The sequence below is a fragment of the Phocaeicola coprocola genome, from assembly GCF_041333015.1.
GTDB lineage: Bacteria > Bacteroidota > Bacteroidia > Bacteroidales > Bacteroidaceae > Phocaeicola > Phocaeicola coprocola.
Genome location: NZ_JBGKGM010000004.1, coordinates 403,699 through 461,369, shown reverse-complemented (window position 1 = coordinate 461,369; position 57,671 = coordinate 403,699). Strand labels below are relative to the sequence as shown.

Genomic DNA, 57,671 nt, shown 5'->3' with positions numbered 1-57,671 from the left:
TTTGTTTCTGAAGTGATTCGAGTATATGGATAGTGCAAGGTACTTTCTTCCAGCCGTGCTTTCATTTCCTGATAAGCTTCCAGTATATCCGAAGAATGAGGCTGTTGCTCTTCTTCCTTTTGAGGAGTTTCCGGTTCGGCCGTTACTTTTTCATTCTCAGGTTGAGGAAGAGGTTGTTCTTCCTTGTCTGATTCTGGCTGAGCGGTTTGCATCTGTTCCTTTTCATGAATCAGTTGCTCTTTTTCCTCTAGTAAAAGATGCATCTTTTTCTGCAATTCTGAAAGGTTGGCTTTCAAAGTTGAATTCTCAGATTGGATAGCATCTAATTTTTCCTGAGTTTCGGAAAGTTCTCTTTGCAAGGCTGTATAGTTTTTTGCAAGATCTTGTGAAGATTTTTCAGATTGTTCTTCCAGTTCCTTTTTATTAGCCTCGAGGATTTCTTTTTGTTTTTCTACTTCAGCCAGTTTTTCTTCCAGCTCTTTCTTGCTGGCAGCAATAGTTTCTTTTTGCTTTTCCGCTTCAGTTAGTCTTGCTTCCAGTTCTTTCTTACTGGCAGCAATAGTCTCTTTCTGTTTTTCCGCTTCAGTCAGCTTGGCCTCTAGTTCTTTCTTGCTGGCAGTGATGGTTTCTTTCAGCTTTTCTGCTTCAGTCAGTTTTTCTTCCAGCTCTTTCTTGCTGGCAGCGATGGTTTCTTTCTGCTTTTCTGCTTCGGTCAGTTTTTCTTCCAGCTCTTTCTTGCTGGCAGTGATAATTTCTTTCTGTTTTTCTGCTTCAGTCAGTTTTTCTTCCAGTTCTTTCTTACCGGCAGCAATAGTCTCTTTCTGTTTATCTGATTCAGCCAGTTTTGCTTCCAGTTCTTTCTTATCAGTAGCTAGAACTTCTTTCTGTCTTTCAGAATCGGCTAGCTGATTTTTTAATTGTTGAATATCATTATCTCGTGAAACAATTTCCTGTTCAGAATATTGCATTTTCTCCAATCCGGTTGCTTTGTCGGATTGAAGTCTGGATATTTCAGTTTGGAGAAGTGAAATCTCTTTCTGATGTTCTGCAATTGAGGTTTGTAATTGGGTGAGTTCAGTTTGTGCAAGTGATAACTCTTCCTGTGTTTCGGTTAGCTGAGTACGTTTATAAGTTGCCTCTTTATTAGCATCTTTGACTTCAAATGAAAGTTGCTGATTCTTTATTAATAAAGCTTCGTTGTCGTTTTGTAATTGTTCAATATCAATGCCTGTCAGCTTTTTGATCAGATGAAAAGTGAATTTACCCATAACTGTGTAAAAAGATAATTTGGTTAATGAATGTTGCAAATTACGTAAATATTTCTGAATGTTCAGTATAAATGCGGTTTAAATTGTATCTTTTTGCATGAAAAATCCAATCTATTTCAATCTTTATCATTAGTTTTGTACTTCATTTTAGAAAAATAAGAAAAATGCAAGACTTTATAACACACAATGAATATTTAACTGGAAATCGGGCGAATAGTTTGATTAATCGCAAAATGATATTCCGTATATTGGGTATTTTATTGTTTATAGAAGGTGGGCTGTTTTTATTATGTGCAGGTGTTTCCCTGTGCTATCAGGAACATAGTTATATTTATTTTCTTTATTCAACCTTATTGGCCGCAGCTGTCGGTTGCGTGCTGTTGTTCCTTGGTCGTAATGCAGAAAATAAGCTTTCTCGTCGTGATGGCTACTGTATTGTTGCATTTACATGGCTTTTATTTACTACGTTTGGAATGCTTCCTTTCTACCTTAGTGGCGAAATACCTTCTGTTACCGATGCTTTCTTTGAAACGATGTCAGGGTTTACAACCACAGGTGCGACGATTCTTGATGATATTGAGTCACTGTCGTATGGAATGCTTTTCTGGCGTAGCTTTTCTCAGTGGATTGGAGGTTTAGGAATTGTCTTTTTTACGATAGCGGTATTACCGATATTCGGAGTCGGAAATCAGGTTCTGTTTTCTGCTGAAGCGACAGGGGTGACTCATGATAAGATTCATCCGAAAATCAGTATAATGGCTCAGTGGCTGTGGACTGTATATTTGCTTCTTACAATAACGGAAACGGTATTGTTGATGTTGGGAGGCATGAATTTGTTTGATGCAGTCTGTCATTCGTTTACAACTACTGCTACGGGAGGATATTCTACTAAACAAGATAGTGTGGCATATTGGAATTCTCCTTTTATAGAGTATGTGATAGCGATTTTTATGGTCCTGTCGGGAATAAACTTTTCATTATATTTTATGTGCCTGAAAGGAAAATTCTTCAATCTGTTCAAAGACGATGAATGTAGATGGTTCTTGATGTCTGTAGGTATAGTAACTTTACTTATCACAGTTCCTTTGGTCATGCAAAACCATTATGGATGGGAAGAAGCTTTTCGGAAGGCATTTTTTCAAGTAGCAAGTATTCATACATCTTGTGGGTTTGCTACTGATGATTATAATGTATGGCCTCATTTTACATGGATGCTTTTGATTTATACAATGTTTGCAGGAGGTTGTACTGGCTCTACTGGCGGGGGAATAAAGAATATGCGTTTGCTTATTCTTTTCCGTAATATGAAGAATGAGTTCAGCCGCCTGATTCATCCTCGTGCTGTATTACCCGTAAAGGTAAATCAGCAGGCACTTTCTCTTTCTACTATCTCTACTGTAAATACTTTTATTTTATTGTATTTGATTTGTATTTTTGTAGGCTGGGTAGCTTTAATGTTTATGGGGCTTGAACTTACAGAGTCTTTTGGACTGGTAGCTTCTAGTTTGGGTAATGTCGGACCTGGTTTAGGTGCATATGGTCCTGCCTTTTCGTGGAGTGCTCTTCCTGATCTTGCTAAATGGTTACTGTCTTTTATGATGTTAATAGGAAGATTGGAGCTATTTGGCATTCTGCTGATGTTCTCGCCTGGTTTTTGGCATAAACGTTGACCTTTCTGTTAGGTATCGAAAAGTCTTGTATAGAGAAGTTTAATACCGATTATTGCATAAGATAAATAGCCGTATCATTACTTAAATAAAGTTTGATACGGCTATTTTTTATTCTGAAAGTAACTATCCTATACTTTCTGGAATGCTCATTTAATTTTGAGGCACTCTCATGTTTGTATTAATTATAGTTCTAAAGCTAGAACGAAAATTTGTTAGTCGATAAAGCGTTTGGTCAGCTCATCAAATTCGTCTATTCTTCTATCACGCAAGAATGGCCACCAGCGACGAACATTTTCGCTTCGGTTCATATCTATCTCTACTACGAGATTTTCTTCTTTCAGATTGCTTGCTTGTGCAAGAATTTCTCCTTGTGGTCCGGCTACGAAGCTATTTCCCCAAAATTGGATGCCATTGGTTTGTCCGGAAGGATCAGGTTCAAGTCCTACTCGGTTTACGGCGATGACAGGAAGTCCGTTTGCAACAGCATGACCGCGCTGTACTGTTACCCATGCTCCAAGCTGACGCATCTTTTCATCTTGTGTATCACTGCTTTCCCATCCGATTGCTGTTGGATAAATAAGTAGTTCTGCACCTTTTAAAGCCATCAGTCTGGCTCCTTCTGGATACCATTGATCCCAGCATACTTGAACACCTAGTTTACCCAGACTTGTTTCTATTGGCTCAAATCCCAGATCACCTGGAGTGAAATAGAATTTTTCATAATAGGCAGGATCATCTGGTATATGCATTTTACGATATTTTCCCGCAATACTTCCGTCAGTGTCGAATACAACGGCTGTATTGTGATAAAGTCCGGGTGCACGACGCTCAAATAGTGAAGTAACCAATACTATATGATAAGCTGCTGCTATTTCACTATAAAATCCGGTTGACGGTCCGGGGATAGGCTCTGCCAGATCAAATAAAGATGTATCTTCTGTTTGACAGAAATAGGGAGTATTATGTAATTCCTGTAGAACAACAAGTTGTGCACCGGCTTGTGCAACAGAAGCAATATTACGGTGCAATTTTTCCAAATTTATTTTCAGGTCATTCGTACATGCTTGTTGTACAATACCTACTCGAATGGTTCTTTTCATATCGGTTAAAATTTTAATGTTTGCTGTTTTTTACACTTTCCGGATATTGCATGGTAACGCAATGCAATGAGCCATGCTGCTTAATTAGTGGGCAACAATCTATTCCTACAATATCTTTTTCAGGAAAAGCTTGTGCTAATATCTGAGCAGCCTTTTGATCGTTATCCGGTTGGTTGTATGTCGGATACAATATGGCATCATTCATTATCAGGAAATTGGCATATGTTGCAGGCAGACGTTCACCTTCTTCATCATAAATAGCTGTTGGCATAGGCAGAGGAAGCAAGCGGTATGGTGTATTCTCCAGTGTGCGGAACGTTTTCAGCTGTTCTTCCATTTTAATGAGTTCATCATAATGTTCATCTGCGCTATCTGTACATTGTACATAAACAATAGTGTTGTCCGGACAAAGTCTAGCCAATGTATCTATGTGGCTGTCAGTATCATCACCTGCAAGGAATCCGTGATCCAGCCATAAAACTTGTTGAAGATTAAATCTTTCTTTTAAGTATAGCTCTATATCCTCACGCGTCATTACGTCGTTCCGATTAGGAGCGAGGAGACAGGTAGAAGTTGTAAGCATGGTTCCTTTACCATCACTTTCGATAGATCCTCCTTCAAGTATAAAGTTACGACAGTTTGTATAACTCCCTTTTAACAGATTGCTCTGATATAAATTCCAGTTTATCAGATTATCTTTATTTGCTGCAAACTTCATTCCCCAACCATTAAAACAGAAATCTAACAGCAGGGGAGTCCCGTCATTTTGGAGCAATGTGATAAAGCCGTGATCGCGTGCCCAAGTATCGTTGGTCGGGCATTTTACAAAATGTATATTGTCTTTATATTTGAAGTCTTTTAATTTTTCTGGATATTCAGGGGCAATCAGTAAAAGAGGTTGCCGAGAAGCTATTTCACTGGCGAGGTTGAAAAAACATGTTTCTACTTCATCTAACATGTAGTTCCAGTCGGTTCCGCTATGCGCCCACGTCAGCTGGATGTAGCTTTGTGGATGCCATTCGGCGGGTAAGAAATAATTCTTTTCCATAATGAGATAGTTTGTTTTATAATGTTGTTGTTCTTTTCTTATTGGCTGTTGCGCTTGCTGCGACGTTTTAATAGAATCCAGTCAAATAATTCGCGCCAGTTCGTAAAATCTTTTTTATACATTAAACCTATTCCTTGTGTTGTCAGAGTAGATTTTGTAAAGTATCTGTCGTTGGTCTGATTATATCCTTTCAAGCGGAAATCACCGTTTTTAGTCAGTAGCCACATTGCTTCAAAATCTCCTACGAAGTTGGTGTTACGCATAGGGTTATCGCGGTAACCGAAATTACCATTAATAATTAATCGGTTGTTAAGCAGTCTTCCTGAAAGAATAGCTTCTGCCTCTACGTCAGTCCACCCTTTATCGCCTGTACTTAAATTGGTTCCCACGTTCCAGTTCTGGCTGTCTATTACTTGAGAAAGCATATTATTTAACTGTCCGGAAAGTGTGCTGAAAGCCAGTGAACTTGTTGCATCCGACTGATTGGCATTGTTGGCATAATCAAAGGTATAAAACTTTCCAATACTCAACAAATAAATGATTTGTGTATTCATTTGCTCTTCTGTACTGGTTAAACTTCGTACCAATTCCCGGTCTTCATCGCTAACGGTCGGCAAGTCCAGGTCGAATTTTAATGTAGGAGCCGTCAGGTTACCTCTCAGATTCAGTAAACAGTTTACCTTTACAGTTCCTTTGGTATTTGAAGCATCAGCCACTAAATCATTTAATGAAGCAGAGTTAACGGTATAAACAGCCTGTACATCCAGATTGGCTTCTCGTGGATTTCCGTTGAATGAAACTGTTCCTCCTGATTGCAGGATGAAATCTTTATGGATAACATTCTGCATGCTCATTTTGTATATTCCTTCTTCGATATTGTAGTTACCGAAAATCTGGAAATCTCCTTTATTATAATAGTTGATACGCAGGTTGCCGGTTCCGTTTGCAGAAATGTTATCTCTTGCTATAGGATCCATGACGATACGCATGGTAGCAGCCGGAGTTGCTTCTATCTGGAGATTAATGTGGGTATCAGTAGGAGTGTCTTCTTCCTCCTTATTATCTGTTTTGTTTAAATGATGATATAATTCAGTCTGAATGTTTTCTTGCTGTCTTCGGGGAGTCTTATCCACAAATTTTATAAATTGTGTATTGGTTGCTTCAGCTGCTGTGGCGGTTACGTATGTAAACTTTGTTTGTGGATCAGTTCGTAATGTCCCGTCCACAGTAAGTGTATTGTTTCCCCCGCGCAGCAACACTTCTCCAGTTGTATATATTTTACCATAGAAAGGGAATTCAGGTGTTTCCTTTTCCGTGTGATATACCAGCATATTGTTTGTGTTGAACCGGAAATCATACATCAGGTTCTTTAGTTTTGTATGTCTGAGTGCGCCATTAACTAACCCGGTATGTCCTTCGGGGTCTGTTACTTGTATGTTGTCGAAGGCAAAGTGCCCTGAGCTTATACGGAATGAGTCTGCATGAGCGGTGAATGATGTATTAAGGATATTTACTTTCATGCTGGCATCTGCTTGAGCACATCCCTCTAAGTCAAGTCCGGAGAAAGGACCGTATAATCGGACACGTCCAAAGACTCTTCCCTGCATATTTGTAAATATATTCTCTACAAAAGGTTGCAGGAAGGAAAGATTTGTACCTCCTGCCTGAATATTTATGTTTAATCCTTTTTCCTTAGGCGAAACATACCCGGTTACATTAGTGAAGTAATGATCATTCTCTTTTATGTCGGCATGTAAGCGTACTCCTCCTAATTCATTGTCCCATTCACCTCTTATATCTCCCTGACCTAATAACGCATCGTTCAGCGAAAAGTCTTTTACGTTGAGTCGGGTATACATCACCGGATTGTCAAGTACATTATGTAAGTGTACACGTCCAGTTACTAGACCATTGAATTTAACTGCATGAAACTGAATTATATCCATTACATATTGTAAGTTGATATTGCTCAAATCCACCAGACAAGAGTCTGTTGTTTCCTTTCCAATACGTCCGTTTGCACGTACATATTGGTTTTGATGCTCAAATAGAAAGTTGTCGATTTCTATCAGGTTTTTATCAATGGTTATTTGTGATGGATGTATTTTCCATATCGTATCATTTAAAATAATTTTGCTTGGACGCAGGTCTATCATCGTTGATAAGCGATTACTTTCTTCTGACTTACGGAAACTTGTAATAGCTTCTACCATACCGCTAAAAGTGGAAGGAACATTATTCCCCCAATGGATGGTCGTTTTTAATTTATCGTCGTTGACCCGAGAATTTACAGCCAAATTAATCATTGCACCTTTTTGCAGACGTTTGTTTATACGCACTTGGCATTGCAGTTCATCTGAAGTGTTATTACACAATAACGTTCCTGATTCGAAATATGAGTCGTTGTAAACAAATGCTGGAAGATAACCTCTAATTTGCAACCGTGTACGGTTATCATCAAAATATCCGTTTAATGTAGCCGGCATGTATAGTTCAACAGGGATTTTGAATACCTTTGAGAATAACTCTGTATCTTCCAACTGGAAATTGAACTGAAAATCATTGTTTGTTTCAGGTAATTCCTTGTTGAGAACGAGTAATGACGGAATGTACCGTTGCAATGTCTTCAATATACTTGCTGGAAGAGTACGGTAAGAATAGTTCCCTTTGACAAAGCCATTGAGGAAAGGAGAACGGATTTCTATTTGTTTTTCCTGACTATTACTTACGTTTCCGGCAAATATGCTTAAGTTTTTTAAGAAATAACATTGATCTTTTTCTGGAGCGTTGACCTGTACGCTGTCAATACTGATTTTTCCCTTCATGTCATCAATGGAGTGTCCGCTGAAGTCGGCAGTCAGATTCAGTGACATATCTGTATCTTTATATTGGTCTGTCAGATTCAGATCGTTAGGGCGGAAGTTACGTACCACAGCTTTTAGATTGAAATCAGGCACAGCTTGTCGTGTCGCAACATGTCCGTTTATCTCAATGTTTGCATTGCTGTCGTTCAAAGATAATTTTCCGTTAAATCCTCCTGGAGTATATTGTCCGTCAAGCATGATGTTGCGGTACTCATACTGCTTGTATGTAAACGAAGAAATTACTCCCTTAATATATGATTCAGCTTTGCCATCATGATATTTGAAACCTTGCAATTCTATGTCGAATGTTGTGCTTCCCAGTGTCTTTTCCTGGTTTAACAAGGTTCCTAATTGTAATTCCGGACTGATTATTTTTCCAGAATAAGAACGTAGATGGGTTAATGTATCGGAATGCATGGTTACATTGGCCCGAATACTTCCTACATCTGTAAGAAGTGTACCATGTGTTGTTAATTGATTCAGATAACCGGAAATATCTCCGTTGAAACTTATGCTCCCAATCCGTTTCAGAATATCGGGAACATTGTTCTTGCCACTTAGGTTATAAAGTAACCAGTTAATACCTTCTTTATCTACTTCCAGTTGCGACAGGTTACCGAAAAGGAACATATTATTTTTTTCGTTCCAGTGGTTTATCATAGCTTCTGCTTTCAGCAAAAGACTTTGAGTATTGTTTGATATATAAATGTCTGTACACTTGGTTTGATATCCTTTTCCGTCCAACGACATGCGCAGGTTTATAGCTTCATTGAAATGAGCTAGTGCAGGTACAAACATGGCAAAGTCAGCCAACGTAATACGAGCTCTCATATGAGCCATATACCGTGTGTCATTGTTTATTACAGGAGCAGATGAAGCACTGTCATATGTTGCAGCAAGCGTATCTATATTCAGCTCACTGTTAGGAAAAGAAACCTCAATATTGTTTGCCTGTAATCCATGGTGATTGGCTGTAATTTTCAGTGCCAGTTTCTTTAATTTGAATCCACTCTGTTCGTTGAAACTTATACGTTTGATTTGCGCATTGAGAGAATCAGGGGTTAAGGCTTTCAGTGAAAGTGTTGCTGAAAGATTCTGTATGCCTAAATGGTTTGAATTAAAACGTCCAGGAGTTTGAGCTTCGGAAAGTAAGTCATAGTAGACCTGTCCGCGACGAATCAATACGGAATTAATACGCAGATCGATGGTTGATTTTTTCTTGATTGTATCTTTTGAGGCAAATGCATCAAGTACAAACTGGAAATTTGTCTTACTGTCAGGGGTCGGACGGTTGAGGTGGGCGTTCAGACCAAAAAGCTGTACACTGCTGATGCGTATTTTGCCGTGTAATAAAGACGATAACTCCATCTTAGCAGATAAACGGTTTATTTTCAGCAGCTCCTTGCCAGACTTGTCTTCCAGATATACATTCTGTATAATGACACGGTTCAGCAGTCCTAAATCGATATTTCCGATTCTGACCTCAGTCTGCATGATACGGCTGAGCTCTTGAGCCGTAAAATCGGATAGCCGTTTTTGAATAAAAGGAATACTCAAAACGGCGATAATTCCGAAATAGCATACCAAAGCTAATATGATGGTAGATCGGACAATATGTTTTATACTTCTGAACTTGCTCATGGGTATGACTCAAAAATTAATCAAAATTACAAATATCGCTCGAAGTAATCTATATTTTACCTTCTTATTTTATTATTTTTAAAATACAAATTCGTACTTTTGGCACATTATTTAGAAACTAACACATTTAAGGTATATGAAGAAGAACATAATGTTAGCATGCCTGATGGCAATGGCATTGGGAGCACAGGCTCAACAGGGGGGGATTACACAAGACATGTTGAACCAAATCAAAAGCAGCTATAAGCATACGCCGGCAGATAAGGCTATTTATAATGCCATGGCTGAAACCAGTATAGCTGTACTTGCGAAAAATCATGAAAATCTGGCTAATTTCGATACTAACTTCACAAATAAAGTTGTTTCACATGGCATAACAGACCAGCAGCAGTCTGGACGTTGCTGGCTTTTTACCGGATTGAACGTATTGCGTGCTCAGATGATGGCTAAATATGGTCTGGACGAAATGGAGTTCTCTCAGAACTATTGCTTTTTCTACGACCAGCTAGAGAAAGCTAATCTTTTCTTGCAGGGAATTATTGACACGCGTGAAAAACCAATGGATGATAAGATGGTAGAGTGGTTATTCCGCAATCCTATAAGCGACGGAGGACAATTTACTGGTATTTCAGATGTTATAGGTAAGTATGGAGTAGTTCCATCTTCGGTTATGCCAGAAACCTATAGTAGTGAAAACACATCACAGATAGCTCGTCTGGTTGGCTTGAAGTTGAGAGAGTTCGGTCTGCAATTACGTGATGAGGCTGCAAAAGGAGTAAAGGTTTCTGCACTTGAAGCTAAAAAAACAGAAATGCTTTCTACCGTTTATCGTATGCTTGCCTTAGCATTCGGTGAACCTGTGGAACGTTTTACGTGGACTATGAACGGTGAAACGAAGGAGTATACTCCACAGTCTTTTTATCAGGAATATTTGGGAAATGACTTAACCAATAATTATGTCATGCTGATGAATGACCCCAGTCGTGAATATTATAAATGCTACGAAATAGATTTTGACCGTCATGTTTATGATGGAAAGAACTGGACTTACGTCAATTTACCTGTTGAGGATATAAAAGCAATGGCTATTGAATCAATAAAGGATAGTACAATGATGTATTTCTCTTGTGACGTCGCGAAATTCTTAGACAGTAAACGTGGTACTCTCGATTTAAAGAATTTTGATTATGAATCACTGATGGGTACTACGTTCGGAATGAATAAGAAACAGCGTGTCCAGACCTTTGCCAGTGGATCCAGCCATGCTATGACTTTGATGGCTGTAGATTTGGATAAAGACGGTAAGCCGAAGAAATGGATGGTTGAAAACAGTTGGGGAGCAGAGGCTGGTTATAAGGGACATCTGATTATGACCGATGAGTGGTTTGACGAATATATGTTCCGTCTGGTAGTAGAAAAGAAATATGTACCAGAAAAGGTACTGAATATTTTGAAGCAGAAGCCAATCCGTCTGCCGGCATGGGACCCAATGTTTGCTCCAGAAGAATGATGAGCAGATAAGTTTGTTTATATATTTTTGTAGACGTCCTGATGTTTATTCTGAAAACCTGTATTTTCAGAAAACATCAGGACGTTTATTTTGGGCTTTAGGGTTGTTTTTCTCTTCCTTTTTGCTTAATTTCGTAATTATCCTTAATTTAAAATCTGATTCTTATGAAGAAATATCGGAAAGCAAAATCGAAGTATATTGCTGTCTGTTCGTTAACCTTATGGTTATATCAGCCTGTAAATGCACAAATAGAGATTACAACTCTTCCGGATAGTGTGATAACGGTTGGATACGCTCGGGGTACACTGAAGAACATATCCGGTTCGGTAGAACAAATTACCGAACAGCAAATGAATAAAGAGCAAATAACTAATCCGCTGGAAGCTATTCAGGGACGAGTACCAGGATTGACTATCATGAAAAGCAGTAATGGTACAGCAGCTTTGGAATCTGTCCGAATGCGAGGAACCACTTCGTTGACAAGTGGTAATGATCCATTGATAATTGTAGATGGGGTGTTGGGCGATTTAAGTATGCTGACTTCGATTTATCCGACCGATATAGAAAGTTTTACAATCTTGAAAGATGCCTCAGAAACAGCGCAGTACGGTTCTCGTGGTGCCTCGGGTGTGATTAATATTACAACAAAAAAAGGAATCTCTGGTAAAACGCGTATTAATTACAACGGAAGCTTTGGCATTGCCCATGCTTATCGTCATCTGGATATGCTCTCTGGCGATGAATATCGGAAAGTAACAAGCGAAAATGGAATTTCTATTCTGGATAAAGGCTGTAATACTGATTTTCAAAAAGAAATAGAACAATTGGGCTTGCAGCAGAATCATAACATTGCTTTTTATGGTGGAGGAGATGCTTCCAACTATCGTGTTTCTTTGGGCTATCTGAACCGTGAGGGAGTGATACAGAATGAAAGCATGAAGCTTTTTACATCGAATATGAATATGTCGCAAGATATATTCGATAAATTTATCCAATGCGAACTTGGACTGTTTGGATCAGTCAAGAAAAACCGGAATTTGTTCGATTATCAGAAAACTTTTTATTCGGCAGCGGCTTTTAACCCTACTTTCCCTAACCATAAAGATTATACGACCGACGCTTGGGACCAGATAACTACTGCCAGCCAGATAACCAATCCTTTGGCTTGGATGGAGGTCAATGATCGTGATGATGTTTCTTATTTCAGTGCTCATGCCCGTTTGAATTTTAATTTGTCGCCCGACCTGAAATTTATACTTTTCGGCTCGTATACTTATAATGATACAGAGAACTCACAGTATTTGCCCACTATAGTCTGGGCAAACGGACAGGCGTATCGTGGAAACCGCCGTTCAGAATCTGTCTTAGGAAATGCAATGCTTACGTATCGGAAACAGTTGAAAAAGCATTTCATAGATGTATTGGGCTTGGCAGAGTTGGAAAAAAATACATATACCGGATTTTATACTACGGTAACAAACTTTTCTTCCGATCTTATGGGGTTCGACAATCTTCAGGCTGGAGCTCTGCGTCCCTGGGAAGGAACAGGTTCATATTATGAGGAACCTCATCTGGCATCTTTTCTGGGGCGAGTGAATTATACATATGACGACCGTTATGTACTGACAGTCAATGCTCGTACGGATGCATCTTCAAAGTTTGGAGCAAATCATAAATGGGGCTTTTTCCCATCTGTTTCTGCTGCATGGAATGTGTCAAATGAACAGTTTATGAAGCAGATTACCTGGATTGATAATTTGAAGTTGCGCCTGGGTTATGGACTTGCTGGAAATCAGGGAGGTATAGATTCGTATACGACGATGAATCTAGTCCGGCCCAATGGAGTCGCACCTGTCGGAAATTCTCCTGTAGTGACTTATGAAACATTACGCAATATCAATCCCGATCTGAAGTGGGAAGTAAAACATACTTTCAATGCCGGTTTCGATGTGGGCTTTTATGGCAACCGTTTGCTGTTGTCTGTCAATTATTACAACTCTAAGACAACCGATATGCTTTATAATTATCGGGTAAGTGTTCCTCCTTTTACCTACAATACATTGCTCGCCAATATTGGTTCTATGCGTAACAGCGGTACAGAAATCTCTGTTGGTATTACTCCATTGAAGACCAAGGATATGGAGCTGAATATCAATGCAAATATAACTTTCCAGAAGAACAAGTTGCTTTCGCTGAATGGTATGTATAATGGCGAATATATTTCGGCCTCGGAGTATACTGTTATAGCCGGACTTGACGGGGCAGGTTTTCATGGAGGATATAATAATATTGTATATCAGATTGTAGGACAGCCTTTGGGAGTTTTTTATCTTCCTCACTGTACCGGATTGGTTCCCGATGGTAATGTTGGATATAAATATGAAATCGCCGACTTGAATGGGGGAGGTGTAAATCTGGAAGACGGAGAAGACCGTTATGTGGCAGGTCAGGCTATGCCTAAGACCTTGCTTGGCTCAAACATTAGTTTCCGGTATAAACGTTTTGATGTATCGTTGCAGATAAACGGAGCTTTCGGACATAAAATATATAATGGAACTTCACTGACTTATATGAATATGAATATTCTTCCCGACTATAATGTAATGGAGGAAGCTCCCCGACAAATGATAAAAGATCAGACCGCAACTGATTATTGGCTGGAGGATGGAGATTATATTAATTTCGATTATCTGACAGTAGGGTATGATGTTCCTCTGAAAAATACGAAGTTTTTACATAACATGCGTCTGGCGTTCACTATCAACAACTTGGGAACAATAAGCGGCTATTCGGGATTAACCCCTCTTATAAACAGTATGACCGTAGACTCTACATTGGGAGTTGATGACAAACGGACTTATCCGTTGTCGCGTACCTATACTCTTAGTTTAAGTCTTAATTTTTAAATGTTTAGCCATGAAAAAAATATATATATTATTTTTGACTTGCACTTCATTGTTCAGTATATCGTGCAGCAGTTTCCTTGAAGAAGATCCTCGGGATGGTTTATTGGGAGATAATGCTTATTCTACACTGCCGGCTCTCTATCGGAATTGTGTAGCATCGCTTTATAACTGTGTAGGCAGTTATAAAGATAGTGAAGGATTGCAGGGAACAGGGAGAGGTATCTATGACCTGAATACTTTTACGACCGATGAGGCTATTATGCCCACCCGTGGAGGTGACTGGTATGATGGTGGATTCTGGCAAGGACTCTACCTGCATCAGTGGGGAGTAAATAGCGATGCCATATTGAATACTTGGGAGTACTTGTTCCAGAGTATTAAGCTATGTAATTATTCGTTGGAGCAGATTGAACATTTCTCAGCGACACATACTGATAAAGAACTTCCGGCTTATAAGGCAGAGGTACGTGCCCTTCGTGCTATGTTTTATTATTATGCGATGGATTTATTCGGACGCATTCCTCTGCTTGTTACTTCCGATGCGGCCGGTGCGGAAATGAAACAGGCAGAGCGTGATAAGATTTTTACTTTTATCGTAAATGAATTGCAGGAGGCTGTTCCTTTCCTGAGCGAAGAGAAAAGTAATATTCCTGGTGAATATTATGGCAGAATGACAAAGCCTGTTGCTTATTTTCTGTTGGCTAAGCTGATGCTGAATGCTGAAGTATATATGGATTCCGACTGGACAGATGATGTCTTTCCGGATGGCAGAAAAATCTTCTTTACTGTAAACGGAGAAGATCTCAATGCTTGGAAAGCTGCACAATATTACTGTACACAGATTTCTCAGATGGGTTATCAGTTAGAAAAAGATTATTCTTCAAATTTTGCCATATTCAATGAGTCTTCTCAGGAAAATATTTTTGTAATACCGATGAGCAAGACTTTATACACCAACCAGATGCAATATTTGTTCCGCTCCCGTCACTATAATCATGCAAAGGCCTATGGATTAGGAGGTGAAAATGGTTCAAGTGCAACGCTTGAGGTTTTGCAGACTTTTGGGTATGGCACAGACAAAGTTGATCCTCGTTTCGATTACTGCTATTTCGCCGATGAGGTGTACGATTTACAGGGAAATCCTATTCTGCTCGACGACGGCACTCCGCTGGTATATTATCCAGAGGCAATAGTCCTCGATGTTTCCAATTCGGTATATGAACAAACAGCTGGAGCACGTATGAAGAAATATGAAGTGGATAATACAGCATTAAAAGATGGAAAGTTGATGGATAATGATATTGTCTTGTTCCGTTATGCTGACGTGTTGCTGATGATGAGTGAGGCCAAAGTGAGAAATAACGAAAATGGAACAGGAGAATTGAATGAAGTCCGTGGCAGAGTAGGAGCTTCGTATCGTGAAGCAACTCTTGAAAACTTGCTGGATGAAAGGCAGATGGAGCTGGCGTGGGAAGGCTGGAGGCGTCAGGACTTGATTCGTTTCCGTCAATTCACTCGTCCGTATAGCTTCCGTCCACAGCTTCCCGGTGAAGAAAACGGTTATACAACTGTTTTCCCGATACCTGAAAAGGTAATAGTGATGAATGGGGTACTGAAACAAAATCCGGGGTATTGACAAATTATTTTATTGGATATTCCTTTTGGGGATTTTTTGTTGTTCTTTGCATTGATTATAAGTTGTTTACGTGGTCTTGGACCTGCCTTTGAAAAAGTATATGTTCTTTTCCCGAAGATATCTCGATATTTTCGGGAAAAGATGCTGAAGAATTTATACTTTTTTGAGGGAATGTTATTAAGACTATGCTGTTGTTTTTCTTTTGTAATAAAAAATCTTCGTGGATCAGTGTTTTTTCGTTTTCGCATGTCGTCCGGATGAAATAACTTCTTGAGCTGATTCCGCCCGATTCTGATAGAATGTTTTTTCAAGGAAAATAATAGGATAAAACGCAGAATAAAGCGAATTTGAGCATTCTCACTGACGGTCAGAGAGTTTGGCTTCTGGTGGCACGGAATGACATAAGGACGTAAAAACGGATTTAGGCGGATTGCAGTAAGAGATGCACTTCCAAACCATTACCCGACACCAATTGCACATTTAACGCTAACAGGCTCTATTTCTGCGTTCTGCGTAGGTTTACATTCTGCCCTTACAACTCCCATAAACTAATTTTGCACCAAACAAAAAGAATGATTATGCGGAGCACTTTCAAGACAGTCTTCTATGTAAACGGAAGCAAGGAAAAGAACGGAATTGTCCCCATCATGGGACGGGTTACAATCAACGGGACTATCGCACAGTTCAGTTGCAAACAGCACATTTCAAAGGAACTTTGGGATGCCAAAGGCAACAGGGCGAAAGGAAAGAGCCGTGAGGCGGTGGCAGTAAACTACGCCCTTGATAATATCAAGGCGCAGATAACGAAACACTACCAGCGGCTTTCCGACCGTGAGGCGTTTGTCACGGCAGAAATGGTGCGCAATGCCTACCAAGGCATCGGCACGGAGTATGAGACATTGTTGCGTGCCTTTGACAAGGAGAACGAGGCGTTTGCCAAACGGGTGGGCAAAGACCGCTCCAAGCGCACGTACCAAAAGTACCTGACCGTCCGCAAATACGTGGCAGAGTTCATAACAAGGCACTACAAGCGGACGGACATGGCGATGAACGAACTGACGGAGGATTTCATCCGTGACTACTGCCTGTACCTGCGAAACGAGGTCGGGCTGGCGCAGTCATCCGTGTGGATATACTCCATACCGTTGAAACACATCGTCACCACGGCGCACTACAACGGCAAGATACCGAGAAACCCGTTTGCGATGTACCACGTTGACCCCGACCACAAGGAACGTGGCTTTCTGACGGAGAATGAAATTCAAGCATTAAGTGCAATCAAGCTGGACAATCCCAACTTTGCATTGGCAAGGGATTTGTTCCTGTTCGGTTGTTGGACGGGCATCTCGTTCACGGACATCAAGAACCTGACCACTGACAACATTGTTGAAATGAACGGCACACCATGGATTGTGTCGAAACGCCAAAAGACGGGCGTACCGTTCCAAATCAAGCTGATGGACATCCCTATGCAGATAATCAGGCGTTACGAGCCGTTCAGAAGAGACAAGCGGCTTTTCAATATCGGCTCGCTTGACATGGTGAACAAGCGCATCAAGGCCGTGGCGAAGAAATGCGGGATAGAAAAGCCGATTTCATTCCACCTGAGCCGCCACTCCTTCGCTGTCTTGGCTCTCAATTACGGTATGCCGATAGAAAGCGTGAGCAAGATTTTGGGGCATACCAATATCACCACAACGCAAATTTACGCGCGTGCGCCCAGAATGGTCGCTTAATAAATACTTCTTTAGCAAGAAGTTAGGATTGGGTTCGATATAGTCCTATCGTCAATCAGTTTATCCAAAAGGGAAACCCGATGGAGAGTGTAGCATACTGATTAAAGCTCCAAGTCCACTAATAGTCAGGTGGCGACTGAGGGGCAAGACGAAAAGACATACATAAGGATGAAGCCTTGATTGGTTGAATGATAGTTCAGTGGTACCAAATCTTGTAACAACGGAAGACTATTATACATACGTTGTTTCATAGTACTCTGCCTATTTTGTGCGTTAGTGCAGAGCATAAAGAACCGACTATGACACAGCCGCAATAAGCGGACAAGAACGAAAGTCGCATCCGACAGTATGTCGTGCTAATAGTTATTAAGAGAACTAACTGGGGATTACCTAAGTCGGAACGCTGGAACAAACAGCTATAAAGAAAGCTTTTGAATATCCGATATGGTAACGGAACTTCCGTAGTAGTCCGAGCAGGGGAAAGCCTTGTACATGGCGAAGGGAAGTAGTCTGTAACTTTAATACAAACAACGGAAAACGTGAGAGACGTATGAGAAATCCAGAGCAAGTATTAAACATTTTAGCTGGACACAGCAATGAGCCCGAGTATAAATACGAAAGGCTTTACCGTATTCTATTCAATGAACAGATGTTCTTTGTCGCCTACCAACGTATGTATGCAAAGCCGGGCAACATGACACCCGGCACAGATGGCAAAACTGAGGATGAGATGAGCATTGATAGGATAAACAAACTCATAGAGAGTATAAAGGATGAGACTTATAGTCCCAATCCTGCAAAGAGAACTTACATTCCGAAAAAGAATGGGAAGATGCGTCCGCTAGGAATACCGTCTTTTGAAGACAAATTGGTTCAAGAGGTAGTAAGAATGGTGCTTGAAGCCATATATGAGGGACACTTTGAGTGGACATCGCACGGTTTCAGACCAAACCGAAGCTGCCACACAGCACTGAAAAGTCTACAAAACAATTTCAACGGTGCAAAATGGTTCATCGAGGGAGATATAAAAGGCTTCTTTGACAACATAGACCATAATGTGCTGATAGAAATAATGAAAGGCAGAATAGCAGACGACAGATTTCTTCGTCTGATACGGAAATTCCTCAATGCAGGGTACATGGAAGAGTGGCAATTCAACAAGACTTATTCAGGGACACCGCAAGGTGGTATCATAAGCCCTATTTTGGCAAACATATACCTAGACAAGTTCGATAAGTACATGGATGAATATGCCAACAAATTCAATAAAGGGACAGCAAGAAGCCGCAACAAGGATATTTGCAAACTCAACAGCAGAGTACACTACCTAAAACGTAGGATAAATGAAGTAGAGGATGTAAACGTAAGAACAAGGATGGTAGAAGAACTGCACGAAAAGCAGAAGCTGATACTTACAATGCCAAGTGGCAATGATATGGATGTAAACTTTCGCAGGTTGAAATACGTGCGCTATGCCGATGATTTCCTTATCGGAGTTATCGGAACGAAAAACGAATGTGAGACAATCAAAGCTGACATCACTAAGTTTATGCAGGAAAAGTTAAGGCTGGAGATGTCACAGGAAAAGACTTTGATTACAAATGCACAAGACAGCGCAAAATTTTTGGGTTACGAAATATATGTCCGTAAAGACTATGCCACAAAGAGAAACAGTAACGGAACAGTGCGCAGATACTTCAACGGGAATGTGATACTTAAGGCTGATATTACCCGTTCCGCTGCATTTTCTTGTTTGTCTGTTTCTTTTGCGCCGTTCTGCATCGTTTTACGTATCAAGGTTTTAGCCGTCCTTCCGTAGCTTTGTGCCCATGTTTGATCCGCTTGCCGACAAGGCGTCGGCAGCACTAAAATCTTATTGAAAACATGGAGAAAAAAGAAGAATTCATCCGAGTAGGCACCACGCTCTACAAGATTGTGGACCAGCCCCGCATCGACGGCGGCTATGTGAGGAAGCGCATCGCATGGAACTCCGAGACCCTGCGGCAGGACTACGGCAAGGACTACATGGCGGGCATCCCCAAGTATGACGGCTTCTGCACCGTACCCGACCATGTGGACTACAAGCCCGTAGTCGGCAAGTTCCTCAACCTATATGAGCCGATAAGCCACCGACCGCAGGAGGGGGATTTCCCCTGCATCCGCTCGTTGGTGGAACACATCTTCGGCGAACAGTACGAGCAGGGCATGGACTACCTGCAACTGCTCTACCTCTATCCCATTCAGAAGCAACCCATCCTGTTGCTCGTGTCCGAAGAAAGGAATACGGGCAAGAGCACGTTCCTGAACTTTCTGAAAGCCATCTACCAAAACAACGTGACGTTCAACACCAACGAGGACTTCCGCAGCCAGTTCAATTCCGACTGGGCGGGCAAACTGCTCATCATGGTGGACGAGGTGCTGCTTAACCGCCGTGAGGACAGCGAGCGGTTGAAGAACCTAAGTACCACGTTATCCTACAAGGTGGAGGCGAAAGGCAAAGACCGTGACGAGATAGGCTTCTTTGCCAAGTTCGTGCTTTGCTCCAACAACGAGCACCTGCCCGTCATCATCGACGCAGGGGAAACACGCTATTGGGTGCGGAAGATTGTGCCGCTCAAGAGTGACGACACTGACTTCCTGCAAAAGCTGAAAACGGAAATACCCGCTTTTCTCCATTTCCTGCAACACAGGCAGCTATCCACCGGGAAAGAAAGTCGTATGTGGTTCAACCCGAAGCTGCTGGAAACGGATGCCCTGCGGAAGATAATCCGAAGCAACCGCAACAGGTTGGAGATTGAGATGGCTGAACTGTTGCTCGACATCATGGCAAGTGTCGGCGTTGAATCTGTCTCGTTCTGTCTGAATGATATTGTTCCGTTGCTCGTCTGCTCGCAAGTCAAGGTGGAGAAGTCGCAGGTTCGGAAAGTGGTGCAGGAGTGCTGGAAGCTGACACCTGCATCCAACTCGCTTTCCTACACCACCTACCAATACGACTACAACCGTGAATGTCTTTACTCACCCGTAAGGAGGATTGGACGCTACTACACGGTAAGCAAAGCGCAATTGGAAACACTCTGATATTTTGATGAAATGATGAAAGCATATATAAACATAAAGAATAACAGCAACTTACATACTCATCAAACGCTCAACAAAAGTATTTGGCTGATGAAAAGAGAAAGCGGACGCAGCCCCATACATCACTTTTCTTTTGGCGAGCGGTTTGATGAAAAGATGTTGAGAGAACATCCATCTGGTGGTCAGTGTGTTATGTTATCCATTCATCATTTCATCAGATTTTCACCCCTCATCAAGTCCAACGGGAAAGCAACAGAGGTGAACACCGCCATCCGCAGGCTGGTCGGACGGACTTCCATCCTGCCGACCGACAGGGGAAAGCCGATGTTACAAGCGAAAAGAGAACAGCATCCGAAAACCGCCGACACCGCCGCAGGCTTTTGGAAAACAAAAAGCCATAGCTCATTAGGGCGTTTTCTTCACGCACCGCTTCGCTCATGCTAAAAACACCCCAATGAGCCAACGGGGTTACACCCCTCTGGACACCCCCGTTTGCCCGTGCGGTACGAACCGCAGACAGACGGATACCGACAAGCAAGTTTGTAGAACCTAACAAAACAAGAAACGAACATGGGATACATAAGCATCCAAATCAACAAGGCGAAAGGGTCGGCTGACACGGGCGCATCCGACCACATCGAACGCAAGACCACGCCCAAGAACGCAGACCCTACACGCACCCATCTCAACCGTGAGCTGGTGCAATTCCCCGACGGTGTGGCAGACCGCACCGAGGCGATAAGCCACCGCATCCGCACGGCTGGCATCAGGCGGAAGATAACACCCGACCAAGTACGGGCAATCCGCATCGTGCTTTCGGGCACGCACGAGGACATGGTGAGGGTGCAGGACGAGGCAGGCTGGACGAATGGTGCGGTGACAACCTGCAATGGCTGCACCGCACGTTCGGAAAAGAGAACACCGTTTCGGCAGTGCTGCACATGGACGAGCACGCACCGCACATCCACGCCACGGTAGTGCCGATAGTGACGGGCGAGCGCAGGAAAGCGAAGAAGCAGGCGGAGGGCAGACGCACCTACCGCAAGAAATCCAACGCCGTGCGCCTGTGCGCCGATGACCTGCTGACACGTGAGAAGCTGGTAGCCTACCACGACAGCTACGCCGCAACAATGGCGAAATACGGCTTGCAGCGTGGCATCCGTGGTTCGGAGGCACGGCACACCACCACCGCCCAATATTACCGTGACCTGAAACGGCAGACGGGAGAGCTTGAAACCAATGTCCGGCAGTTGCAGACCGAACGCCAACAGGCGAAGCAGGAACTTGACGAAGTACGGAAAGAAATCAAATCGGAGAAGCTGGAAGCCGCCAAGGCCGAAGTGAAAACGGCACTTGTGGCAAAGGTAGGTTCTCTTTTGGGCAGCGGCAAGCTGAAAGGACTGGAAGCCGACAACCGTACCCTGCAAGGCGAGGTTGCCGCCCGTGATGAAAGCATAGAACTGTTGCAGCAACAGATGGAGCGGCAACAGGAGGAACACCAACGGCAGCTTATGGAACTGCAAGTCAAGCACCGCAGGGAGATGTCGGACAAGGAAGCGGAACACCAAAAGGAAGTGTCATTCTTGAAATCCATCATCCAAAAAGCCAAGAAATGGTTTCCGCTGTTCCAAGAGTTGGTGTACATGGAGAAGTTCTGCCTCAAAGTCGGCTTCAACGAGCGGCAGACCGCCACGCTTATCAGCGGCAAGCCGTTGTTCTACGAGGGTGAACTCTACTCGGAGGAACACAGGCGGAAGTTCACGACCGAAAGGGCGGGCTTCCAAGTGGTGAAAGACCCAATAGACAAATCCAAACTTGCACTTGCCATTAACGGGCAACCGATTGGCGAATGGTTCAAGGAACAATTCGATAGGCTATTCTCGTCCATTAGGAGGACTGTCGAGCCGCTTAGGAGAGGCAAGGGCATGGGATTATAAACAATGCCAACGGGAGGGTAGCAAGTTTGTGTTTTGGGCAGACCAAAACCGCTTGCCGCTCTCCCCCGTTAATCAGCAATTTGTATTATATTACCATTTCACCGGTTCGTCCAAAATCACGCCATCGGTAGCATCTTCTGCGGTGAACGTGTTGCCACGATACTGTACGCAGAGCATTACAAGCGAAGCCGTTCCGTTGTTGCGTACGCTGCGTTTTCCGTTGGGAGCCACGCGCACTATGCTGCCTTCTTCAACGGGAAACACCTGTCCGTCCACCTGGAACTCGCCCTTTCCTGCAAGGAAGAAGTAAAGCTCCTCGTGGTTCTTATGGGTGTGGAGGAAGCCCGTTTCCGTGTTGGGTTGGAACATCTGGAAGGAAAATTCACTGCCCGTTGCCTGAAGTGCCGCACCTCCGAACACCTTTCCCGGAATCTTCACTTCGGGTGAAAGTTCTATCACATACTCACTCAGTTCACTTAGCTTGCCAACGCTTATTACACTGAAATTTTCGGCTGCTGCTATTTTTTTGATTTCTTTCATCTCTGCAATTTTTATAGGGCTTATAATTTGATGGTTTCTCCGTCTTCCGGGATAATCAGGCGGTTCATGTCCGCTCCGTGATGCCACGCTTCGTTGCGCAAGATTTCACGGGTGGTCTGGCAATGGTCAATAGCATCCATGTGGACGGCTATCAGCTTGATATGCGTGGGCAGTTCATCCAACATTTGCATTACCTCAGCTTCATCTGGGATGATGCAGCCGTCCACTTTGGAAAATTCCGGAAAGACTGCACCGCCGCTGTTCACCACGATGTAGTCGGGATTGAACCGTTCCACCGTTTCGCGGATGCACGCTTCCCATTTGCAATCGCCCATAATATAAACCGTAGGACAGTCCTCTGATGTCAGGACATAGCCCGACACAGGTCCCATTATCTCGCCAATCTTGCCGAAACCGTGATGACCGCTTACACGATGGATGGTCATTCCACCCATTGTTGTCTTGTCTTCGATTACTTCCACCCGTGTGAAGCCATCCTGTTCCACCGTCGCCTTGTCCTGCGGTTGGGTATAATAAAGGATGTCCTTCGACAGATGCCGCTTTACTGTTTCATCGTAATGGTCGGGGTGAATGTGCGTTTGCAATACAAAGTTCACCCCTTCTGTTATCTCACTGACGGGCATTACGAGATACACACGGGGACTTTTATACACACCAAGTGCCGACTGGATGGTTCCCTTGTCGGCAAAGAACGGGTCAACAAGGATGTTGTGTCCTGCATAATTGATTCTCAAAGTGGCATTGCGCACCAAGCGGATAGTCGTTGTCTTTTTCATCATTCTACTATTTTTAATTGTTTTATCGTTTACGGTTGCAAAGTTCGGAAGAATCTTCCCGTGACTCTATGCCTTAAACATGGGAATATGTACCATTTTGATAAAGTTCATTCTTCAATTCTTGGAGCGTCACGGCTATGTCGCCTGCCAGTCCGATGGACTTGTGGACAATGGCATCGGGAATGTACAATTCCGATGCCAAGTTCAGCGTGATGTAGATAGCATGAGGCTCGCTATTTGCCAGTTGCATCAAGGGCTGTTTGATAAGTCGATTGTACCGACCGATACCCAACTCAAAGATAACTACGTTCCTATTATGATAACGCCGAAGGAATTCGTTTGCCTGACAACTTTTATCCTTAAGTGGGCGGTGTTCCAATAAATCTTCGAAAGTACCTTCTACCTCAAAGACCTTTTCCGCATCGAAGCCGGACAGTTCCAGATGCGTATCGGCATTCGAAGTAAGGATAAAGTAATCCCTATGATTCACAACGGCAAGCAGGTCTTTCATCACCTGCGAGGGACGGTACTCTTTGACCCAGTGCTGCACAAGGCATTGCAGAAACTCTGCCCGTACGTTTTCCGTAGGGTAGTGAAAGAAACAACCTTCAATGACATTCCGTATGCCATACTGCTGTTGGAAATCCCCAAACTGGCAACGGAACATCTCGTTGTTGGCAAAGACGTGATAGCCTTCAGCGATAGAAAGCCCGTTGCTGGCTCCTATCAGCAGGGCATCGGCCCGGACGATGGCCTGGGCAGCTTGTTGTATTTCGTTCATGACCTTTATGCTAAGGGTTTCCAATAGATATAGGTCATGTAATCTGCTTCCTCGGTAGAGTAATGCGTATCACGATACCGGGAAGCCAAGGCAAAACCGTGGGCAGGATAATAATCGTGGTCGCACGAAGTGTCTGTCCATAGGAACATCCGTTTAGCGCCCATTGCGCTGAACTCCTGCATCATTGCGCGTAGCAGTTCCCTGCCGCATCCCTTCTGTATGCTAATGAATAGGGAGAGTTTTACGTCGCCATCGCCCATTTGCGCGATGGTGTTCCGGTCGGCTTCGTCCATATAGTCGTTGAGCCGTTCCAGCAACTCCTTCTCCTGCGGGTTCATCGTCTTGCATTGCTCGCCGACCCATACGGACAGGTCTGCCATCTTGCCTTTCCGTGTGCCGAAGATGATGCCTTTCACTTCTCCGTTACAGGTGATTTTGAATGCCAAATCCTCGTCCGTGTAATTATGACGGACGATACATTCTGCAATGCAACGGATGTATTCAGCCCGGAACTCATCGTAATATCCGTGCCAAGTTTGCCGTGCCATGCTTATTGCAGCATTCATATCTTTTTCTGAAAACTTTGTTATCTCCATAGTCATTTATATTATTTTAATAAATACGTGAGGGATTGAATGCTTCCTTTGCATTAAATTTTTTCATGCCTGCCGTGGACTTGCCAAGCAGTTTCTTCAACGTAACGGCAATATCATCACTGATGGCAAGACTTTTCTTCGCAATCTCTTTCGGCACAATGGCGTGTTGCGGATTGACGGTGGCATAAAAGGCATCGGGGAACTGATAAGTCATGTTCATAAACGGTTCCTTAATGAACATCGGGGTCATCATACCTACACCGAGTTCGAGGAACAGTACCTTGCGCCGTGAGTTGGCACGCAGGAAATCGAGGTACCTTTTCATTTCGCGCTGATAGTATTCACCTTCAAGGAATGTGTGCGAGCGTACCCACGGAGCCAGTTCTTCGCCGCAATGCGGGCAACGGGGAATCAGTTCGTCAGGCAATACATCTTCCACAATCTTATCGCTTAACTCGAAAACTTTCTCCTTATTATAATATATTTCATCGTGACACGGACGGCTGCATTGCCAGTAACGGTTATCTCCTTGAATCCGAGTAATCTTTTCATCCGGGAATACCCGGAAAAACTGTGCATCCTGATTGGTTGTGGCTATATAATAATTTTTTCCTTGAAGAAGTTTTGCCAAATCTTTGTAAGTTTCACCTGTATAACACTCATAAATATAACGGGTGGCACGTAACATGCTTGCCCAAAGTTCTCCGCGGCTGAGACGCCTGTCATAAAATAAGTCGAAATAATTATGGATATTATATTTCTCAGCCAATCCTCCTGCCAACATTTTATAGACGTCATCATCTTGATAATAAAAAACGAATCCGGAAGCGGCAGACATTCCCGATGCACCGCCCACTACAATGGCATCAGCTTCGTCTATTTTCTTCTTTAACAAGTCTATTTTTTCTTTTGCAACCATATCGTATGTTTCCATTTTTCCGGTTACAAAGTTCAGTAATATCATTCAATAGTTTTATGCCAAAAAATTGCAAATATATGCCATCTTGATAAATAAAAACATTACTTTTGCACAAACGGCAAGCGTATGAAAGAGATTATCAACCCCGAAAAGTTGGTCAGCGTTCCGTTCAGCAAGACGGATTGCGGTGTGGATTTTTACATCAATACCGCTACAAATAAGGATATTGGCTCCGTGCTGACCGAATACAGGAGGTTCAAGACGGACTTCTTCAGCTTCTACTTCTTTCGCAAAGCAAATGGTTACCTGTTGCTGAACTTTCGCAAGATAGAATTGCACGACGGCATGGTGCTGCTTCTCTCGCCACACCAGCAACAGGAGTGGCACGTGGACGAACCGGCATTGGACTACACCTTCCTCATCTTCCGAGAAGACTTCATGCGTACATTCATCACCGACAAATTCTTCGTCTATCGCCTGCTGTATTATTATCAGACCGATACGCCACCTTACCTATATGCCTCGCCCGAGGAATTGGCAGAGTATATGCGCCTGCTCGGGAAGATAAAACAAGAACTGCTGCATCCCCTTGCCGACACATACAATCTCATCGTGTCCGTGCTTTATTACCTCTTGCTGATTATCAATCGGGCCTACGCCGCCGCCTACCGCTTGCCCGTAGAAATCGCGAAGAACAATTATGCCTTTCAGTTCAAGGATTTGCTGGAGCAGCATATCCGTACCCTGCAACGGGTGCAGGAATACGCTGACAAGCTTCATATTAGCCGCATCACGCTGAATGCTTCCGTCATGGCACAATTCGGAGTGTCTGCCACCCATTTGCTGAAACAGCGCCTGCTGGAAGAATTAAAAAACGAATTTCTGTTTTCCAACCGTACCGTCAGCCAACTGGCAGATGATTTCCATTTCTCCGACCCCAGCCACCTGATGCGTTTCTTCAAACAACAGACGGGAAAGACGTTCACGCAATTTTTACAGGATTACCAAAATGGTATTTACGAATAAGGTATTAAATAAGAAAATCATCTTTTTATTTTCAAAATTTTTAGTACCTTTGCATTATCAGGAGTTGTTTGACAGAAGCGTCCTGCAAATTGCAGAATTTACGACTGTCGCCAAGTCATTACCTTACTCTTTGTAAAGAACTCATAAGCCGCTTATTTTTAATATATTCCTATTAAAATATCGTCTTTTCGGGGAAAAAACTGGCAGGAGAGCCCCGAAATCTCCCTCTAAGAGGTAAGTGCGAAATAGTAAAAATTGCTTTCTACATATTGCAAAATGAAGACATTTTGTTCGTTTTTGTCACTTGTACTCAATTATATAAAGAATTTTTTCCGTAATAACCCGCTTGAAATTGTTTATTTCCATTCTTTTTTATTTAATTTTGCAGTCAAATTTATAAAACCATTTTTTATAACCCAATATGGCTAATTTAATAAAACTGCGTAAAGGTCTTGACATTAACCTGAAAGGCAAGGCGGCTGCTGAGGTAGTAGCTGTAAAAGAGCCGGGATTCTATGCATTAGTACCCGATGATTTTACAGGTGTAACTCCTAAAGTGGTAGTGAAAGAACAGGAATATGTTATGGCCGGAGGACCCTTGTTTATCGACAAGAATCATCCTGAAGTGAAATTTGTTTCGCCTGTAAGTGGCGTAGTAACTAGTGTGGAGCGTGGAGCTCGCCGTAAAGTAATGAGTATTACGGTAGAAGCTGCAGCAGGACAGGACTATGAAGAATTTGGCAAGAAAGATGTTGCCAAGATGGATGCTGCTGCTGTAAAGGAATTGCTGCTGGCAAGTGGTATGTTTGCCTTCATCAAGCAGCGTCCTTACGATGTTATAGCAGATCCGACAATTGCTCCGAAAGCAATCTTTGTGTCTTCATTCGACAGCAATCCGCTTGCTCCGGAGTTTGAATTTGCCTTGAAAGGTGAAGAAGCAAATTTCCAGGCAGGACTTGATGCACTGGCAAAAATAGCCAAGACTTATTTAAGTATTAGTGTAAATCAGAAAGCTGCTGCTCTGACACAGGCTAAGAATGTTACTGTAACTGTATTCGACGGACCTCATCCGGCAGGAAACGTTGGTGTACAGATTAACCACATTTCTCCTATTAATAAAGGTGAAACTGTTTGGACAATCGATGCACAGGCTGTAATCTTTATTGGTCGTCTGCTGAATACCGGACGTGTGGATCTGACTCGCATGGTAGCAGTGACAGGTTCTGAAGTAAAGAAACCTGCTTATTGCAAGTTGAAAGTAGGTGCATGCCTGACAAATGTGTTTGCAGGTAATGTAAACAAGGAAAAAGAATTACGCTATATCAGCGGTAATGTGTTGACTGGTAAGCAAATTACAGCTAACGGCTTCTTGGGAGCATTCCACAGTCAGGTAACTGTAATTCCTGAAGGTAGTGATGTTCATGAAATGCTGGGATGGATTATGCCTCGTTTCAATCAGTTCAGTACTAGCCGTTCATATTTTAGCTGGCTGATGGGCAAGAAAGAATATACACTGGATGCTCGTGTAAAAGGTGGTGAACGCCACATGATTATGTCGAACGAGTATGACAAGGTGTTGCCGATGGATATCATGCCTGAATATTTGATCAAAGCAATAATCGCCGGAGATATCGACCGCATGGAACAGTTAGGTATCTATGAAGTTGCTCCTGAAGACTTTGCTTTGTGTGAATTCGTTTGCTCTTCTAAGATGGAATTACAGCGTATCGTTCGTGAAGGATTGGATATGCTCCGTCGTGAAATGTGCTAATACTAACCAAAAGAATTAATAGAATAAATGAAAGCGTTAAGAAATTATCTAGATAAGATAAAGCCTAACTTTGAAGAGGGAGGCAAATATCATGCTTTTCGTTCTGTATTCGATGGTTTCGAAACATTCTTGTTTGTTCCGAATACTACTTCGAAGACAGGTACGCACATCCACGATGCGATTGATAGCAAACGTATCATGTCACTCGTGGTTATTGCATTAATACCGGCTTTGTTGTTCGGTATGTATAATGTGGGCTATCAGCATTATCTGCATGCAGGCATCAGCGGTAGTTTTATTGAAATGTTTGGCTACGGTTTTCTGGCTGTATTGCCTAAAATCATTGTTTCTTATGTTGTAGGTTTGGGAATCGAATTCGTTGTTGCACAATGGAAGAAAGAAGAAATTCAGGAAGGTTTCCTGGTTTCTGGTATGTTGATTCCGATGATTGTACCTGTTGACTGTCCGTTATGGATGCTTGCTGTAGCAACTGCTTTCTCTGTAATCTTTGCAAAGGAAGTATTCGGTGGTACAGGTATGAACATCTTCAACCCTGCATTGATTACTCGTGCATTCTTGTTCTTTGCTTATCCTACTAAGATGTCTGGTGATGCCGTTTGGGTATCAGGTGACAGCATTTTCGGATTGGGTAAGACTGTTGACGGTTTGACTGCTGCAACTCCGCTGGGTGTTGCCAAGGTTGCTGAATGTCCTGAATTCTCTTGGGATATGGTTACTGGTCTGATTCCGGGTTCTATCGGTGAAACCAGTGTAATTGCTATTGCAATTGGTGCTGTTATCCTTTTATGGACTGGTGTAGCAAGCTGGAAGACAATGTTGTCTGTATTTGTAGGTGGAGCTGTCATGGGATGGATTTTCAATACAATTGGTCCTGATACAGGTGTAGCTCAAATGCCTTGGTACGAACACTTGTGCTTGGGTGGTTTCTGCTTTGGTGCTGTATTTATGGCAACTGATCCGGTAACTTCTTCACGTACAGAAAACGGTAAGTTTGTATATGGCTTCCTGATTGGTGCTATGGCAATCATTATTCGTGTGTTGAATCCGGGTTATCCAGAAGGTATGATGTTGGCTATCTTGCTGATGAATATCTTTGCACCGCTGATCGACTACGTTGTAGTTCAGAATAATATCTCTCGTCGTGCTAAACGTGCTATGTCTAACAAATAAAAACCGAATATACAATGAATACTAATAGTAACTCTTATACTATCATTTATGCTTCGGTAATGGTTGTTATCGTAGCATTCTTATTGGCTTTCGTGAACTCTTCTTTGCGTGATATTCAGGGAAAGAATGTAGAACTTGATACTAAGAAACAGATTCTTTCTTCTTTGGGTATTAAAGAGGTTCAGGATGCAGAAGCTGAATTTGCAAAAGTTGTGAAGTCTGATATGGTTGTAGCCGAAGACGGAACATTGACTCCGTATGAAGGTACTTTTGTTACCGGATATGAAAAAGAATACAAGGAAAACGGTCGCGCTCACTTGTTTGTTTGCGAAATAGACGGTCAGACTAAGTATGTTATTCCTGTTTACGGTGCTGGTCTTTGGGGCGCTATTTGGGGCTATGTTGCACTGAATGAAGACAAGAATACTGTTTATGGAACTTATTTCTCTCATGCATCAGAAACTCCGGGTTTGGGAGCTGAAATTGCTACCGACCATTTCCAGAATGAGTTCAAAGACAAGAACGTACTGGAAGAAGGTGCTATTGCATTGGGTGTTGTAAAGAATGGTAAGATTGAAAAACCTGAATATCAAGTTGACGGTATTTCAGGAGGTACAATTACTTCTCTTGCCGTAGATAAGATGCTGAAAGATTGTATGGGACAATATACCAAGTTTTTAACTACTAAAGAATAATTAAGGAGGAGATAATAATATGGGAAGTTTATTTTCAGCTAAAAACAAAGAAGTATTTTCTACTCCGTTGGGTTTGAATAACCCGGTGACCGTTCAGGTTTTGGGTATTTGTTCTGCATTGGCGGTTACATCTAAGTTGGAGCCTGCTATTGTAATGGGACTTTCTGTTACCATTATTACAGCTTTCTCTAATGTTGTAATTTCTTTGATCCGTAAGACAATTCCTAACCGTATCCGTATTATCGTACAGTTGGTTGTTGTTGCTGCTTTGGTTACTATCGTAAGTGAGTTGCTGAAAGCATTTGCCTATGATGTAAGCGTACAGTTGTCTGTATATGTTGGTCTGATCATCACTAACTGTATTCTGATGGGACGTCTGGAAGCATTTGCTATGGCAAACGGTCCATGGGAATCTTGTTTGGATGGTATTGGTAACGGTTTGGGATATGCAAAGATTTTGGTAATGGTTGCATTCATCCGTGAACTGTTGGGTTCTGGTACATTGCTTGGTTTTAACATTCTGAACTACGATGCAATAAAGAGCGCAGGCTATGTAAACAATGGTTTGATGCTGATGCCTCCTATGGCATTGATTATTGTAGCATGTATTATCTGGTATCAGCGTGCTAAACACAAAGAATTGCAAGAAAAAGAGTAATAATTCATTGAAGAACGGATATTGGAAAATGGTAATCCCGTTTGCCATAGAAGTTCTTAACTAAAACAAGATTATGGAACATTTTATAAGTTTATTAGTCCGCTCTATCTTTGTGGACAATATGATTTTTGCATTCTTCCTGGGTATGTGCTCTTACTTGGCTGTTTCGAAGAATGTAAAGACTGCACTGGGACTGGGTATCGCTGTTACCTTTGTGCTGGTGGTAACATTGCCTGTCAACTATCTGCTCCAGACTAAAGTGTTGGCTGCTGATGGTATTTTGGGTATCGATTTGAGCTTCTTGAGCTTTATCCTCTTTATTGCCGTAATTGCCGCAATTGTACAGTTGGTAGAAATGATCGTTGAACGTTTCAGCCCTTCGTTGTATGCCTCACTGGGTATTTTCTTGCCTTTGATTGCTGTAAACTGTGCGATTATGGGTGCTTCATTGTTCATGCAGCAGCGTATCAACCTTACTCCGTCTGATTCTAAGTTTATCGGTGATATCTGGGATTCAATCTCATATGCACTCGGATCAGGTATTGGTTGGTTGCTTGCTATTGTAGGTCTGGCAGCTATTCGTGAAAAAATGGCATATTCAGATGTTCCTGCTCCTTTGAGAGGATTGGGCATCACATTTATCACTGTAGGCCTGATGGCAATGGCGTTTATGTGTTTCTCTGGTTTGAACATCTAATAAAGAAAGGAATAAACAATGGATATGAATTTTATTTTAGCAAGCATTGGAGTATTCCTTGTGACTATTCTTGTGCTGGTAGTTATTCTGCTGGTAGCTAAGAAATTCTTGGTTGCTTCAGGAAATGTAAAGTTGACTATCAATGGCGAGAACCAATTAGAAGTTGAATCAGGTTCTACATTGTTGAATACATTGGCTGTAAATGGTGTATTCTTGCCTTCTGCTTGTGGTGGTAAGGGTTCTTGCGGACAGTGTAAATGTCAGGTTGTTGAAGGTGGTGGTGAAATATTGCCTTCTGAAGTGAGCCATTTCAGCCGTAAACAACAGAAAGATCACTGGCGTTTGGGTTGTCAGGTGAAAGTGAAAGGTGACTTGTCTATCAAGGTTCCTGAATCTGTAATGGGTGTAAAAGAATACGAATGTACAGTTATCTCTAACAAGAACGTGGCTACCTTTATTAAAGAATTTAAGGTACAGTTGCCTAAGGGAGCTCACATGGACTTCATTCCGGGTTCTTACGCTCAGATTAAGATTCCTAAATATGAAATGGATTATAACAAAGATATCGATAAATCACTTATTGGTGATGAATATCTTCCAGCATGGGAAAAATTCGGTTTGTTTAATCTGAAATGTAAAAATGAAGAAGAAACAATCCGTGCTTATTCTATGGCTAACTACCCGGCAGAAGGTGACGTATTCATGTTGACAGTACGTATCGCTACTCCGCCGTTTAAGCCAGACCGCAGTGGATTTATGGATGTAATGCCAGGTATCGCTTCATCTTATATCTTTACTTTGAAACCAGGTGACAAGGTATTGATGAGTGGTCCTTACGGTGATTTCCATCCTATCTTCGACTCTAAGAAAGAAATGATTTGGGTAGGTGGTGGTGCCGGTATGGCTCCGCTTCGTGCACAGATTATGCATATGACTCGTACATTGCATACTACTGACCGTGAATTGCACTATTTCTACGGTGCTCGTGCATTGAACGAAGTATTCTATCTGGAAGACTTCCAGCAGCTTGAAAAAGACTTCTCTAACTTCCACTTCCATCTGGCACTTGACCGTCCGGATCCTGCTGCTGATGCTGCAGGCGTGAAGTATACAGCTGGATTTGTTCATCAGGTAATGTATGAAACATATCTGAAGAATCATGAGGCTCCTGAAGATATCGAATACTACATGTGTGGTCCTGGTCCGATGTCGAAAGCTGTTGTTAACATGCTTGATAGTCTGGGCGTTGAAAGCTCTTCAATCATGTATGATAACTTCGGTGGATAATTTAATGAGTTTTCTAAACTATAATAAAAAAGCCTTTGATGTAAGTCAAAGGCTTTTTTATTATCTATTATATTCTGATCTGTCTGATTTTGTAATTTATTCCTTTTCCATTTCTATGTTATAAATAACAGGATCGTATTTGTTGATTTTTCCTGTTCCTAAATCAATCAGAAATCCTGGCCAGAATAATATATTCCACAATGCTTTGGCATTAAATGCCGATTCGATAACAAACGGGGTGTTCTTATATCCTTCTTTCTTGGCGATCACAGTCCTGTCGGAAAGTTTCTTTTTTAGTCTGAAGGTAGTAGATCCGCCTTCTTTGATTTCTGCTAATTTTACATTGTTTGCAGCATCGTAAAGTTTTGTTCCATTTTCTCCCGTAATGGTGATAGGTTGCTGTGTACTTGAAAAAATACTCATGCATGATGACAAGCCAAGGACTGGAATAGCCATCATTAATAGAATAAAATGCTTCTTCATCTTAGGTCTTTTGGGTTTATTTTTTTATAACTCTTGGGCCATTCGAAGAGTTTAGATAAGTAGCTTATATTAATATTATTTAGTAGATTCGTTGTTCTCTTTCTGTTTTTTTTCAATCAGCATATTCATAAAGGCTGAACTGATGATACCTGTAGGTATGGCAATCATGGCTATGCCAATCAGGCTGATGATGCTGCTCAGTAATCTGCCGAGGGGAGTAATGGGATAAATGTCACCGTATCCTACAGTTGTGAATGCTACGATAGCCCACCAGAAGCCATCACCTATATTCTCGAAAGCTTCAGGCTGTGCATTCCGTTCGATATAGTACATTAAGCTAACATAATGCCGCAGGCTGTATAAGCGGTAATCAGTTCTTCTCTGACAGTTTTTAGTGCGGTGCCAATCATCTGAAAAGAACGTGAATAGCGTATCAGTTTGAAAATGATCAGTACATAGGCCAGCACAACCAGATGTACGTGTGGCGTTTCTTTATATAGATAAATAACGACAAAGGGCAGAATCGCTACGCAGTCTATGATTCCATAAAAAGAGATGATATAGCGTAAGCGTGCCTTCCATGCGTGTTTGCAACTGGCATATTGTACTGGAGCCGCTGCGATTCGTAGCCCGTATTCAATGGTGAAAATAAAGGAAGCAAGATAGTTGAATGTATATAAATAGTTGTGGTAAGGAGCGGATTCCTCGAATGAACCATATATGATGGAGCAAATGGAGCCAATGATGAAGAACAGTACAAAGTATTGAAACCATTTTTTCATCAGCTGGAGATGAATCATTCGGTATAATTTTTCATGGCGGATGAAGTATGGAAATTTTTCTCGTAATGGATTCATGAGGTTGTGTGGATCTGTATTCATTTTTCCTATGATTTTTTTCGTTTAAACAAGGTGTAATTTGTCTTTTACAGCTTTTGGTAATAAAAGTCTTTACTGTATGACAAATATAGTTTTTTCTTCCACAATAATAGGAAAAATAGAAGGATAAAAATATAGATGTAAGCTTTTTGCAAGTATTTTAATAGAGAGCATTGCTTAAAGAGATATTTAAAACAGAATAGAACAATGTTTGTTTCTGCTCTTTCAGATTGTCGTTAATGTGTAGTATTTATTACCTTGATGTTACAAATATTATTCTATCTTATATGTTATGACATGCTTTATTTGATTTATATCAATAAATGATAGTTGTAATGCGCTTTTTTAGTAAATCATTTGTATGTTGTACAATATATTTTCTACCTTTGTTGCGGTAAAAAGATTGAGCTCAAACTAGACTAGGTTTAAAGATAATATTTTTAAGGTAACACAAGTTTTTAGGTAACATTAAAATTTAGGTATTATGAGAAAATTAGGATTTACATTAGTAGCAGCATTGGCATTTTCTGTTTCTGCATTTGCTAACAACGCAAATGATACGATTAACGTTGCTAGAAAATGGGATGGTACTATTAACAAAGCAAAATTGACAAAGTACTTGCAGCTTTCTTCTCAGCAGAATGAGCAGGTAGCAAGCATTTGCGATTATTTTCAAGAACAGATGAAAGTTGCGAACAGTTCAAAGAAAAATAGCGATCAGAAAGTGCGTAACGCAGTTTACGGTAATCTGAAACTGATGAAGAATACTTTGACTGAGAAACAATACAGCGACTATCTGCGCTTGATGGCATTGACGTTACGCAATAAAGGTATTGATATCCAGAAATAATAATACAAAGCGGTATAAAAGAGTCACCTCGGACAAGTGTAGTGTATTCTTGAAAAAAGAATAAACTTCATTGTGTCCGAGGTGATTTTTTATTATAGGCTAATTGGGTAACTATATGATAAAGTAAAAAAGGTTGTCTTAAATTTATTTTGAAGTCCCCCAAAAAAATGGAAGAGCTAAACATTATTCAGTTATAGAAGGAGTCCGATAGCGGAGTCTTTCTATAACTGAATGTTTTTTATACGTTTAGCTGCCAGATAACTATTTATTAGAATCTGATTTCCTTTTTCTCAGAATCTTATTTCTGTCAGCTGCATTTATGATTTATCCTTCAGCATATCTTCCAGACGGAGCAATTCATCTCTGTATTGTGCTGCTTCGATGAAATTGAGCTTTTTAGCGGCTTCCTGCATAAGTTTGCGTGTACGTTCCATACTTTTCTGCAACTGCTCTTTTGACATGTATTGAACAATCGGATCGGCTGCAGCTTGTATGTGCTCTGTATTTTCCACATATGCTTTGGGCTGTTTGGAAGATGTTTCTCCTGTTGTTTCCAGCAGGGCGTTGTTTCTGTTCTTTTTGATTTGCTGGGGAGTTATTCCGTGAGCTTCATTGTAAGCTAGCTGCTTTTCGCGTCGTCGGTTAGTTTCGTCGATAGTTTGTTTCATGCTGTCTGTTATTTTGTCGGCATACATGATAACTTTTCCATTGACATTACGTGCTGCACGTCCGGCTGTTTGGGTAAGAGAACGGTGTGAGCGCAAGAATCCTTCCTTATCAGCATCCAAGATAGCTACAAGCGAAACCTCAGGCAAGTCCAATCCTTCACGCAATAGGTTAACTCCGACTAAAACATCATATATGCCTTGTCGTAGATCCTCCATAATTTGTACACGTTCCAATGTGTCGACTTCACTGTGTATGTATGTGCAGCGTATGTTATGACGAAGGAGATATTCTGTAAGTTCTTCAGCCATACGTTTTGTTAAAGTCGTGACAAGAACTCGCTCCTTTAATTCAATGCGCTGCTGGATTTCTTCCATTAAATCGTCTACTTGATTCAAGCTTGGACGAACTTCAATAATAGGATCTAGCAATCCGGTTGGACGGATAACTTGTTCTACAACAACTCCTTCACTTTGAATTAGTTCGTAATCGGCAGGGGTGGCACTCACATAAATTACTTGTTTGGCCATCTCTTGGAATTCTTCAAACTTTAGCGGACGGTTATCCATGGCTGCCGGCAGACGGAATCCATATTCTACCAGATTCTCTTTACGGGCACGGTCTCCTCCATACATTGCACGTATTTGTGGTACACTCACATGGCTTTCATCTATGACAATCAAAAAGTCTTTGGGAAAGAAATCCAGCAAACAGTAAGGTCGGCTGCCTGGCTCTCTTCCATCAAAGTACCGGGAGTAATTTTCTATACCGGAGCAGTGTCCCAGTTCCCGGAGCATCTCCATATCGTATGTGACGCGTTCGTACAGTCTTTTAGCTTCATATGGCTTACCTTGTTCTTCAAAGAAAGCAACTTGCTTGGTCAAATCATCTTCAATCTGATGAATAGCTTTCAATGTGCTCTCTTTGGTAGTCATGAAAAGATTGGCAGGATATATTTTATATTCGTCAAAGCTGCCGGTCCGGTGTCCGCTGACAGGATCTATTTCTTCAATCGCATCGATTTCATCATCCCAAAATATGACACGGAGTAAATGATCGGTATAAGCCAGTGAGATGTCAACAGTATCACCTTTAACACGGAAGTTTCCTCGGTTTAGCTCAATATCGTTACGTACATACAAGCTGTCAACAAGTCGCCGCAGAAATACATTTCTGTCCAGCAGTTTGCCTTTTTTTATCTCTATGACATTGTTGTAAAAGTCAGCAGGATTTCCCATACCGTAAATACACGATACGGATGAGATGACTATCACATCGTTTCTACCAGAAAGTAGGGCAGAGGTAGCGGCAAGACGCAACTTGTCTATCTCCTCATTGATAGCTAAGTCTTTTTCTATATACGTATCGGTAGACGGCAGATAAGCTTCGGGCTGATAATAGTCGTAGTATGATACGTAGTATTCTACAGCATTATGTGGAAAAAAATTCTTGAATTCACCATATAATTGTGCTGCCAGTGTTTTGTTGTGGCTTAGGATCAGTGTCGGCTTGTTGATGTTTTTTATGACATTGGCAATTGTAAAAGTTTTACCTGATCCTGTTACACCCAATAATGTTTGGGCAGGAACTCCGGATTTTACACCTTCTGTCAGTTGTGCGATTGCTTCCGGCTGATCTCCTGTCGGCTGATAATCTGATACAAGTTCAAAATTCATTTTGCACATTTATTAAATGAGGTGTAAAAATACACAATATTTTTGTCAGAGATATTGCAAGTGCAAATTTTATATTAAAAAACATTGAGTTATTGCATTATTCGGTGGAAAAGAGTACTTTTGCACATCTATATTGATAAACATGAAAAAGTACATCGTTATGGCCATCCTTTCTGCTGGAGTATTATCTTCATGCGGAGAGTACAATAAAGTGCTGAAGAGCACAGACAACGAATATAAATACGAAGCTGCAAAGAGTTATTTTGCAAAGGGACAAAACAGTAAGGCTGCTACTCTTTTGGAAGACTTGGCATTGATCATGAAAGGAACGAGCAATGCGGAGGAGTCTGCATATATGTTAGCTATGACTTACTATAATCAAGGAGACTATATTACAGCTTCGCATTATTTCAATACTTATTATACAACTTATCCCCGGGGAACTTATACCGAGCTGGCACGTTTTTATAGCGGCAAGGCTTTATATTTGGATACTCCTGAACCTCGTTTGGATCAGAGCAGTACATATAAGGCTATCGAAGAGTTGCAGATGTTTATTGAATACTTCCCCGAAAGCGACCGTAAGGAACTGGCCCAGAATATGATTTTCGAATTACAGGATAAACTGGTTGAAAAGGAATTCTTATCAGCTTTATTGTATTATGATTTGGGATCGTATACCGGCAACACTGTATATAGCAGTACCGGAAATAATTATCAGGCTGCGGTAGTAACGGCACAGAATATTTTGCGTGAATATCCTTATACCAAAAGACGTGAAGATCTTTCTATTCTGATTTTGCGTGCGAAATATGATATGGCAAAAGAGAGTGTGCCTGAGAAGAAAGAAGATCGTATGCGTGAAACGATAGATGAGTATTACGCATTTATCAATGAGTTCCCTGAAAGTAAATATAAAAGCGAAGTGGAACGAATATTTAAAGATGCAAGTAAGTTTGTAAAAGACGAAGAAAATTAATCAAGGTTTATAATTAAATAAAAAATTATGGATTACAAAAAGACAAATGCTCCTACCAATACCGTAACTCGCGACTTGATGGAACTGTGTGAAGATACTGGTAATATCTACGAAACAGTAGCAATCATCGGCAAGCGAGCAAATCAGATTGCGGTAGAAATGAAGAATGACTTGTCAAAGAAACTGCAAGAGTTTGCTTCTTACAATGATAATTTGGAAGAAGTTTTCGAAAACAGAGAGCAAATTGAGATTTCACGCTATTATGAAAAATTGCCGAAACCAACTCTGATTGCTACTCAGGAATATATTGAAGGTAAGTTATATTACAGAAACCCTGCTAAAGAAAAGGAAAAGTTACAGTAAGAAAATATTAATTGAACACAGAAACGCATAATTGCAGGAAGTGATTTTATATCTCTGTGAGGATGCGCTTCTGTGTTCTTTTTTTGTTATATCCTCGTATTTCTAATATTATTTGATTATGATACAACGTATTCAGACTGTTTATTTGCTTATTGTTGCCATTTTTATGGTGCTGATGATGTCTTTTTCTGTGGGACATTTTTATACGGAAACAAGCGTGTCAGACATGACAAATCTGGCTGTTATTGCTCCGGATGGAACTATGAATTATGCTCCCTGGGCATTGTTTGCCATTCTTATGGTTGTAGCAATTCTTTCACTTGTTACAATATTTCTGTATAGAAAGCGTATGTTGCAGATCCGTCTGACATTGTTCAGCAGCATTATTCTTGTGGGATATTACGTAACACTGGCAGCGTTTGTGTGGGGAACACTGAAAGAATGTGGCAGTTTTACTCCATCATGGACTTTATGTCTGCCTCTGATTTCAATCATCCTGAACTGGTTGGCTATTCGTGCTATCGGAAAGGATGAAATGCTAGTAAAAGCATACGAGCGTTTACGCTAAAAATATTATTCTTTTTAAAAAGTAATATCCCGGCAAACAGGAAGTATCCATAGTTTGCCGGGATATTTTTTTGTGGGTTTCATTTGATGTTAACCTTCTTTGCAACATTGACTTCAGTGCAAAGAAGGTTAACTGTTTTTTTACAAGAGAAAAATTATTTGCTCCCTGCTGTTATTTTAAGCAGAAAATCAGCAAAAGCCAATGCTGATTTTTTCCGGTAACTTCCTTGAGGCCAGAATAAAAATCCACGTGATGTTAAATGGTCATTGCAGAGAATGGGTATTTGTACTAGTCCGGCTTCTCCGCGTATAGCTGCCTGTGTCAGTATGGTTGCCCATTGTCCACTTTTCAGTGCGTGAATAATTGTATGGACGTCGTCCATTTCTACACCTACAGTCAGTTCCAATTGATGTTTACGACAGAGTTCTTCGATTTTCTTTCTTGTCGCAAATCCTCGTTCGGGCAGTATCAGAGGAGTTTCTGAAAGTCGTTTCAGCGTAATGGAAGATAAGCCTGCCAGAGGATGAGAACTGTGAACAATGAACTGTAGACGAGAAGAAAAAAGTGGAATTGTTTCAAAATCATCGGTGAGATCTTCAGGCTTAAACGACAATACAAAATCAAGGCCACTTCCATCCAGTTGCTTCAAAAGTTCTTCGGAAGTTGCAAAAGTGATTTCTACTTTAATTTTGGGATAGGCCCGATTGAAAAGTTGTAATGCTGCTATCAGCAAGGGACTCATGCTATAAGTTACGCCTATGTGAAGCACGCCGGTTTCAATACCTTTCAAATCACGGATAATTTGTTTCCCGTCTTCAGCATCGTAGATAGCTCGTGCAGCATAAGGCAAGAAAGCTTGTCCGGCTTCAGTCAGTACGATACGTTTGCCGATACGGTCGAAAAGCAGAACATCCAGTTCTTCCTCCAACTGCTTGATTTGCTGGGAAAGTGTACTTTGGGAGATATGCAATATGCGTGCAGCTTCCGAGAAATTCTGCCGTTCACACGCTTCTTTGAAGTACTTCAGTTGTCGCAATTCCATGCATTAATCGTTTTTATCTATAAGACTTATCGGAAAATAGAATTTTGCAAATATATACAAATAATTTTCATTCCGCTATCTTTATACAAAACAAAAACAAACAAGATGAAAAAGATAATTGGTTCTGATTGGGGTTATTCAATTACTATCTTATCGATGATGAGGAGTTTGAAAGTGGATAAACGAAAAACTTTATATATCGAGTTACTATGAAAGCTGCCGTTTTGTATTATAGTCACAAAGGAAAGACTGCCGGATATGCCCGTGAAATAGCAATGTATCTCTGGTCGAAAGGTCTGAATGTCAGCCTGAGTTCTGTATCTGATGCTGTTCCGGAAAAACTGTCAGACTGTGATTTCCTTGTTTCCGGATGCTGGACCTGTGGATGGTTTGTGGTTGGACAGCACCCCCACAAGCGCTGGAAGGCTTTCAGCCGGCGAATTCGTGGACTTGTAAAAGCAGAACGTACGCTTTTCTTTACCACTTATAAGTTTCGGACGGGTAGCAGGTATACTTGTATGAAGCGTACGATGGGTGTTCCTGCCTCGTGTTCAGTCCCTTTCTTAAAATCCCGTACCGGATTTCTGACAGAATCGGATAAAAAACAATTGGACCAGTTTATCGCTATGTATTCTATTCATTAACTATTTTATAATGTAATATTGTATGGAAAATAAAAAACTTACAACTGCTTCAGGTGCGCCTGTAGCCGACAATCACAATGTTGCCACCGCTGGACGCCGTGGGCCGATGCTTTTACAAGATGTCTGGTTTCTGGAGAAACTGGCTCATTTCGATCGCGAAGTGATTCCAGAACGACGTATGCATGCCAAAGGTTCAGGAGCCTTCGGTAAGTTTACTGTAACTCATGATATTACTCCGTATACCAAAGCTGCTATCTTTTCTGAGATCGGAAAAGAAACAGAAGTTTTTGTCCGTTTTTCTACGGTAGCGGGCGAGCGCGGAGCCGCCGATGCAGAGCGTGATATTCGCGGATTTGCCATTAAATTTTATACTGAAGAGGGAAACTGGGATTTGGTAGGAAATAATACACCGGTATTCTTTTTGCGCGATCCATTAAAGTTCCCGGATTTGAACCATGCGGTGAAGCGTGATCCGCGTACCAACATGCGTAGTGCCCGCAATAACTGGGATTTCTGGACATTGTTGCCCGAAGCACTTCATCAGGCTACCATTACGATGAGCGACCGAGGCATTCCGGCTTCCTACCGTCATATGCACGGTTATGGCAGTCATACGTTTTCATTTATCAATGCTGAAGGAAAACGTACCTGGGTGAAGTTCCATCTGCACACACAGCAAGGTATCAAAAATCTGACCGATCAGGAAGCGGAAGCTATTATAGCCAAAGACCGTGAAAGCCATCAGCGGGATTTGTATGAAAGCATCGAAAGGGGAGATTTCCCTCGCTGGACAATGTACATCCAGTTGATGACTGAGGAACAAGCCAAAGAGTGTCCTTTCAATCCGTTCGATCTTACTAAAGTATGGTCACAGAAACAATATCCGCTGATTGAAGTGGGTGTGTTGGAATTGAACCGTAATCCCGAAAACTATTTTGCAGATGTTGAACAGGCTGCATTTAATCCGGCAAATGTCGTTCCGGGTATCAGCTTCTCACCCGACCGTATGCTTCAAGGTCGCCTCTTCTCTTATGGCGATACCCAGCGCTACCGTTTGGGAGTAAATCACTATCAGATTCCGGTAAACCGCAGCCGTTGCCCGTTCCTGAATATGTATCATCGGGATGGACAGATGCGTGTTGATGGCAACCATGGCTCTACATTAGGTTACGAGCCCAACAGTTATGGCGAATGGCAGCATCAGACAGAATACAAGGAATCTCCTTTGGAACTTGATGGAGCTGCATATCAGTGGGAGTATCGTGAAGATGACTCCGATTATTTCTTTCAAGCTGGCGATTTGTTCCGTTTGATGACTCCGGCCCAGCAACAAGTTTTGTTTGAAAATACAGCAAGAGCTATGGGAAATATTCCTGAAGAAATAAAACTGCGTCATATCCGTAATTGTATGAAAGCTGATGCAATTTATGGTAAGGGAATAGCAGAGGCATTGGGTATATCTCTGACACATCCGGGGCTAGCAGAAGCTTGACCGGCTTTCGCACAAAAAATAAATGAGGCAGATTCTCGTAATGAGATGTAAAAATGCCTTAAGCTATTGTAGATTATAGCAAAAGAATCCCTCTGTTACAACCTTGATTCATGACAGTATAAGGTAAGAACAGAGGGATTTTATCTTTTCACCAAGGCGAAGAGAATGTTTCACAGAAGTGAACATATCGTTTTACTTTAGTGAGGCGATGTGACCACGTTGGGTAAACTTCCAATTTTAGGGTATCCCCTTTTTGACGGGTGCCGACTGGCGCCCGTCTAAAAGGGGATACCCTAAAATTGGAAGTTTACGGATAAAATCCGTCAGCTCTCTTTTTTCTTACGACTACTTTAAATGTTGCTATATCAGATTGATTTATAAGTTATTAAATGGTGTATGCATTGGTGTATGCGCCACTGTTCAGAAGTGTATGCGTGGTGTATGCAAGTACCGTTTATTTGGCTCATTTTTTGCGGACAAATGCACGAACCGCCTAAAAACAACTTAGGCTGTAATGTCTGAAAAACAGTCCATTACAGCCTAAATCAATGATTATCTTATACTATTTATGCTTCCTCTATTGCAGCCTGCGCCGCAGCCAAACGAGCGATAGGCACGCGGAATGGAGAGCAACTTACGTAGTTCAGACCAACTTTATGGCAGAACTTAACAGAAGATGGTTCACCTCCATGTTCACCACAGATGCCACATTTCAGATCTGGACGTACTGAACGGCCTTTTTCAACTGCCATTTCTACTAATTGTCCAACACCGTTTTGGTCGAGAACTTGGAATGGGTCTACTTTCAGGATTTTCTTTTCCAGATATACAGGTAAGAAAGAGGCAATATCATCACGTGAATATCCGAATGTCATCTGAGTAAGGTCATTAGTTCCGAATGAGAAATACTCTGCGCGTGAAGCAATTCGGTTGGCCGTAAGGGCAGCACGTGGTATTTCAATCATTGTACCTACCTTGAACGGTACTTCTATGCCTTCTTCTTTGAACAATTCGGCAGCTGTACTGCGAATTACTTTTTCCTGTGCTTCGAATTCATAAAGAATACCGGTCAATGGAACCATGATTTCTGGATGTGGATCGTAACCTTCTTTTTTCAGTTCGCAGGCAGCACCCAAAATAGCACGTGTCTGCATTTCTGTAATTTCCGGATAAGTGTTACCCAGACGGCAACCGCGGTGTCCTAACATTGGGTTGTGTTCGCACAAACTTTCTACACGCTGGCGGATATATTCTACCGTAACGTTCATTGCTTTTGCCATTTCTTCCTGTCCCTTCAGATCGTGAGGTACGAATTCATGCAAAGGAGGATCGAGCAAACGTACGTTCACCGGACATCCGTCCATAGCCTTGAAGATACCTTTGAAGTCAGCTTTCTGATATGGAAGCAGTTTGGCAAGTGCTTTCTTGCGGCCTTCTACATCAGGAGCAAGAATCATTTCACGCATGGCAATAATCTTCTGGTTATCGAAGAACATATGTTCTGTACGGCAAAGTCCGATACCGGTAGCACCGAAGCTGCGTGCAACCTCTGCATCTCTTGGAGTATCAGCATTGGTACGTACTTTCAGGCGAGTATACTTATCACAAAGATCCATCAGTTTAGCGAAGTCGCCTGACAGTTCAGCTGCGCGGGTAGGAACTTCTCCTGCATAAACTTCACCGGTACTTCCGTTCAAAGAGATAAAATCACCTTCTTTCAGAACTGTACCGTCTATTTCTACTGTACGTGCTTTATAGTCTATGTTGATTGCGCCTGCACCTGATACACAGCATTTACCCATGCCTCGTGCTACAACTGCTGCATGAGAAGTCATACCTCCTCGTGCGGTTAAGATACCTTCAGCAGCAGTCATACCGGCAAGGTCTTCAGGAGAAGTTTCAATACGTACCAATACAACACGGTGTCCGTCTGCACGCCATTGTGCAGCATCTTCTGCAAAGAATACAATCTGACCGCATGCTGCTCCCGGAGATGCTGGAAGACCACGAGTTAAAACTTTTGCCTTACGCAGAGCTTCTTTGTCGAATACGGGGTGCAACAGTTCGTCCAGTTTGTTAGGTTCGCAACGTAAAATAGCAGTCTTTTCGTCAATCAGTCCCTGCTGAAGCATTTCCATTGCGATGCGGACCATAGCAGCGCCTGTACGTTTACCATTTCGTGTCTGGAGGAACCAGAGTTTACCTTCTTGAACGGTAAATTCCATGTCTTGCATATCATGGTAGTGGTTTTCCAGTTTTGTCTGTAATGCATCGAGTTCTTTATATATTTCCGGCATAGCTTCTTCCATTGACGGATATTTGCTAGCGCGTTCTTCTTCTGAAATACCCTGTAGGGCAGCCCAGCGTTGAGAACCTATTTTTGTAATTTGCTGAGGAGTACGGATACCTGCTACTACGTCTTCACCTTGTGCATTGATCAGGTATTCGCCGTTGAATAAATCTTCACCAGTTGCAGCATCACGAGAGAAGCAAACTCCGGTAGCTGATGTATCACCCATGTTACCGAATACCATGGCTTGTACGTTGACAGCTGTTCCCCATTCTGCAGGGATACCTTCCATCTTGCGGTAAAGAATGGCACGTTCGTTCATCCATGAATCGAATACTGCGCAGATAGCTCCCCAAAGTTGTTCGTAAGCATTTTCTGGGAAGTCTTGTCCGGTTTGAGCTTTTACAGCAGCTTTGAAGCGTACTACCAGTTCTTGCAGTTCGGCTACTCCCAGTTCGTTATCCAGGCGTACACCTTTTGCTTTCTTTACATCTTCTATGATAGCTTCGAACGGATCGATATCTTCCTTATTTGTTGGTTTCATGCCAAGTACGACATCACCGTACATTTGTATGAAACGTCTGTATGAATCCCATGCAAAGCGTTCGTTACCGGTTTTCTTTGCCAGGCCGACAACAACCTTGTCGTTGAGTCCAAGATTTAAGATTGTATCCATCATTCCTGGCATAGATGCTCTTGCACCAGAACGAACAGAAACAAGTAATGGATTTTCTACATCACCGAATTTAGATTTCATGAGTTCTTCCACTCCGGCGATAGATTTTTCTACATCGTTTTTCAGGAGAGCGACAACATCGTCTTTACCCTTTTCAAAATATTCATTGCAAACTTCTGTTGTAATTGTGAATCCGGGAGGAACAGGAACACCGATTAAGTTCATTTCTGCAAGGTTGGCTCCTTTGCCACCCAAAAGATTTCTCATATCTGCCTTACCTTCAGCATGTCCGTTTCCGAAAGTATAGATTCTTTTCTTTTCCATTTTATTAAAAGGTTTATTAAGGTTTATTTATGTTTTTCTAGTTGTAATGGTTCTTTGTAAAAGAATTTAACGCTCGCAAAACTATATATATTTTATGAATATCCAAATGAAAAGAGAGATTTTTATTGTATGTTTTGTAATATAGACTTTGCAAAATCAACTTCTTTCAAATTCGTGACAGATTATTGGGATTATTTTGTAACTTTGCTCCCAAATCGGATTTATATAAAATAGACGTGGCAAGAAAGAAAAAAGAACTTCCTTTACTGGAAAAAGTAACAATAACAGATGTAGCTGCCGAAGGGAAGGCAGTTGCTAAGGTAAACGATTTGGTTATATTCGTACCTTATGTAGTTCCTGGAGATGTAGTCGATTTACAGATAAAGCGTAAAAAAAATCATTACGCGGAAGCTGTTGCAGTAAAATTTTACGAAAAGTCGTCAATGCGTGCCGAACCGTTTTGCCAGCATTATGGTGTTTGTGGCGGATGTAAGTGGCAGTGTCTTTCTTATCAAGATCAGATTCGTTATAAGCAGAAGCAGGTGTATGATAACCTGACTCGTATCGGAAAGGTGGAATTACCTGAGTTTATGCCTATTCTTGGCTCAGAGAAAACAATGTTCTATCGTAACAAGCTGGAGTTTACTTTCTCTAATAAACGTTGGCTTACCGAAGAAGAAGTCAAGCAGGATGTGAAGTATGATCAGATGAATGCTGTCGGATTCCATATTCCGGGAGCTTTCGATAAGGTACTTGCTATCGAAAAGTGTTGGTTGCAGGATGATATTTCCAATCAGATCCGTAATGCAATCCGCGATTTTGCTTACGAACATAATTATGAGTTCTTCGATTTGCGCAGTCAGGAAGGTATGCTCCGTAATATGATGGTGCGTACTTCTTCCACAGGAGAACTTATGGTGTTGTTGCAATGTAAGATTACTTCGGATGCGGAACTGGATAAGATGAAAGTGTTGTTGCTGTTTGTTGCAGATAAGTTTCCTCAGATTACTTCATTGCTTTATGTCATCAATAATAAATGCAATGATACTATTGGCGATCTGGATGTCGAAGTATTTAAGGGCAATGACCATATCTTTGAGGAAATGGAAGGATTGCGCTTTAAGGTCGGTCCGAAATCTTTTTATCAGACAAACTCAGAACAGGCATATAATCTTTATAAAGTAGCTCGCAACTTCGCAGGGCTGACTGGCAACGAACTGGTGTACGACCTTTATACCGGTACGGGTACGATTGCAAACTTTGTTTCCCGCCAGGCAAGGAAGGTTATTGGTATAGAGTACGTTCCCGAAGCTATTGAGGATGCAAAAGTCAACTCTCAGATAAACGGTATTGAGAATACACTGTTCTATGCCGGTGATATGAAAGATATCTTGACGCAGGATTTTATCAATGAACATGGTCGTCCGGATGTAATTATTACCGACCCTCCACGTGCGGGTATGCATAACGATGTGATAGATGTAATTCTGTTTGCCGAGCCTAAGCGTATTGTATATGTAAGTTGTAATCCTGCTACTCAGGCACGTGATCTTCAGTTGCTTGATGCTAAATATAAAGTAATGGCCGTACAACCGGTAGATATGTTCCCGCATACGCATCATGTAGAAAATGTGGTATTATTGGAGAAAAGATAAATTATATCAATAAGAAGATATGTCAAGAAGAGATAGAAATACAAGCGGGCGTCCTGTAGCGCGTGCTGCTGCTAAATATACTGTATATAATGTGACGGAACCTGCCGAACTGATGGAGTTTCTGATGAAGAAGATGGCGGGGATAAGTCGCACTCGTGTGAAGGCTTTGCTTACCAATCGTGTTGTACTGGTCGATAATAATATCCAGACATTATATAATTATCCTTTAAAGCCGGGAATGAAGGTGCAGATAAGCCGCGAGAAGAACAAGCATGAGTTCCGTCATCCGATGCTGAAGATCTTGTATGAGGATGCTTATCTGATAGTAGTGGAGAAAAAGGAAGGTCTTCTTTCTGTTGCGACAGATCATCAGAAGGAAAAGACGGCTCAGCATATATTGAATGAGTATGTAAAACGTCAGCATCGCAATAATCGTGTGTTTGTAGTGCATCGGTTAGATCGTGAAACATCGGGTATTATGATGTATGCCAAAGATGAAAAGACACAACATACATTACGTGATAACTGGCATGATATTGTGCGCGATCGCCGTTATGTTTCTATCGTGATGGGAGATATGGAAAAAGATCAGGGTACTGTGGAATCTTGGCTTACCGACCGTAAGTTGTATGTAAGTTCTTCTCCAGTTGATGATGGTGGAAAATATTCGGTTACTCACTACCGTACCATAAAACGCGCTAATGGCTATTCGCTGGTAGAATTGCAGTTGGAAACAGGTCGTAAGAATCAGATTCGTGTACACATGCAGTCACTGGGACATCCGGTCGTAGGGGATGAACGTTATGGCTGTGAAGTGAATCCTTTGGGACGCTTGGCACTCCATGCGTTTAAGCTATGTTTCTATCATCCTGTTACAGGTGAACTGATGGAATTTGAAACTCCATATCCGACTCCTTTTAAAAATTTGATGCTAAGAAAATAACAGGTAGTAAAGATAGAGAGTTCACGCCACCTTGTCAATGTTAGTGACAGGGTGGCGTACTTTTTTATAGGATGTTAATAGCTATTTGCGCACAAGCTTCTGCATCACAAAGCGCATGATGGTGGTGTGATAAATCGTAGCCGCATTTTAGAGCTACTGTTTGTAGCTGATGATTGGGAAGACTTTTTCCGAATGTCCGCCTGGAGGCTCTACAAGTGCAGTGAAATGTATAATCAGGATATTCCATGTTGTATGCTTGAAATGCTGCCTTCAGACACCCTTCATCAAAAGGGCTGTTATGCGCTACTAAGGGTAATCCGGCTATTATAGGATCAATCTCTTTCCATACTTCAGGGAATGTTGGCGCACAGGCTGTGTCTTGAAACGTCAAGCCATGTACCTGTGTGTTCCAGTAGCTATAATAGTTAGGGTAGGGACGTATCAGCCGATATAGCTTTTCGGTAATTTCTCCGTTCCTTACGATAACAATTCCCACACTACATACGCTGGAGCGTTCCTTGTTTGCTGTTTCAAAGTCGATTGCTGCAAAGTCTGTCATAGATTTGTATAGTTTATAGTTTCCCGATTCGTGCACTTATCTGAGCATAAGTGTACAATGCCTCTTCGGGCAGTTTGTAATTGCCAAGTCGGCTTATCTGTCCGGAATAATAGGAAACTATTTCATTGAATCCTTCTTCCCAAGCTTTCTCTTTTGCTTCTGTATCTTTCAGATTTTTGTTTTCAAGCTCATTGAAGAATGTTACTACACTATAGTAATATGCTTCTTTATATAAGGTATAAGCTTCTTCTGTTTTTCCTTCCAGAGCTTTTAACTGTGCTTCTGTTATCTTGCGGTTTTCGGCTTGTGGCTCGTTCAGTTTCTGTCGGATTTTACGCACATCGCCTGTCATCATCCATATTTTGATGATGAGAATTACTTGTACTGCTGTAATGAGAGATATCAGTAGCATTGTTTTTACTTATTTGATTCAAATGTTATTTCTCCGAAGAAATCGGGGCAGTGAAAGCATGGGGAGGGGAGTGCAATAGGACTCCATGATAAAAAATGAGGAGTCTGAAGTTTGTCTCCGCACTTATAAAAATTTGCTTTCATTCTCATTCCGTCAAGTGATGTCAGTGAATGGTGGAAGAAGGCGGATATGGGGATTCTTAAGGCAAGTTGCCATGAACATTCTCCTAAACGCTCTTCAAAGGGAGTTCTTCCTAATGAAGCCCAGCGCGTAACTTGTCCCACAGTTTCCAGTGGAGCGTGTTCCCGGTTACCTGGCTTTCCGTATTCTATCAGTAATGTACCTGCACAGTTACATTCAAAATTATAATATTGGTTGTCTGTTCCGGGCTGTACAAAAAATTCTGCACATGAATCCTCCCATACTCTTCCGTTGTCCTCCGGAGCTGTTGCACGTACACTCTGTTCTGTTATACAATAATGCAATAAAATAGCATTTCCAGTATGAGCTATTCTGAATTTAACGTCAGGGTGATATGGATAGTCTTTCCAGTTGATGCAGTCTATCTGGTGGAATGGTATTTGTTCTATATCAAATATTGTAGGTATCTGTTCTGCCGAAGTAATTGCAGAGTCGTTGACTTTTTTCACTGATAGTGTTTTCATAATAAGCGTAGGATAGAAGTTAATTAATAAAAGAAAGGTTGATAATTTAAACGTTTATCTTGTTTAATTATCAACCTTTTGTCGGGGTAGCGGGATTCGAACCCACGACCCCCTGCTCCCAAAGCAGGTGCGCTAACCGGACTGCGCTACACCCCGAACTTATTTACTCAAAACAGTTATTAAAAATCTTTTTCTTTGTCGGGGTAGCGGGATTCGAACCCACGACCCCCTGCTCCCAAAGCAGGTGCGCTAACCGGACTGCGCTACACCCCGAGCTTATTCACTCAAAACAGTTATTAAAGATCTTTTCTTCGTCGGGGTAGCGGGATTCGAACCCACGACCCCCTGCTCCCAAAGCAGGTGCGCTAACCGGACTGCGCTACACCCCGAAGAAGTGCTTTTCCTTAAAAGCGATGCAAAGGTAGTGCTTTAGAATGTAATATGCAAGTGTTTTAGCGTCTTTTTTTTGAAAAAATAGATCAGAGATTGCCGCTCGTTGAGCTTTTAATAGGGTAACAGGCTTAATATCTGATTGATACAAGATTTTTTGTTTGCAGGCTACTTAATACAGTTTTTATCTCTGCAAGTATACTAAAACAGAGATTCCAGTATGTAAACCGGAATCTCTGTTTGGATATTTGTTATATTTTACTTCAGTTTAGCGAGTAACAGGCTTAATTCTTTTCGCCAGTCACAGCCATTTTCAGGTTGGAAGGTATGCATACCCAGTTGGCTTGCTATGTTTATGTTCGATTGGCCATCGTCTACGAACAAAGTTTCTTTCGGTGCTAAGCCGGCATCCGACAGCATGTACTCGAAGATGCGCTGTTCGGGTTTTGTGCAACCTACCTGATAGGAGAGGTATAACTTGTCGAAATACGATGTCAAAGGTTTGCCCTCTGAAGAAAACCGTTCGCTGCATGCCCATCCCATTACGTAAGGATTCGTGTTGCTAAGTACATAGAGCTTGTATCCTTCGCTACGTAACATTTCCAGATATTCCAGCTTCCGTATATCTACACCAGTGATAAAGCCTAGCCATGCCTGCTGTACTTCCTCCCATGACAATGTACGTCCGCATAGTTTCCCCAATTCGTTGCGGTAAGCTTCCTCTGTCAGACTTCCTTCTTCCAGTTCCTGAAAGATGCCGGTCTGATGATACTTGTCGAGGATGCGGTCGGCATCTTTTACACCCAGACGGATGAATGCCTTTACAGCCTGTTCGCGGCTTATATCGGCTATAACTCCGCCAAAATCGAAAACTATATTTTTTATCATTTTCTCTTACGCAATACTTCGGTAAATTTTTACCGAAAGATTAAAAGTTAAACAACAGAACCGGCAAAAGTCGGTTCGGAAACACTAAAGAGGTCATTGAAATGTTGTCAAAAACGAATGGTTAAGCATGAAGAAATGTGCTGAAAAAAAGAGAGCTAACCTGCTGATAATAAAGGTAAAAAAGTATTACATAATTCGCTGGTTTTTAGTAAATTAGAAGTCTCTGAACTCTTCTGATTATGACTAAAGAAACACTCCTTATGCAATACCAATCCGAGTGCCTGTCGGCTCTCAAATCAGTAGCGAATATACACAAACCTTTTGAAAAAGCATTCATGGACACCATGAAATTATTCATGGCCATCCCGGATCGTATAAACTTCCTCCAATTGGGCAGATATGGTTGTTTCTCAGAACAGACTTATCGTAACCTTTTTGAGCATGAAACTTTCGACTGGTTTGCATTCAACGGCTCTATCATCAGCAAGCATCTCACAGGCAAAAGAAAAGCCATTGCCATCGACCCTTCCTATATTCCCAAATCAGGCAAGAAGACACCTTGGATAGGTTGCTTCTGGTCTGGTTGTGCAGGAGAATACAAGCGAGGATTGGAAATCATGGGCATCGGTGTCATTGACATCGACAACCATGAATGCATGACTTTAGGTTCCATCCAGACGCCGGATTGTAAAACCTTGGATAATATGGACAAGAACCTCGTTGACTGGTACAGCAGCTATCTTATCAGTAGAAAAGACAAGATACAGAGTATTTCCGGAACGGTGGTTGCAGACGCATTCTTTTCCAAGGAAACATTCATAACGCCTATGTGTGAGAACGATTTCCATGTCATCAGCCGCTTTCGGAATGACGTAATCCTGTACTGTCCGACATTGGAAAAGAAAACAGGAAAACGGGGTCATCCCAAGTGGTTTGACGGCAGGATTGACTTTGCCAATCTGGATTTGACCCGGTGCAAGGAATACGAGGTGAACAAAGGAAAGCTATACGGATTGAGGGTTTATGCTAAAGCTTTCAAAAGGTATGTTTCCTTAGCCGTCTGGTATCCGATGGACGGAAGAACAGACAAGTGGCAACTTTATTTCTCTACAGACGATTCCATGGATGGACGCGAGGTCCTGGATTATTACAGAACCAGATTCCAGCTGGAATTCTTTAGAGATGGCAAGCAGCATGCAGGAATCACCAGCTGCCAGTCAACCGACTTCAGGAAGTTGGATTTTCACTTCAATGCATCGCTTGCTGCTGTCAACTTGGCCAAAGCGGCATGTAAGAGGCTCGGAATAACCTATTCCATATCCTCCTGCAAGTCTTTCATACACAATGCTTATATGCTTGAACGATTTATTTGCGTGTTTGGGATTAGCCCAGACCCGCAAGTTATTGACAAACTTTTCAAAGAACTCATTTTATTTACTGCCAGAGCCGCTTAGGCTTGGCGAATTTTTAACGAACTATTACTTACGATTTAGCTGTGGTTATTTATTCTCAGGCTTTAGCCATTTATCCAGCCATGCAAAGAATGTGCGTTGCCACAGGATACCGTTCTGCGGTTTCAGTACCCAGTGATTCTCGTCAGGGAAGATGAGCAACTGTGCCGGAACACCTCTAAGTTTGGCAGCATTGAAGGCAGCCATTCCTTGTGAAGCCAGGATTCGGAAATCTTTTTCTCCATGTATGCACAGTATAGGAGTGTCCCATTTATCTACAAACAGATGAGGAGAATTGGCGTAACTGCGTTGTACTGCCGGATTATTTTTCTCCCAATATGCTCCACCCAAATCCCAGTTGGTGAACCAGAGCTCTTCTGTTTCCAGATACTGCTGTTCCATGTTGAAGAAACCATCGTGAGCAATAAAGGCTTTAAAGCGTTTGTTGTGGTGACCTGCCAACCAATAAACAGAGTAACCGCCAAAGCTGGCTCCTACACATCCCAGACGGTCTTTATCTACATAAGGCTCTTTAGCTATGTCGTCGATGGCACTCAGGTAGTCGTCCATGCAGTGACCTCCGTAGTTTGTACTGATATCTTCCAGCCATTCCATACCGAATCCCGGCAGACCGCGACGGTTGGGAGCAATGATGATATAGTCGTTTGCTGCCATGAGTTGCAGATTCCAGCGATAGCTCCAGAACTGGCTGACCGGACTTTGTGGACCTCCCTGGCAGAAAAGAAGAGTCGGATACTTCTTGTTCGGGTTGAAATTAGCCGGATAAACTACCCATGAAAGCATATCTTTTCCATCGACAGTCTTGGTCCAGCGTGCTTCTACTTTACCCATTTGCAGCTGACTGAATATCTGATCGTTTTCTTTTGTGATGCGGGTTACTGCATTTTTCTTTTTCAAATCGACAGTGAACAGTTCGTCTGCCTCGCTTAAAGAATGACGTTTGGTGAGCAGTTGTTTGTTGTTAAGCATGGCAACCGAAGTATAGTCGTACATACCGTCAGTAAGCTGCTTTACTTCTCCTTTCAGGTTGGTGCTGTGAACCATACTGGTAGCGTGCCATACGCCTACGAAATACAATGTTTTTCCATCGGGAGCCCAGCAATAATCGTCTACACCCGACTGGAAAGCTTCGGTTACATAAGTCTTTTCTCCACTTTTCAGGTCCATGACACACAACCGGTTGCGGTCGCTCTCATAGCCGTCGCGTTCCATACTTTGCCATGCAATACTTTTTCCGTCGGGAGAGAATTTCGGATTGGTATCGTAGCCCAGATTCTTGTCCGTAGCATCTTCCTTGCAGAGATTACGAGTTTCACCTGCTTCCGTATTATAAAGGTAAATATCCGAATCGGTCGATACAGAATATTCCAATCCTGTTTTCTTGCGACAAGTGTAAGCAATTTGCTTGGAATCGTTGCTCCACGCCAGCTGCTCGATACCACCGAAAGGTTTCATGGGCGATTCATAAGGTTCACCTTTCAGAATATCTGTAGCAGTACCAACCTGATTACCGTCGAATGAAGCGACAAACGGATGCGGAATATTTTCCACCCATTCATCCCAATGCTTGTACATCAGGTCATTGATGACCTTTCCGCTGGCTTTATCCAAGTCAGGATATATGTCAGAAGTACGTTGTCCGTATTTAACTTGCGAGATGAACAATACTTTACTTTCATCCGGAGAAAATTTAAATCCTTCTATACCACCTTCGTACGATGAAAGTTGTTTCCGTTCACTTCCGTCGGGATTCATTTCCCATATTTGCATACTTCCGCTTGCAGCTGTAAGAAAAGCAATCTTGCTTCCGCCTTTTATCCATGTCGGTTCAACCTCGCTGTCGGCAGTATGAGTAAGAAGCAAATTGTTTGTGCCGTCGGCATTCATCACATAAATTACAGTGTGGCTCTTGTTCTCTTTTACACTGTAATAAGATACGGTGTATGCGATCTGCTTTCCATCGGGGGATACGCTTGAACTTCCTATGCGTCCCATTGCCCACAAAGCCTCGGGAGTAAGTTTTTTATTCTTGATTCTGATTTCTTGTTTGCCTATAACAGGCTTATCGGTATTTGCCGGTGTATCGGCGTTGACATAACCCGATGCTGCAAACATCATGGCTGCTGTCATTGTCATAAGGTCTGTTTTCTTCATGATTATTGAACTTTTGTTTTTTCAATACACAAAGTTACTAATAAAATGTGATATACGTAATATGTTATATCGTTATTGGTTCATGGGATACCTTGATGGGTAGCTTGTGTTAAATGTTTGTTAAAATATGCTGCTTATGAAATTTTTAGTAGTTTGGTGGTATAATTACAATAAAAAATACCACATGGTATTGGTAATACGTTTTTTAGCCTACATTATTCATAGTGGATTCATTTCAGGTTATCAAAACAGATATGGGGACAATCTGAAGCCTCCAACTAATGTCTATCATCGAATGACCGCTTGATGTAGAGTTATAATCCTGTCCGAAGCCTTGATTTCGGCATGCTCAGGTCTGATTATCACGTCCATTTTTATGGAGCGGATATGACTTATAAGTCCGATTACAGAATCGGACTCAGGTTGATTTCAGATTATTCCACTTGTCAGGCAGAGAGTCTCGTCAAGGCTTGCGACAAAGCTTCAAGGTGTCGATGGTGTGGGGAAAAGCTGAACCTTATAAAAGTCTTTTTTTCGACTATGAAGACGGCACTCAGCATAATCCGCTTCATGAAGCTGTCCATCGTGAAGGCGCCGACCTCTGTATTGGAGAAAGCCTTCGACCTGAGACGGTATGCGGTCACATATGCCGCGCCATATAGAAACAGCCGGAACATATTGGCTCTGAAAGAACTGCACGACATCCTGTCGGCTCGAAAATACTTCAGGTCTTTTATCCATAGCTCCATTGTGCCGCGCTTACAGTAACGTCGATATACTGTCTCGGGCTTGTTGTTACGGTTGCTTGTGACTATGAAGCGGACGTTTACACCCTTGTCGGAGACTTCGATTTTTGCAATCACCCTCTGTCTGTATTTCCATGATTTGGCTTTGTACTCAAAGCTGTAGTAACGGCGTACATCCTCATGGTGAAGTTCGAAATCCCCCTTGGCACGGCGCAATTGCTTGTCGATTTTCTTCATAAGCGCAGGATTGCCCGACAGCCCTGTGATAAATCTCACATAAAGATGTGTCTTGACCCAGTCCATAAACTCATGGCTGCAGAAATGACTGTCCCCGCGGAGTTCTATTATTGTGTGAGGCCATTCCTTATGGATGTATTCAATGACTCTGCGCAGTATACCGAAGATGTTCAGCGACTTGTTGCGTCGTCCCGGTCTCAGTAGAGGAAGTATCAGCTTGCCGTTCATACCGTCGAAAATAACCATCGGCATGTAGCAGTATTCGTCATAGTAATCATTGAACAGCGACAGCTGCTGCGCCCCGTATGTGTTGGCATTTGTATCGTCAACGTCAAGAATAATCTTACGCGGAGCTTTGTCGAAGGATGAGATGTAGTCCTTGACAAACAGTTCTGCTATTTTCCATAAGGTCCTTTTGTCAATATGATTCTCAAGCCGTGTCATCGTCGGTTGTGAGCACAGGCCGGGATCCGATGCCTTGCGGCCCACGCTCATCTTAAGGGCACTGTCGTGGCGCAGGCGGTCGCAGTCGTTGGCATCCTCGTAGCCGCACATTATCTGTCCGACACGCTGGCAGACCATCTCTTCGTAGGAATGCTGTACGAAAAGTTGATTTCGATAATCCGGAATTAGGCGCGCTATCTTTCGCGCTATGCTGTCTTTCATTAGACCGACAAGCACCAGTCCTCCATTGGACGAGATGTCCGGGGCATTGAAATCGACCTGAATTTTCCTGTCAGGAAGCACGTCTTGAAAAGAAAAAAGATTTTTCTCTTGACTGACTCCGTTATTTGTTGTATCTTTGCACATGAGAACGCCGGTATTAAGTTTATTTTTAACACCTTAAAGTTAATGCTTTTCTTGCAAATATACAAGAAGGGCGTTCTCTTTTTTGTGGAGACTATGAATTATTCAGGTTAGCACTTAACCTGCCATTTTGCCAATGCGATGTTATGTGAAGGAATTTTTAGTATCTTTGTATTCAAATAATTCACATTTTATGTATTTCTCCACGATTTGAATTCAAGTATTCACCTGTAAGAAGTTACTAATGACAAAAAAGAAATTGCCCGTTCGTTTTACGGGTCAGCACTTTACTATTGATAAAGTGCTAATAAAAGATGCAATAAGACAAGCAAATATAAGTAATCAGGATACGGTTTTAGATATTGGGGCAGGCAAGGGGTTTCTTACTGTTCATTTATTAAAAATCGCCAACAATGTTGTTGCTATTGAAAACGACACAGCTTTGGTTGAACATTTACGA

43 protein-coding genes, 3 tRNA genes and 3 pseudogenes (2 of these 49 only partly in view) are annotated in these 57,671 nt (G+C 41.9%); 26 read left to right on the top strand and 23 right to left on the bottom strand.

Translation table 11 applies throughout. From position 1 onward, the window contains the following. Nucleotides 1-1,268 carry the 5' portion of a coiled-coil domain-containing protein gene (locus tag ACDG22_RS12645; RefSeq protein ID WP_270230727.1) on the bottom strand. The gene continues 823 nt to the left of window position 1, outside the view, so 1,268 of the gene's 2,091 nt are visible here — the first part of the coding sequence; its start codon is at nucleotides 1,266-1,268; its stop codon lies beyond the left edge, outside the window. A 164-nt stretch (nucleotides 1,269-1,432) separates the two neighbouring features. Between ACDG22_RS12645 and ACDG22_RS12640 the strand changes: the two genes are divergently transcribed. Beyond that, nucleotides 1,433-2,938, top strand: coding sequence for a TrkH family potassium uptake protein (locus tag ACDG22_RS12640; protein ID WP_007570508.1), 1,506 nt, complete (start codon nucleotides 1,433-1,435; stop codon nucleotides 2,936-2,938). 212 nt (nucleotides 2,939-3,150) lie between these two features. Here ACDG22_RS12640 and ACDG22_RS12635 read toward each other — a convergent pair whose 3' ends face one another. Genes ACDG22_RS12635 through ACDG22_RS12625 form a run of 3 tightly spaced genes read right to left on the bottom strand, consistent with a single transcriptional unit; the run spans nucleotide 3,151 to nucleotide 9,591 of the window. Then, entirely contained in the window at nucleotides 3,151-4,038 is an 888-nt protein-coding gene (locus ACDG22_RS12635) for a carbon-nitrogen hydrolase (RefSeq protein ID WP_007570791.1), read from the bottom strand. A gap of 13 nt (nucleotides 4,039-4,051) precedes the next feature. Next, nucleotides 4,052-5,086 (bottom strand): agmatine deiminase family protein, encoded by a 1,035-nt coding sequence (locus ACDG22_RS12630; protein ID WP_370858910.1) that lies wholly within the window; start codon nucleotides 5,084-5,086, stop codon nucleotides 4,052-4,054. Between the two features lie 38 nt (nucleotides 5,087-5,124). After that, nucleotides 5,125-9,591: a translocation/assembly module TamB domain-containing protein gene (locus ACDG22_RS12625; protein ID WP_270230726.1), complete on the bottom strand. Its 4,467-nt coding sequence runs from the start codon at nucleotides 9,589-9,591 to the stop codon at nucleotides 5,125-5,127. 136 nt (nucleotides 9,592-9,727) lie between these two features. On the opposite strand from ACDG22_RS12625, the gene ACDG22_RS12620 reads away from it, so the two are divergent. From ACDG22_RS12620 to mobV, 8 genes and pseudogenes are all read left to right on the top strand, one after another. Beyond that, nucleotides 9,728-11,101: a C1 family peptidase gene (locus ACDG22_RS12620; protein WP_022125832.1), complete on the top strand. Its 1,374-nt coding sequence runs from the start codon at nucleotides 9,728-9,730 to the stop codon at nucleotides 11,099-11,101. 164 nt (nucleotides 11,102-11,265) lie between these two features. Beyond that, the gene (locus tag ACDG22_RS12615) at nucleotides 11,266-14,007 is read left to right on the top strand and encodes a SusC/RagA family TonB-linked outer membrane protein (protein ID WP_270230725.1); all 2,742 of its coding nucleotides are present in this window, start codon (nucleotides 11,266-11,268) and stop codon (nucleotides 14,005-14,007) included. A gap of 10 nt (nucleotides 14,008-14,017) precedes the next feature. Beyond that, a complete protein-coding gene (locus tag ACDG22_RS12610; RefSeq protein WP_007570800.1) occupies nucleotides 14,018-15,643 on the top strand; it encodes a RagB/SusD family nutrient uptake outer membrane protein in 1,626 nt (541 codons plus the stop codon). 578 nt (nucleotides 15,644-16,221) lie between these two features. Continuing rightward, nucleotides 16,222-17,379, top strand: a complete 1,158-nt coding sequence (locus tag ACDG22_RS12605; protein ID WP_050756983.1) for a site-specific integrase — start codon at nucleotides 16,222-16,224, stop codon at nucleotides 17,377-17,379. 550 nt (nucleotides 17,380-17,929) lie between these two features. Continuing rightward, nucleotides 17,930-19,096 (top strand): annotated as a pseudogene (locus ACDG22_RS12600) (reverse transcriptase/maturase family protein); the annotation flags it as partial. A gap of 167 nt (nucleotides 19,097-19,263) precedes the next feature. Next, the gene (locus tag ACDG22_RS12595) at nucleotides 19,264-20,457 is read left to right on the top strand and encodes a primase-helicase family protein (protein WP_007570744.1); all 1,194 of its coding nucleotides are present in this window, start codon (nucleotides 19,264-19,266) and stop codon (nucleotides 20,455-20,457) included. A gap of 12 nt (nucleotides 20,458-20,469) precedes the next feature. Further along, nucleotides 20,470-20,901, top strand: a complete 432-nt coding sequence (locus ACDG22_RS12590) for a hypothetical protein (protein ID WP_007570745.1) — start codon at nucleotides 20,470-20,472, stop codon at nucleotides 20,899-20,901. A 126-nt stretch (nucleotides 20,902-21,027) separates the two neighbouring features. Then, a pseudogene (gene mobV, locus ACDG22_RS12585) lies at nucleotides 21,028-22,394 on the top strand (MobV family relaxase). Nucleotides 22,395-22,484: 90 nt separating this feature from the next. Here mobV and ACDG22_RS12580 read toward each other — a convergent pair. The 5 genes from ACDG22_RS12580 to ACDG22_RS12560 all read right to left on the bottom strand — a co-directional run bounded on the left by ACDG22_RS12580 (nucleotide 22,485) and on the right by ACDG22_RS12560 (nucleotide 26,072). Then, nucleotides 22,485-22,934 carry a cupin domain-containing protein gene (locus ACDG22_RS12580; protein WP_007570749.1) on the bottom strand — a complete coding sequence of 150 codons (450 nt, stop codon included), beginning with the start codon at nucleotides 22,932-22,934 and terminating at the stop codon, nucleotides 22,485-22,487. Between the two features lie 20 nt (nucleotides 22,935-22,954). After that, nucleotides 22,955-23,731 carry an MBL fold metallo-hydrolase gene (locus ACDG22_RS12575; protein ID WP_040312165.1) on the bottom strand — a complete coding sequence of 259 codons (777 nt, stop codon included), beginning with the start codon at nucleotides 23,729-23,731 and terminating at the stop codon, nucleotides 22,955-22,957. Nucleotides 23,732-23,804: 73 nt separating this feature from the next. After that, entirely contained in the window at nucleotides 23,805-24,512 is a 708-nt protein-coding gene (locus ACDG22_RS12570) for a hypothetical protein (protein ID WP_007570751.1), read from the bottom strand. 5 nt (nucleotides 24,513-24,517) lie between these two features. Further along, nucleotides 24,518-25,108: a hypothetical protein gene (locus ACDG22_RS12565; protein ID WP_148315590.1), complete on the bottom strand. Its 591-nt coding sequence runs from the start codon at nucleotides 25,106-25,108 to the stop codon at nucleotides 24,518-24,520. 16 nt (nucleotides 25,109-25,124) lie between these two features. Beyond that, nucleotides 25,125-26,072, bottom strand: coding sequence for an SIR2 family NAD-dependent protein deacylase (locus ACDG22_RS12560; protein WP_370858909.1), 948 nt, complete (start codon nucleotides 26,070-26,072; stop codon nucleotides 25,125-25,127). Nucleotides 26,073-26,153: 81 nt separating this feature from the next. On the opposite strand from ACDG22_RS12560, the gene ACDG22_RS12555 reads away from it, so the two are divergent. The 7 genes from ACDG22_RS12555 to nqrF all read left to right on the top strand — a co-directional run bounded on the left by ACDG22_RS12555 (nucleotide 26,154) and on the right by nqrF (nucleotide 33,352). Continuing rightward, nucleotides 26,154-27,053, top strand: a complete 900-nt coding sequence (locus ACDG22_RS12555) for a helix-turn-helix domain-containing protein (RefSeq protein ID WP_040312164.1) — start codon at nucleotides 26,154-26,156, stop codon at nucleotides 27,051-27,053. A gap of 421 nt (nucleotides 27,054-27,474) precedes the next feature. Then, nucleotides 27,475-28,824, top strand: coding sequence for a Na(+)-translocating NADH-quinone reductase subunit A (locus tag ACDG22_RS12550; RefSeq protein WP_007570758.1), 1,350 nt, complete (start codon nucleotides 27,475-27,477; stop codon nucleotides 28,822-28,824). 27 nt (nucleotides 28,825-28,851) lie between these two features. Beyond that, nucleotides 28,852-30,015 carry an NADH:ubiquinone reductase (Na(+)-transporting) subunit B gene (locus tag ACDG22_RS12545; RefSeq protein WP_022125836.1) on the top strand — a complete coding sequence of 388 codons (1,164 nt, stop codon included), beginning with the start codon at nucleotides 28,852-28,854 and terminating at the stop codon, nucleotides 30,013-30,015. A gap of 14 nt (nucleotides 30,016-30,029) precedes the next feature. Beyond that, nucleotides 30,030-30,710 carry a Na(+)-translocating NADH-quinone reductase subunit C gene (locus ACDG22_RS12540; protein ID WP_007570761.1) on the top strand — a complete coding sequence of 227 codons (681 nt, stop codon included), beginning with the start codon at nucleotides 30,030-30,032 and terminating at the stop codon, nucleotides 30,708-30,710. A 19-nt stretch (nucleotides 30,711-30,729) separates the two neighbouring features. Then, nucleotides 30,730-31,368, top strand: a complete 639-nt coding sequence (locus tag ACDG22_RS12535; RefSeq protein WP_007570763.1) for an NADH:ubiquinone reductase (Na(+)-transporting) subunit D — start codon at nucleotides 30,730-30,732, stop codon at nucleotides 31,366-31,368. A gap of 73 nt (nucleotides 31,369-31,441) precedes the next feature. Continuing rightward, nucleotides 31,442-32,065, top strand: coding sequence for an NADH:ubiquinone reductase (Na(+)-transporting) subunit E (gene nqrE, locus ACDG22_RS12530; protein WP_007570765.1), 624 nt, complete (start codon nucleotides 31,442-31,444; stop codon nucleotides 32,063-32,065). A gap of 18 nt (nucleotides 32,066-32,083) precedes the next feature. Beyond that, the gene (gene nqrF, locus ACDG22_RS12525; RefSeq protein WP_007570766.1) at nucleotides 32,084-33,352 is read left to right on the top strand and encodes an NADH:ubiquinone reductase (Na(+)-transporting) subunit F; all 1,269 of its coding nucleotides are present in this window, start codon (nucleotides 32,084-32,086) and stop codon (nucleotides 33,350-33,352) included. Nucleotides 33,353-33,448: 96 nt separating this feature from the next. Here the strand turns inward: nqrF and ACDG22_RS12520 are convergent, their stop codons facing one another. Both ACDG22_RS12520 and ACDG22_RS12515 read right to left on the bottom strand, forming a co-directional pair. Then, the gene (locus ACDG22_RS12520; protein ID WP_178601468.1) at nucleotides 33,449-33,835 is read right to left on the bottom strand and encodes a hypothetical protein; all 387 of its coding nucleotides are present in this window, start codon (nucleotides 33,833-33,835) and stop codon (nucleotides 33,449-33,451) included. 75 nt (nucleotides 33,836-33,910) lie between these two features. After that, nucleotides 33,911-34,617: pseudogene (locus ACDG22_RS12515) on the bottom strand (ion transporter). A 580-nt stretch (nucleotides 34,618-35,197) separates the two neighbouring features. Here ACDG22_RS12515 and ACDG22_RS12510 point away from each other — a divergent pair. Beyond that, nucleotides 35,198-35,563, top strand: coding sequence for a hypothetical protein (locus ACDG22_RS12510; protein WP_007570774.1), 366 nt, complete (start codon nucleotides 35,198-35,200; stop codon nucleotides 35,561-35,563). A 317-nt stretch (nucleotides 35,564-35,880) separates the two neighbouring features. Here the strand turns inward: ACDG22_RS12510 and uvrB are convergent, their stop codons facing one another. Continuing rightward, nucleotides 35,881-37,905: an excinuclease ABC subunit UvrB gene (gene uvrB, locus ACDG22_RS12505; protein WP_007570775.1), complete on the bottom strand. Its 2,025-nt coding sequence runs from the start codon at nucleotides 37,903-37,905 to the stop codon at nucleotides 35,881-35,883. Nucleotides 37,906-38,047: 142 nt separating this feature from the next. Between uvrB and ACDG22_RS12500 the strand changes: the two genes are divergently transcribed. The 3 genes from ACDG22_RS12500 (at nucleotide 38,048) to ACDG22_RS12490 (ending at nucleotide 39,815) form a co-directional block, all read left to right on the top strand. After that, entirely contained in the window at nucleotides 38,048-38,884 is an 837-nt protein-coding gene (locus tag ACDG22_RS12500; RefSeq protein ID WP_007570777.1) for an outer membrane protein assembly factor BamD, read from the top strand. Nucleotides 38,885-38,911: 27 nt separating this feature from the next. Continuing rightward, entirely contained in the window at nucleotides 38,912-39,247 is a 336-nt protein-coding gene (locus ACDG22_RS12495) for a DNA-directed RNA polymerase subunit omega (RefSeq protein WP_007570779.1), read from the top strand. Nucleotides 39,248-39,365: 118 nt separating this feature from the next. Further along, nucleotides 39,366-39,815, top strand: coding sequence for a DUF4293 domain-containing protein (locus ACDG22_RS12490; RefSeq protein WP_007570780.1), 450 nt, complete (start codon nucleotides 39,366-39,368; stop codon nucleotides 39,813-39,815). A 154-nt stretch (nucleotides 39,816-39,969) separates the two neighbouring features. Here the strand turns inward: ACDG22_RS12490 and ACDG22_RS12485 are convergent, their stop codons facing one another. After that, on the bottom strand, nucleotides 39,970-40,857 hold the full coding sequence (locus ACDG22_RS12485; protein WP_370858908.1) for a LysR substrate-binding domain-containing protein: 888 nt from the start codon (nucleotides 40,855-40,857) through the stop codon (nucleotides 39,970-39,972). A 209-nt stretch (nucleotides 40,858-41,066) separates the two neighbouring features. Here ACDG22_RS12485 and ACDG22_RS12480 point away from each other — a divergent pair, with 209 nt between their 5' ends. Both ACDG22_RS12480 and ACDG22_RS12475 read left to right on the top strand, forming a co-directional pair. Continuing rightward, nucleotides 41,067-41,501, top strand: a complete 435-nt coding sequence (locus ACDG22_RS12480; protein WP_370858907.1) for an NADPH-dependent FMN reductase family protein — start codon at nucleotides 41,067-41,069, stop codon at nucleotides 41,499-41,501. Between the two features lie 22 nt (nucleotides 41,502-41,523). Further along, nucleotides 41,524-42,993, top strand: coding sequence for a catalase (locus ACDG22_RS12475; protein WP_370858906.1), 1,470 nt, complete (start codon nucleotides 41,524-41,526; stop codon nucleotides 42,991-42,993). A 566-nt stretch (nucleotides 42,994-43,559) separates the two neighbouring features. Here the strand turns inward: ACDG22_RS12475 and ppdK are convergent. Continuing rightward, nucleotides 43,560-46,283 carry a pyruvate, phosphate dikinase gene (ppdK, locus tag ACDG22_RS12470; protein ID WP_370858905.1) on the bottom strand — a complete coding sequence of 908 codons (2,724 nt, stop codon included), beginning with the start codon at nucleotides 46,281-46,283 and terminating at the stop codon, nucleotides 43,560-43,562. 236 nt (nucleotides 46,284-46,519) lie between these two features. Between ppdK and rlmD the strand changes: the two genes are divergently transcribed. Together rlmD and ACDG22_RS12460 are read left to right on the top strand one after the other, a co-directional pair. Continuing rightward, nucleotides 46,520-47,938: a 23S rRNA (uracil(1939)-C(5))-methyltransferase RlmD gene (gene rlmD / locus ACDG22_RS12465; protein ID WP_370858904.1), complete on the top strand. Its 1,419-nt coding sequence runs from the start codon at nucleotides 46,520-46,522 to the stop codon at nucleotides 47,936-47,938. A 19-nt stretch (nucleotides 47,939-47,957) separates the two neighbouring features. Continuing rightward, complete coding sequence (locus tag ACDG22_RS12460; protein ID WP_007571815.1) at nucleotides 47,958-48,881, top strand: RluA family pseudouridine synthase; 924 nt, start codon at nucleotides 47,958-47,960, stop codon at nucleotides 48,879-48,881. Nucleotides 48,882-48,945: 64 nt separating this feature from the next. On the opposite strand, the gene ACDG22_RS12455 is transcribed toward ACDG22_RS12460, so the two are convergent. The 7 genes from ACDG22_RS12455 to ACDG22_RS12425 all read right to left on the bottom strand — a co-directional run bounded on the left by ACDG22_RS12455 (nucleotide 48,946) and on the right by ACDG22_RS12425 (nucleotide 51,795). Then, nucleotides 48,946-49,440, bottom strand: a complete 495-nt coding sequence (locus ACDG22_RS12455; protein WP_007571813.1) for a 3'-5' exonuclease — start codon at nucleotides 49,438-49,440, stop codon at nucleotides 48,946-48,948. Nucleotides 49,441-49,453: 13 nt separating this feature from the next. After that, nucleotides 49,454-49,852: a hypothetical protein gene (locus ACDG22_RS12450; RefSeq protein WP_007571812.1), complete on the bottom strand. Its 399-nt coding sequence runs from the start codon at nucleotides 49,850-49,852 to the stop codon at nucleotides 49,454-49,456. A gap of 5 nt (nucleotides 49,853-49,857) precedes the next feature. Next, on the bottom strand, nucleotides 49,858-50,517 hold the full coding sequence (locus tag ACDG22_RS12445; RefSeq protein WP_007571810.1) for a carbohydrate-binding family 9-like protein: 660 nt from the start codon (nucleotides 50,515-50,517) through the stop codon (nucleotides 49,858-49,860). Nucleotides 50,518-50,598: 81 nt separating this feature from the next. Then, nucleotides 50,599-50,673, bottom strand: a tRNA-Pro gene (locus ACDG22_RS12440). 42 nt (nucleotides 50,674-50,715) lie between these two features. Continuing rightward, nucleotides 50,716-50,790: transfer RNA gene (locus tag ACDG22_RS12435), tRNA-Pro, on the bottom strand. Between the two features lie 41 nt (nucleotides 50,791-50,831). Beyond that, a tRNA-Pro gene (locus ACDG22_RS12430) sits at nucleotides 50,832-50,906 on the bottom strand. A gap of 259 nt (nucleotides 50,907-51,165) precedes the next feature. Next, complete coding sequence (locus ACDG22_RS12425) at nucleotides 51,166-51,795, bottom strand: HAD family hydrolase (protein ID WP_022124925.1); 630 nt, start codon at nucleotides 51,793-51,795, stop codon at nucleotides 51,166-51,168. A gap of 239 nt (nucleotides 51,796-52,034) precedes the next feature. Here ACDG22_RS12425 and ACDG22_RS12420 point away from each other — a divergent pair, with 239 nt between their 5' ends. Then, nucleotides 52,035-53,249 carry a transposase gene (locus ACDG22_RS12420; RefSeq protein ID WP_370858903.1) on the top strand — a complete coding sequence of 405 codons (1,215 nt, stop codon included), beginning with the start codon at nucleotides 52,035-52,037 and terminating at the stop codon, nucleotides 53,247-53,249. 45 nt (nucleotides 53,250-53,294) lie between these two features. Here ACDG22_RS12420 and ACDG22_RS12415 read toward each other — a convergent pair whose 3' ends face one another. Together ACDG22_RS12415 and ACDG22_RS12410 are read right to left on the bottom strand one after the other, a co-directional pair. Beyond that, nucleotides 53,295-55,421, bottom strand: coding sequence for a S9 family peptidase (locus ACDG22_RS12415; protein ID WP_022124926.1), 2,127 nt, complete (start codon nucleotides 55,419-55,421; stop codon nucleotides 53,295-53,297). A gap of 446 nt (nucleotides 55,422-55,867) precedes the next feature. Continuing rightward, nucleotides 55,868-57,214, bottom strand: a complete 1,347-nt coding sequence (locus ACDG22_RS12410) for an IS1380-like element IS616 family transposase (protein ID WP_004295325.1) — start codon at nucleotides 57,212-57,214, stop codon at nucleotides 55,868-55,870. Nucleotides 57,215-57,455: 241 nt separating this feature from the next. Here ACDG22_RS12410 and erm(F) point away from each other — a divergent pair, with 241 nt between their 5' ends. Further along, nucleotides 57,456-57,671 carry the 5' end (the start) of a 23S rRNA (adenine(2058)-N(6))-methyltransferase Erm(F) gene (gene erm(F), locus ACDG22_RS12405; RefSeq protein ID WP_004295323.1) on the top strand. Its footprint extends 585 nt past the window's final position, so only the first 216 of its 801 coding nucleotides appear in the window; the start codon lies at nucleotides 57,456-57,458; the stop codon falls past the right edge of the window.

What these genes read in the sequence shown, in the direction of transcription:
- ACDG22_RS12640 (WP_007570508.1), top strand. Translation starts at nt 1,433, where the DNA reads ATGCAAGACTTTATAACACACAATGAATATTTAACTGGAAATCGGGCG.
- ACDG22_RS12635 (WP_007570791.1), bottom strand. Translation starts at nt 4,038, where the DNA reads ATGAAAAGAACCATTCGAGTAGGTATTGTACAACAAGCATGTACGAAT.
- ACDG22_RS12630 (WP_370858910.1), bottom strand. Translation starts at nt 5,086, where the DNA reads ATGGAAAAGAATTATTTCTTACCCGCCGAATGGCATCCACAAAGCTAC.
- ACDG22_RS12625 (WP_270230726.1), bottom strand. Translation starts at nt 9,591, where the DNA reads ATGAGCAAGTTCAGAAGTATAAAACATATTGTCCGATCTACCATCATA.
- ACDG22_RS12620 (WP_022125832.1), top strand. Translation starts at nt 9,728, where the DNA reads ATGAAGAAGAACATAATGTTAGCATGCCTGATGGCAATGGCATTGGGA.
- ACDG22_RS12615 (WP_270230725.1), top strand. Translation starts at nt 11,266, where the DNA reads ATGAAGAAATATCGGAAAGCAAAATCGAAGTATATTGCTGTCTGTTCG.
- ACDG22_RS12610 (WP_007570800.1), top strand. Translation starts at nt 14,018, where the DNA reads ATGAAAAAAATATATATATTATTTTTGACTTGCACTTCATTGTTCAGT.
- ACDG22_RS12605 (WP_050756983.1), top strand. Translation starts at nt 16,222, where the DNA reads ATGCGGAGCACTTTCAAGACAGTCTTCTATGTAAACGGAAGCAAGGAA.
- ACDG22_RS12595 (WP_007570744.1), top strand. Translation starts at nt 19,264, where the DNA reads ATGGAGAAAAAAGAAGAATTCATCCGAGTAGGCACCACGCTCTACAAG.
- ACDG22_RS12590 (WP_007570745.1), top strand. Translation starts at nt 20,470, where the DNA reads ATGATGAAAGCATATATAAACATAAAGAATAACAGCAACTTACATACT.
- ACDG22_RS12580 (WP_007570749.1), bottom strand. Translation starts at nt 22,934, where the DNA reads ATGAAAGAAATCAAAAAAATAGCAGCAGCCGAAAATTTCAGTGTAATA.
- ACDG22_RS12575 (WP_040312165.1), bottom strand. Translation starts at nt 23,731, where the DNA reads ATGAAAAAGACAACGACTATCCGCTTGGTGCGCAATGCCACTTTGAGA.
- ACDG22_RS12570 (WP_007570751.1), bottom strand. Translation starts at nt 24,512, where the DNA reads ATGAACGAAATACAACAAGCTGCCCAGGCCATCGTCCGGGCCGATGCC.
- ACDG22_RS12565 (WP_148315590.1), bottom strand. Translation starts at nt 25,108, where the DNA reads ATGGAGATAACAAAGTTTTCAGAAAAAGATATGAATGCTGCAATAAGC.
- ACDG22_RS12560 (WP_370858909.1), bottom strand. Translation starts at nt 26,072, where the DNA reads ATGATATTACTGAACTTTGTAACCGGAAAAATGGAAACATACGATATG.
- ACDG22_RS12555 (WP_040312164.1), top strand. Translation starts at nt 26,154, where the DNA reads ATGAAAGAGATTATCAACCCCGAAAAGTTGGTCAGCGTTCCGTTCAGC.
- ACDG22_RS12550 (WP_007570758.1), top strand. Translation starts at nt 27,475, where the DNA reads ATGGCTAATTTAATAAAACTGCGTAAAGGTCTTGACATTAACCTGAAA.
- ACDG22_RS12545 (WP_022125836.1), top strand. Translation starts at nt 28,852, where the DNA reads ATGAAAGCGTTAAGAAATTATCTAGATAAGATAAAGCCTAACTTTGAA.
- ACDG22_RS12540 (WP_007570761.1), top strand. Translation starts at nt 30,030, where the DNA reads ATGAATACTAATAGTAACTCTTATACTATCATTTATGCTTCGGTAATG.
- ACDG22_RS12535 (WP_007570763.1), top strand. Translation starts at nt 30,730, where the DNA reads ATGGGAAGTTTATTTTCAGCTAAAAACAAAGAAGTATTTTCTACTCCG.
- nqrE (WP_007570765.1), top strand. Translation starts at nt 31,442, where the DNA reads ATGGAACATTTTATAAGTTTATTAGTCCGCTCTATCTTTGTGGACAAT.
- nqrF (WP_007570766.1), top strand. Translation starts at nt 32,084, where the DNA reads ATGGATATGAATTTTATTTTAGCAAGCATTGGAGTATTCCTTGTGACT.
- ACDG22_RS12520 (WP_178601468.1), bottom strand. Translation starts at nt 33,835, where the DNA reads ATGAAGAAGCATTTTATTCTATTAATGATGGCTATTCCAGTCCTTGGC.
- ACDG22_RS12510 (WP_007570774.1), top strand. Translation starts at nt 35,198, where the DNA reads ATGAGAAAATTAGGATTTACATTAGTAGCAGCATTGGCATTTTCTGTT.
- uvrB (WP_007570775.1), bottom strand. Translation starts at nt 37,905, where the DNA reads ATGAATTTTGAACTTGTATCAGATTATCAGCCGACAGGAGATCAGCCG.
- ACDG22_RS12500 (WP_007570777.1), top strand. Translation starts at nt 38,048, where the DNA reads ATGAAAAAGTACATCGTTATGGCCATCCTTTCTGCTGGAGTATTATCT.
- ACDG22_RS12495 (WP_007570779.1), top strand. Translation starts at nt 38,912, where the DNA reads ATGGATTACAAAAAGACAAATGCTCCTACCAATACCGTAACTCGCGAC.
- ACDG22_RS12490 (WP_007570780.1), top strand. Translation starts at nt 39,366, where the DNA reads ATGATACAACGTATTCAGACTGTTTATTTGCTTATTGTTGCCATTTTT.
- ACDG22_RS12485 (WP_370858908.1), bottom strand. Translation starts at nt 40,857, where the DNA reads ATGGAATTGCGACAACTGAAGTACTTCAAAGAAGCGTGTGAACGGCAG.
- ACDG22_RS12480 (WP_370858907.1), top strand. Translation starts at nt 41,067, where the DNA reads ATGAAAGCTGCCGTTTTGTATTATAGTCACAAAGGAAAGACTGCCGGA.
- ACDG22_RS12475 (WP_370858906.1), top strand. Translation starts at nt 41,524, where the DNA reads ATGGAAAATAAAAAACTTACAACTGCTTCAGGTGCGCCTGTAGCCGAC.
- ppdK (WP_370858905.1), bottom strand. Translation starts at nt 46,283, where the DNA reads ATGGAAAAGAAAAGAATCTATACTTTCGGAAACGGACATGCTGAAGGT.
- ACDG22_RS12460 (WP_007571815.1), top strand. Translation starts at nt 47,958, where the DNA reads ATGTCAAGAAGAGATAGAAATACAAGCGGGCGTCCTGTAGCGCGTGCT.
- ACDG22_RS12455 (WP_007571813.1), bottom strand. Translation starts at nt 49,440, where the DNA reads ATGACAGACTTTGCAGCAATCGACTTTGAAACAGCAAACAAGGAACGC.
- ACDG22_RS12450 (WP_007571812.1), bottom strand. Translation starts at nt 49,852, where the DNA reads ATGCTACTGATATCTCTCATTACAGCAGTACAAGTAATTCTCATCATC.
- ACDG22_RS12445 (WP_007571810.1), bottom strand. Translation starts at nt 50,517, where the DNA reads ATGAAAACACTATCAGTGAAAAAAGTCAACGACTCTGCAATTACTTCG.
- ACDG22_RS12425 (WP_022124925.1), bottom strand. Translation starts at nt 51,795, where the DNA reads ATGATAAAAAATATAGTTTTCGATTTTGGCGGAGTTATAGCCGATATA.
- ACDG22_RS12420 (WP_370858903.1), top strand. Translation starts at nt 52,035, where the DNA reads ATGACTAAAGAAACACTCCTTATGCAATACCAATCCGAGTGCCTGTCG.
- ACDG22_RS12415 (WP_022124926.1), bottom strand. Translation starts at nt 55,421, where the DNA reads ATGAAGAAAACAGACCTTATGACAATGACAGCAGCCATGATGTTTGCA.
- ACDG22_RS12410 (WP_004295325.1), bottom strand. Translation starts at nt 57,214, where the DNA reads ATGTGCAAAGATACAACAAATAACGGAGTCAGTCAAGAGAAAAATCTT.